This is a genomic window from Fodinicola feengrottensis, from assembly GCF_039530045.1.
Lineage (GTDB): Bacteria > Actinomycetota > Actinomycetes > Mycobacteriales > HKI-0501 > Fodinicola > Fodinicola feengrottensis.
In genome coordinates, this window is the sequence record NZ_BAAANY010000011.1 from 14,715 (window position 1) to 72,385 (window position 57,671).

The 57,671-nt window shown below is 67.0% G+C and carries 52 protein-coding genes and 1 pseudogene (1 of these 53 only partly in view); 27 read left to right on the forward strand and 26 right to left on the reverse strand.

What is annotated here, in order from left to right; all coding sequences use genetic code 11:
* Positions 1-761, reverse strand: a 761-nt coding sequence (locus tag ABD301_RS17595) for a C1 family peptidase (protein WP_163569114.1), incomplete at its 3' end; no start/stop codon positions are given.
* Between the two features lie 176 nt (positions 762-937).
* On the opposite strand from ABD301_RS17595, the gene ABD301_RS17600 reads away from it, so the two are divergent.
* A complete protein-coding gene (locus ABD301_RS17600) occupies positions 938-1,828 on the forward strand; it encodes a hypothetical protein (protein ID WP_163569115.1) in 891 nt (296 codons plus the stop codon).
* On the opposite strand, the gene ABD301_RS17605 is transcribed toward ABD301_RS17600, so the two are convergent.
* Together ABD301_RS17605 and ABD301_RS17610 are read right to left on the reverse strand one after the other, a co-directional pair.
* The gene (locus ABD301_RS17605) at positions 1,791-2,690 is read right to left on the reverse strand and encodes an AIM24 family protein (RefSeq protein ID WP_163569116.1); all 900 of its coding nucleotides are present in this window, start codon (positions 2,688-2,690) and stop codon (positions 1,791-1,793) included. The two genes, ABD301_RS17600 and ABD301_RS17605, sit on opposite strands and share 38 nt — an antisense overlap.
* Positions 2,691-2,702: 12 nt before the next feature.
* A complete protein-coding gene (locus ABD301_RS17610) occupies positions 2,703-3,500 on the reverse strand; it encodes an AIM24 family protein (protein ID WP_163569117.1) in 798 nt (265 codons plus the stop codon).
* A 132-nt stretch (positions 3,501-3,632) separates the two neighbouring features.
* Here ABD301_RS17610 and ABD301_RS17615 point away from each other — a divergent pair, with 132 nt between their 5' ends.
* Positions 3,633-4,733 (forward strand): SPFH domain-containing protein, encoded by a 1,101-nt coding sequence (locus ABD301_RS17615; RefSeq protein ID WP_344311341.1) that lies wholly within the window; start codon positions 3,633-3,635, stop codon positions 4,731-4,733.
* Here the strand turns inward: ABD301_RS17615 and ABD301_RS17620 are convergent.
* The gene (locus tag ABD301_RS17620; RefSeq protein ID WP_425551958.1) at positions 4,725-6,200 is read right to left on the reverse strand and encodes a cytochrome P450; all 1,476 of its coding nucleotides are present in this window, start codon (positions 6,198-6,200) and stop codon (positions 4,725-4,727) included. The genes ABD301_RS17615 and ABD301_RS17620 overlap by 9 nt on opposite strands.
* A gap of 38 nt (positions 6,201-6,238) precedes the next feature.
* Between ABD301_RS17620 and ABD301_RS17625 the strand changes: the two genes are divergently transcribed.
* Complete coding sequence (locus ABD301_RS17625; protein WP_344311343.1) at positions 6,239-6,805, forward strand: TetR/AcrR family transcriptional regulator; 567 nt, start codon at positions 6,239-6,241, stop codon at positions 6,803-6,805.
* A gap of 66 nt (positions 6,806-6,871) precedes the next feature.
* Here the strand turns inward: ABD301_RS17625 and ABD301_RS17630 are convergent, their stop codons facing one another.
* From ABD301_RS17630 to ABD301_RS17645, 4 genes are all read right to left on the reverse strand, one after another.
* A complete protein-coding gene (locus ABD301_RS17630; RefSeq protein ID WP_163569119.1) occupies positions 6,872-7,411 on the reverse strand; it encodes a dihydrofolate reductase family protein in 540 nt (179 codons plus the stop codon).
* Positions 7,412-7,420: 9 nt separating this feature from the next.
* On the reverse strand, positions 7,421-8,212 hold the full coding sequence (locus ABD301_RS17635; protein ID WP_344311344.1) for an alpha/beta fold hydrolase: 792 nt from the start codon (positions 8,210-8,212) through the stop codon (positions 7,421-7,423).
* Positions 8,202-8,798 (reverse strand): NADPH-dependent FMN reductase, encoded by a 597-nt coding sequence (locus ABD301_RS17640; RefSeq protein WP_344311345.1) that lies wholly within the window; start codon positions 8,796-8,798, stop codon positions 8,202-8,204. Before ABD301_RS17640 ends, ABD301_RS17635 begins: the two co-directional genes overlap by 11 nt.
* Before the next feature lie 94 nt (positions 8,799-8,892).
* Complete coding sequence (locus tag ABD301_RS17645; protein ID WP_344311346.1) at positions 8,893-11,946, reverse strand: AfsR/SARP family transcriptional regulator; 3,054 nt, start codon at positions 11,944-11,946, stop codon at positions 8,893-8,895.
* Between the two features lie 57 nt (positions 11,947-12,003).
* Between ABD301_RS17645 and ABD301_RS17650 the strand changes: the two genes are divergently transcribed.
* The 4 genes from ABD301_RS17650 to ABD301_RS17665 are packed head-to-tail and all read left to right on the forward strand — an operon-like array spanning position 12,004 to position 17,283.
* Positions 12,004-12,840, forward strand: coding sequence for a 3-methyladenine DNA glycosylase (locus ABD301_RS17650; RefSeq protein WP_344311347.1), 837 nt, complete (start codon positions 12,004-12,006; stop codon positions 12,838-12,840).
* A 2-nt stretch (positions 12,841-12,842) separates the two neighbouring features.
* Positions 12,843-15,440 carry a LuxR C-terminal-related transcriptional regulator gene (locus ABD301_RS17655; protein ID WP_344311348.1) on the forward strand — a complete coding sequence of 866 codons (2,598 nt, stop codon included), beginning with the start codon at positions 12,843-12,845 and terminating at the stop codon, positions 15,438-15,440.
* A gap of 5 nt (positions 15,441-15,445) precedes the next feature.
* On the forward strand, positions 15,446-16,987 hold the full coding sequence (locus ABD301_RS17660) for a phytoene desaturase family protein (RefSeq protein WP_344311349.1): 1,542 nt from the start codon (positions 15,446-15,448) through the stop codon (positions 16,985-16,987).
* Between the two features lie 35 nt (positions 16,988-17,022).
* Positions 17,023-17,283, forward strand: a complete 261-nt coding sequence (locus ABD301_RS17665; protein ID WP_279580810.1) for a BTAD domain-containing putative transcriptional regulator — start codon at positions 17,023-17,025, stop codon at positions 17,281-17,283.
* Positions 17,284-17,300: 17 nt separating this feature from the next.
* Here the strand turns inward: ABD301_RS17665 and ABD301_RS17670 are convergent, their stop codons facing one another.
* Both ABD301_RS17670 and ABD301_RS17675 read right to left on the reverse strand, forming a co-directional pair.
* Entirely contained in the window at positions 17,301-17,510 is a 210-nt protein-coding gene (locus ABD301_RS17670; protein ID WP_344311350.1) for a hypothetical protein, read from the reverse strand.
* 48 nt (positions 17,511-17,558) lie between these two features.
* Positions 17,559-17,792, reverse strand: coding sequence for a hypothetical protein (locus tag ABD301_RS17675; protein WP_344311351.1), 234 nt, complete (start codon positions 17,790-17,792; stop codon positions 17,559-17,561).
* Positions 17,793-18,068: 276 nt separating this feature from the next.
* Between ABD301_RS17675 and ABD301_RS17680 the strand changes: the two genes are divergently transcribed.
* The 9 genes from ABD301_RS17680 to ABD301_RS17720 all read left to right on the forward strand — a co-directional run bounded on the left by ABD301_RS17680 (position 18,069) and on the right by ABD301_RS17720 (position 29,039).
* Positions 18,069-20,909 (forward strand): AfsR/SARP family transcriptional regulator, encoded by a 2,841-nt coding sequence (locus ABD301_RS17680; protein ID WP_344311352.1) that lies wholly within the window; start codon positions 18,069-18,071, stop codon positions 20,907-20,909.
* A gap of 68 nt (positions 20,910-20,977) precedes the next feature.
* Entirely contained in the window at positions 20,978-21,796 is an 819-nt protein-coding gene (locus ABD301_RS17685) for a GntR family transcriptional regulator (RefSeq protein ID WP_344311353.1), read from the forward strand.
* A 77-nt stretch (positions 21,797-21,873) separates the two neighbouring features.
* Positions 21,874-22,740, forward strand: a complete 867-nt coding sequence (locus tag ABD301_RS17690) for an ROK family protein (RefSeq protein ID WP_344311354.1) — start codon at positions 21,874-21,876, stop codon at positions 22,738-22,740.
* Entirely contained in the window at positions 22,737-23,504 is a 768-nt protein-coding gene (locus ABD301_RS17695; RefSeq protein ID WP_163569132.1) for a sugar isomerase domain-containing protein, read from the forward strand. Before ABD301_RS17690 ends, ABD301_RS17695 begins: the two co-directional genes overlap by 4 nt.
* Positions 23,501-24,190, forward strand: a complete 690-nt coding sequence (locus ABD301_RS17700; protein WP_344311355.1) for an SDR family oxidoreductase — start codon at positions 23,501-23,503, stop codon at positions 24,188-24,190. Before ABD301_RS17695 ends, ABD301_RS17700 begins: the two co-directional genes overlap by 4 nt.
* Positions 24,187-25,443, forward strand: a complete 1,257-nt coding sequence (locus tag ABD301_RS17705; RefSeq protein WP_344311356.1) for an FAD-dependent oxidoreductase — start codon at positions 24,187-24,189, stop codon at positions 25,441-25,443. Before ABD301_RS17700 ends, ABD301_RS17705 begins: the two co-directional genes overlap by 4 nt.
* On the forward strand, positions 25,440-26,390 hold the full coding sequence (locus ABD301_RS17710; RefSeq protein WP_344311357.1) for a phosphotriesterase family protein: 951 nt from the start codon (positions 25,440-25,442) through the stop codon (positions 26,388-26,390). Before ABD301_RS17705 ends, ABD301_RS17710 begins: the two co-directional genes overlap by 4 nt.
* A 407-nt stretch (positions 26,391-26,797) precedes the next feature.
* On the forward strand, positions 26,798-28,069 hold the full coding sequence (locus tag ABD301_RS17715) for an MFS transporter (protein WP_344311358.1): 1,272 nt from the start codon (positions 26,798-26,800) through the stop codon (positions 28,067-28,069).
* Positions 28,070-28,121: 52 nt separating this feature from the next.
* Positions 28,122-29,039 (forward strand): poly(ethylene terephthalate) hydrolase family protein, encoded by a 918-nt coding sequence (locus tag ABD301_RS17720; RefSeq protein WP_163569137.1) that lies wholly within the window; start codon positions 28,122-28,124, stop codon positions 29,037-29,039.
* Between the two features lie 2 nt (positions 29,040-29,041).
* Here the strand turns inward: ABD301_RS17720 and ABD301_RS17725 are convergent, their stop codons facing one another.
* Positions 29,042-30,073 carry a hypothetical protein gene (locus ABD301_RS17725; RefSeq protein ID WP_163569138.1) on the reverse strand — a complete coding sequence of 344 codons (1,032 nt, stop codon included), beginning with the start codon at positions 30,071-30,073 and terminating at the stop codon, positions 29,042-29,044.
* Between the two features lie 103 nt (positions 30,074-30,176).
* Here ABD301_RS17725 and ABD301_RS17730 point away from each other — a divergent pair, with 103 nt between their 5' ends.
* The 3 genes from ABD301_RS17730 to ABD301_RS17740 all read left to right on the forward strand — a co-directional run bounded on the left by ABD301_RS17730 (position 30,177) and on the right by ABD301_RS17740 (position 33,658).
* Positions 30,177-31,967 (forward strand): serine/threonine-protein kinase, encoded by a 1,791-nt coding sequence (locus ABD301_RS17730; protein ID WP_344311359.1) that lies wholly within the window; start codon positions 30,177-30,179, stop codon positions 31,965-31,967.
* A gap of 432 nt (positions 31,968-32,399) precedes the next feature.
* The gene (locus ABD301_RS17735; protein WP_344311360.1) at positions 32,400-32,678 is read left to right on the forward strand and encodes a hypothetical protein; all 279 of its coding nucleotides are present in this window, start codon (positions 32,400-32,402) and stop codon (positions 32,676-32,678) included.
* 8 nt (positions 32,679-32,686) lie between these two features.
* A complete protein-coding gene (locus tag ABD301_RS17740; RefSeq protein WP_344311430.1) occupies positions 32,687-33,658 on the forward strand; it encodes a DUF222 domain-containing protein in 972 nt (323 codons plus the stop codon).
* A gap of 397 nt (positions 33,659-34,055) precedes the next feature.
* Here ABD301_RS17740 and ABD301_RS17745 read toward each other — a convergent pair whose 3' ends face one another.
* Both ABD301_RS17745 and ABD301_RS17750 read right to left on the reverse strand, forming a co-directional pair.
* Positions 34,056-36,545 (reverse strand): glucosidase family protein, encoded by a 2,490-nt coding sequence (locus ABD301_RS17745; RefSeq protein ID WP_344311361.1) that lies wholly within the window; start codon positions 36,543-36,545, stop codon positions 34,056-34,058.
* Positions 36,546-36,620: 75 nt separating this feature from the next.
* Positions 36,621-37,202, reverse strand: coding sequence for a dihydrofolate reductase family protein (locus ABD301_RS17750; RefSeq protein WP_163569144.1), 582 nt, complete (start codon positions 37,200-37,202; stop codon positions 36,621-36,623).
* A gap of 135 nt (positions 37,203-37,337) precedes the next feature.
* On the opposite strand from ABD301_RS17750, the gene ABD301_RS17755 reads away from it, so the two are divergent.
* A complete protein-coding gene (locus tag ABD301_RS17755; protein WP_163569145.1) occupies positions 37,338-37,967 on the forward strand; it encodes a GrpB family protein in 630 nt (209 codons plus the stop codon).
* On the opposite strand, the gene ABD301_RS17760 is transcribed toward ABD301_RS17755, so the two are convergent.
* Both ABD301_RS17760 and ABD301_RS17765 read right to left on the reverse strand, forming a co-directional pair.
* A complete protein-coding gene (locus ABD301_RS17760; RefSeq protein WP_163569146.1) occupies positions 37,875-38,318 on the reverse strand; it encodes a hypothetical protein in 444 nt (147 codons plus the stop codon). The two genes, ABD301_RS17755 and ABD301_RS17760, sit on opposite strands and share 93 nt — an antisense overlap.
* A gap of 52 nt (positions 38,319-38,370) precedes the next feature.
* Positions 38,371-39,297 (reverse strand): SDR family oxidoreductase, encoded by a 927-nt coding sequence (locus ABD301_RS17765; protein ID WP_344311362.1) that lies wholly within the window; start codon positions 39,295-39,297, stop codon positions 38,371-38,373.
* A 107-nt stretch (positions 39,298-39,404) separates the two neighbouring features.
* Between ABD301_RS17765 and ABD301_RS17770 the strand changes: the two genes are divergently transcribed.
* Both ABD301_RS17770 and ABD301_RS17775 read left to right on the forward strand, forming a co-directional pair.
* A complete protein-coding gene (locus ABD301_RS17770) occupies positions 39,405-39,971 on the forward strand; it encodes a TetR/AcrR family transcriptional regulator (protein ID WP_344311363.1) in 567 nt (188 codons plus the stop codon).
* 62 nt (positions 39,972-40,033) lie between these two features.
* Positions 40,034-40,417 carry a hypothetical protein gene (locus ABD301_RS17775; RefSeq protein ID WP_163569147.1) on the forward strand — a complete coding sequence of 128 codons (384 nt, stop codon included), beginning with the start codon at positions 40,034-40,036 and terminating at the stop codon, positions 40,415-40,417.
* Between the two features lie 6 nt (positions 40,418-40,423).
* On the opposite strand, the gene ABD301_RS17780 is transcribed toward ABD301_RS17775, so the two are convergent.
* The 5 genes from ABD301_RS17780 to ABD301_RS17800 form a co-directional block, all read right to left on the reverse strand.
* On the reverse strand, positions 40,424-40,879 hold the full coding sequence (locus ABD301_RS17780) for a DUF6069 family protein (protein WP_344311364.1): 456 nt from the start codon (positions 40,877-40,879) through the stop codon (positions 40,424-40,426).
* A 67-nt stretch (positions 40,880-40,946) separates the two neighbouring features.
* Entirely contained in the window at positions 40,947-42,536 is a 1,590-nt protein-coding gene (gene cimA / locus ABD301_RS17785; RefSeq protein WP_344311431.1) for a citramalate synthase, read from the reverse strand.
* Positions 42,537-42,909: 373 nt separating this feature from the next.
* Complete coding sequence (locus tag ABD301_RS17790) at positions 42,910-44,328, reverse strand: alpha/beta fold hydrolase (protein WP_344311365.1); 1,419 nt, start codon at positions 44,326-44,328, stop codon at positions 42,910-42,912.
* Positions 44,315-44,890 carry a PadR family transcriptional regulator gene (locus ABD301_RS17795; protein ID WP_163569148.1) on the reverse strand — a complete coding sequence of 192 codons (576 nt, stop codon included), beginning with the start codon at positions 44,888-44,890 and terminating at the stop codon, positions 44,315-44,317. Before ABD301_RS17795 ends, ABD301_RS17790 begins: the two co-directional genes overlap by 14 nt.
* Positions 44,891-44,980: 90 nt before the next feature.
* Positions 44,981-45,544 carry a CGNR zinc finger domain-containing protein gene (locus ABD301_RS17800; RefSeq protein WP_344311366.1) on the reverse strand — a complete coding sequence of 188 codons (564 nt, stop codon included), beginning with the start codon at positions 45,542-45,544 and terminating at the stop codon, positions 44,981-44,983.
* A gap of 54 nt (positions 45,545-45,598) precedes the next feature.
* On the opposite strand from ABD301_RS17800, the gene ABD301_RS17805 reads away from it, so the two are divergent.
* Positions 45,599-46,450, forward strand: coding sequence for an alpha/beta fold hydrolase (locus ABD301_RS17805; protein ID WP_344311367.1), 852 nt, complete (start codon positions 45,599-45,601; stop codon positions 46,448-46,450).
* Between the two features lie 31 nt (positions 46,451-46,481).
* Here the strand turns inward: ABD301_RS17805 and ABD301_RS17810 are convergent, their stop codons facing one another.
* Positions 46,482-47,588, reverse strand: coding sequence for a branched-chain amino acid aminotransferase (locus ABD301_RS17810; RefSeq protein ID WP_344311368.1), 1,107 nt, complete (start codon positions 47,586-47,588; stop codon positions 46,482-46,484).
* A gap of 399 nt (positions 47,589-47,987) precedes the next feature.
* On the opposite strand from ABD301_RS17810, the gene ABD301_RS17815 reads away from it, so the two are divergent.
* Genes ABD301_RS17815 through ABD301_RS17825 form a run of 3 tightly spaced genes read left to right on the forward strand, consistent with a single transcriptional unit; the run spans position 47,988 to position 51,645 of the window.
* Positions 47,988-49,217, forward strand: coding sequence for a ricin-type beta-trefoil lectin domain protein (locus tag ABD301_RS17815; RefSeq protein WP_344311369.1), 1,230 nt, complete (start codon positions 47,988-47,990; stop codon positions 49,215-49,217).
* The gene (locus ABD301_RS17820; RefSeq protein ID WP_163569150.1) at positions 49,217-50,296 is read left to right on the forward strand and encodes a ricin-type beta-trefoil lectin domain protein; all 1,080 of its coding nucleotides are present in this window, start codon (positions 49,217-49,219) and stop codon (positions 50,294-50,296) included. The genes ABD301_RS17815 and ABD301_RS17820 overlap by 1 nt, the downstream gene beginning before the upstream one ends.
* Positions 50,293-51,645 carry a ricin-type beta-trefoil lectin domain protein gene (locus ABD301_RS17825; RefSeq protein ID WP_344311370.1) on the forward strand — a complete coding sequence of 451 codons (1,353 nt, stop codon included), beginning with the start codon at positions 50,293-50,295 and terminating at the stop codon, positions 51,643-51,645. The genes ABD301_RS17820 and ABD301_RS17825 overlap by 4 nt, the downstream gene beginning before the upstream one ends.
* Here ABD301_RS17825 and ABD301_RS17830 read toward each other — a convergent pair whose 3' ends face one another.
* Positions 51,646-52,665, reverse strand: a complete 1,020-nt coding sequence (locus ABD301_RS17830; protein ID WP_344311432.1) for a 3-isopropylmalate dehydrogenase — start codon at positions 52,663-52,665, stop codon at positions 51,646-51,648.
* Between the two features lie 166 nt (positions 52,666-52,831).
* Between ABD301_RS17830 and ABD301_RS17835 the strand changes: the two genes are divergently transcribed.
* Positions 52,832-53,770, forward strand: a complete 939-nt coding sequence (locus ABD301_RS17835; RefSeq protein ID WP_344311371.1) for a YncE family protein — start codon at positions 52,832-52,834, stop codon at positions 53,768-53,770.
* Positions 53,771-53,820: 50 nt separating this feature from the next.
* Here the strand turns inward: ABD301_RS17835 and serA are convergent, their stop codons facing one another.
* From serA to ABD301_RS17855, 4 genes and pseudogenes are all read right to left on the reverse strand, one after another.
* Entirely contained in the window at positions 53,821-55,431 is a 1,611-nt protein-coding gene (serA, locus tag ABD301_RS17840) for a phosphoglycerate dehydrogenase (RefSeq protein WP_344311372.1), read from the reverse strand.
* A gap of 211 nt (positions 55,432-55,642) precedes the next feature.
* Positions 55,643-56,668, reverse strand: coding sequence for a ketol-acid reductoisomerase (gene ilvC, locus ABD301_RS17845; RefSeq protein WP_344311373.1), 1,026 nt, complete (start codon positions 56,666-56,668; stop codon positions 55,643-55,645).
* A 26-nt stretch (positions 56,669-56,694) separates the two neighbouring features.
* Complete coding sequence (gene ilvN, locus ABD301_RS17850; RefSeq protein WP_344311374.1) at positions 56,695-57,225, reverse strand: acetolactate synthase small subunit; 531 nt, start codon at positions 57,223-57,225, stop codon at positions 56,695-56,697.
* Positions 57,226-57,238: 13 nt separating this feature from the next.
* A pseudogene (locus ABD301_RS17855) lies at positions 57,239-57,671 on the reverse strand (acetolactate synthase large subunit); its annotated part runs 1,313 nt beyond the window's last position; the annotation flags it as partial.

Consider the following 57,671-nt stretch of genomic DNA (forward strand, 5'->3'; position numbering starts at 1 on the left):
TACTCGACCGACTGCACGACCCAGAAGTCGCTGGCGAGGCCCTGGTGGGTCAGGTAGTCGTACGGCAGCGTGAAGTAGCCCTGCTGGCCCCATCCGTCGCCCCACGAGTTACGCACCAGGAAACGGCTCGTCGCGTCGTCATAGCCGACCGCGAGAACGGCGTGCCCGCCGAGCAGTTTCTCGCCCTTGGCCGGCATCGGCGCGTCACCGGTCTTGGCCACGTCCGGGCTTTCGAAGCTCTCGTAGACCGAGAACCCGAACACGAACGGCAGCCCGGAAGCGAGGCAGCCCTTCATGTCATCGACCGTTTGGGTGACTCGCTGGTATTTCAGCGCCTGGTGCTTCGCGGCGTCGTCGTACGCCTGCTGCGGCGGCTTCTGGGTGAACTTGGTGATGTCGTACGCCCAGTCCGTCTCCGGCGGGGCGCCCAACTTGTTCACGCATTTGATGCCGTCCCGGATCATCGCGCCGCTGTCGCTGCCGACGGTCCCCTCGACTTCCCGCTCGCTGTAGTAGATAAACAGGCGGGAAGGCGCGAAATCGGTCTCCTGCTGGCGAATCTGGTCGAACTGCAGGGCACCGCCAATGGCGTTGGCCGTGCAGGAACCCAGGTGGCCCTGGTCGTACACGGCCGGGCAGTGTTCGCGAAGATCGACGCTGGCCGGCAGCGCGGTGGCCACCAGGTCGGCGACCGTGAACTCCAGGTCGCGGAAATCGGGTAGATCCGGAATCCAGCCGTAGCCGGCAATCGGGCGGGTCATCTGACACCTCCGGTAAAGGAAAGAAGAACGTGAGAATGCGAGGTGGTGGGTGCTTTCCGAGCTAGTGTGGAACTCCTGCGGTGGGCAACTACCGAATGCCTTGGTCCGGTGACCGAGAGCACTCGGCAATGTGCCCTATAGTGCGCCACCGAAGCCCGGAAGGAGATCAGCCGCTCGTGCATGAATGGGAGCCGATCGTCGACCGGCAAAACCGCATTCTTGCGGCATTTGCTGAGGATTCCGGGGAAAGCCCGCTGCTGCCACCGAGCCTGCACGCGGTCGCGCCACTGACCGAGCCGGCGGCCGAGCTGGCCGCGAAACTCGGCGCCCGATCGGGCCAGGAGCTGGCTCTCTCGGATCATCCGCGCGGCCGGCAGTGGCACCGAGTGGTCGTGCCGGCCGGCACGGTGGCATTTCTTTGCGCCGCCGCCACCGGAGTTTTCGCGGTGGCCGGCGGATGGGTGGGAATCGCGCTCGCCGGCAGCGGCACCATCGCCACCACCGTGACCGCGGTTTGGTCCGCAGTTTACGTTCTGCGCGACCCGTTGCGCCTTTCGGCGCGCGAGCGCCGGGATTGGCAGCGCGCTCGGTCATGGCATTCCGGCCAGCCGTGGAGTGCCACCCTGTCCGCCGGCCCGGAGCGCCGGCTGGTGTCGGCCGCCTGCCTGGCCGTGGGCCGCATTCTGGCCAGTCCGGCGTGGCACAGGGACACCCTCGACGAGCACCGGCTCCAGCTCGACCTACGGGCCGAGCTGGACGGCATCGACCAGCAGGCCTTCACGCTCGCCACCGCGAAAACGCCGCTGCCCGCGGCATTGACGGACGCGCTGATCGAGCGGGTCACTGCCCTTGGCGCGTATGCGGACCAACTGGACGCCGTCAAGCCGCACCACCCGGTGTCCACCGAATTACCGGCCAAACAGCCGGCCGAGCTGCCGGAGCAGCAAACGACCGAACTGCTGGCCGGCTCGGTGCGAGACGAGTACGCGACCGGTCAGCTGACCTCGCTGACCGCCGACCTTCGGGGCATCACCAGCTCCGGCGAGTCGCGTACGAGTGCCGACTGATCACCTCGTGCGTTTCCGGCCGTTCGAAAATCGACTGGACGGCGACCCGGCCAGGGCCAAGCAGCCGTAGCCAGACGTGCCGGTAGTCGTAGGCCCTGGACGAGTAATAGGAAATGCCGGCGGTCCGCGGATATTCCAGATGCAGGTGCATTTTTACCGACAGGTCATGGTAAAGCAGCGCGGTCGGCTGAATAAGCAACGTCTCGTTCGGTTCCAGATCCCGAAAGAAGACATTGCCGGGCGCGTGCAGGAGCAACAGGCCGGGCGCGTGCTGGGCGGTGAAGATGTCCCCATACGCGCCCATCGGGTAGTGCATTTCGCGATCGTCGCCATAGCCGGTCTGGAACCACACTCCGGCCGCCGACCAGGTGTAGGTGACATTTCCGCTGGCGACCAGCAACCGGTGTTCGCGTACGGCCACGGCCTGGTTGTGCTGCAACGGAAGCGCGATCACCTCGCCGGCGTGGTTGTCCGAGATCGCGATCCGGCCCGGTCCCTGGCCCTGCATCATGATCAGTGGCAGTCCGGCGAGCACGCGGTTCCACCCGCCGCCGAGATTCATCGCGGCCAGCTGCGCGTTGGGCTCGGCCCAGAGCAGTTTGTGGTGCGAGAAGTAAATCCACTCGCTCTGCGCCAGGGTGAAGTCGGCGACCGGCACGGTGGTGCCCTCGATCTGCACGTGCGACCGGCCGAACTGGATCCTCGCCATGTCCTTGATGCCGGGCTGCTTTTCCCAGCCGGACTTGCTGATCGCGCGTCGTACGTCGACCGGCGCGCCGCAGTGCGGGCACGACTCGCCGCTCGCGTCGCTGGCCTGCCGGCAGTATCGGCAGGTGTAGGCGGAAACACTGGGGGTACTCATCTATCAGCCCCCTCAGTCCGAGCCGTGGTGCACGTACATGGACTGGATACCGACTCGTCCCGGACCGGTCATCTCGGCGAGATACATGCCGTGTCGCAGCAGGCCGGTCTTGACGTTCATTTGGAAGGCCTGCATCTGGACGGTCGAGTCTTTGTAAAGAAATGCCCCCGGTTCGACCATGATTTTTTCACCCGGACGGAGCACTCGTTCAAAGACGTTCCCGTTTCCGTGCAGCAGAAGCAGGCCTGGCAGCTGCGCGGCCACGAACCGGTCCATGTACATCCCGTTGCCCCCATGCAACAGGTTTACTAACCCTTTGATCCGCACGAAGGAGTAGGAAATGTTGCCCGTTGCGACCAGGAACGCGTGCTCTCTCACGTCCAGTTCCTGGTTGGGGTGCAACGGCAGGACCACCATCTCGCCGGGCGCGTCCCGGGAGAAGGCGACCCGGCCGGGGCCCTGCGCCACGGACAGCACAAAGGGAATGCCGCCGAGCGTACGTTTGAAACCACCGCCGGTGTTCATCGCGGTCAGCGGCACCCGCTCGTCTTTCCACAGCAGGATGTGGTGCTCGAAATACACCCAGTCCTGCGGGCCTAGGCTGAGCTCGGCGACCGGCACCAGCTCGCCCTCCACCTGACAGGTGCTTTGGGAGAACCGAAACTCGGTCATGTCCCGCAGCCGGGGCGCCTCCCGCCATCCGGAGTCGCTGACCTTGTCGCGCTGGTCCTGCGGCGCACCGCAGGTCACGCAACTGGTCGCACCCGGCGGATTCTGGCTGTGACACCACTGACATTCGATCCGATCCACGCCCGCCTCCGTTTCACCCCGGCGACCCCCGCCATACCCGGCCGCGGGGAAACGCTAGCAACCAATTGCCAGCCGCATATGTATAGCCGAGGAGTTGTATGGTGGGCGCAACGGGACACAGTGGAGGCCGGAGTGGCAATTTTTGGGCGGGAGTTCATCGCGGTTCCGGACGACCGCAAAGGTCAAATTGTCTTTAAGTGGCCGGACATCAGTATCCGTCGTTTCACCCAGGCAATCGTCAATGCCGACGAAATGGCGCTTTTCGTCAACACCGGCCGGGTCGTCCAGACAATGGGACCCGGACGCCACCAGGTCGACGCGGACGAGCTGCCGGGCCTGGGCATCCTGATCGACGCGGCGACCGCCGGTCGCGCGTATCGGGCCGAGCTCTATTTCGTCGGCACCCGGGAATTCACCGGTTTCACCTTCGGCGGCCGGATCGACGAGGTGCAGGACGCCCAGACCGGCCTGATCGTCACCCTCCGGGTTTTCGGTGACTACGCGATGCGCGTCGTCGACCCGGTCCGGCTGATCACCAACCTGGTCAGCACGGTGGACGTACGAGACAACAACAAGATCGCCAGCTGGGTCAGCGACCAGGTGCTCAAGGTGATGCGCAGTGACATCACCACCCAGATCGTCCGCAACGGCTGGCCGATTCTGGGTTTGATGGCTTATTCGGCCGATATCGAGCAGGCGGTCATCGGTGGCGCGAACCACCAGCTGCAGGCGTATGGCGTGGCGCTGACCCGAATGGGCAACTTCGACATCAACCTCGCGCCGGAAGACGCCGCACAGCTCAAAACCCTCGCGAAGGACACCAGTTATTCGCGGCTGGCCGGCAGTTTCAACCAGTACGCGGCTGGTGAGATGGCGCTCGGCGCCGGGCAGGGCATGGCGAAGGGCGGAAACGCCGTCGGCGGCGCGTTCCTCGCGGCCGGGTTGGGCGCCGGTGCGGCCGCGGCCGCGGGGCCGGTGCAGGGCACTCCCCCGCCGACCGGATTCGTCGCCGCCGGCGGCTACGCCGGTCCCCCGCCGGGAGCTCCGGCCGGCCAGCCCGCCGGCACCGGAACGGCCTGTTCTTCCTGCCAGGCGACCAATCCGCCGGGCGCGAAGTTCTGCATGGGCTGCGGGGGCCAGCTGACGGCCACCTCGCCGCACTGCACTAATTGCGGCACCGAGCTGGCGACCGGCGCCCGGTTCTGCTCTGGGTGCGGCACCGCGTCAGGCTGACGACTCGGCAGTCGCCGCCGCGGCCGTGTCCCTGGACCGGTCGCGGCGGCTGATTTCCAGGGTGAACCCGGCAGGTTTGACGGTGAGCAGTTCGGTGACCCGCAGCTGATAGCCCGGATCGGGCTTCAGCTCGTACCGATGCAGCAGAAGCCCGAGCACCAGCGTCGCCTCGTGAATGGCGAACTGCCGTCCGATGCACGCCCTTTCCCCGGTGCCGAAAGGCTTGTACGCGTGCGGGGGCCGTTCTTTCGCGCGGCCAGGGGCAAAACGGTCCGGCTCGAAGGCCTCCGGGTCGTCACCCCAGACGGTCGGATCGCGGTGCAGCAAGGGAAGCGGCACGATGACCCAGTCGCCCTTGTTCATTTTCAGCCGGCCGCCAATGACGGTGTCCTCGCGTGCTTCGCGGAAATACGCCGGAGCCGTTGGCCAGAGCCGCAACGACTCGTCGAGCACCCGCCGGACGTACCGGAGTTTGGTCACCTGCTGGAAAGTCGGGTCCGGCTCCGGGTCGTCGCCCCACACCCGGTCCACCTCGGCCTGCGCCTGCGCCAACGCGGCCGGGTGCCGAGTCAGATAGTAGAGCGCGAAAGACAGCGCACCAGACGTGGTTTCGTGGCCAGCGACCAGAAAAGTGTGCACCTGATAGCGGATGTTCAGCGGGTCCAGCCGCTCGCCGGTCTCCGGATGGCGTACGGACAGCATCAGCCCCAACAGGTCCTGCGCCTGCCCAGCACCGGGTTTGCTGCGCTCGGCGATCACGTCGTCCACCAGCGCGTTCATGGTGGCGAGGTCGACGGCATTGCGCTGGATCGCCTTCCGGCCCAGGATCTTACTGATCCCCGGCAGGTAGAAAACCTGCCGCTGGGCGAACCGCAGCGCGCCGACCATCGCTGACACGTACGGATGCGGCTCCGATCGGTCGAACGACCCAAAAGAGTAGCCAAAACCGGTCTGGCCGATGGTCTCCAGCGTCAGCTTTGTCATGTCCGCGGCCACATCCACCGGCGGCCCACCCGCCCGCGCATCCCAGGCGGCGGTCAGTTGGCGGGCCACGTCGACCATCACCGGGTGATAGCCCTGCATGGATTTCTGGGTGAACGCTGGCATCAGGATGTCGTGCGCCCGCTGCCAGTTGGGTTCGTCGTTATGTGCGGTGAAAAGTCCGTCGCCGCCAATCTGGCGGAGCTCTCGTACGCCGAGCCCGACGTGCTTGGCGAACCGCTTCTCGTCCGCCAGTTCGCCCACCAGGTCGGCACCCTGCACGATCACGATCGGGCGGCTGAAGAACTTCCGAGTGAAGATCGGCCCGAGCCCGCGGCCGAACCGGAGGGTGTCCTGCACCGGAGTCCGCGGATGGACCCCGATCAGATCTCCCAGAAACGGGATCCGCCATGGCGGGTGCGGCAACCCGGTGGTGTCCACAGCTCCACTCCCCACTATTGAACTCAATTCCAATAGTGTCAGCATTCGCCCGTACTGAACCCGTGTCAAGTAGAGTTCCGAAGGTGCGTACCAGACTCAGCACGCAGGACCGGCGGCGACAGCTGATCGCCATCGGCGCTGAGCTGTTCGCCAGCCGGCCGTACGAGCAGGTCTGGATCGAGGAGGTCGCCGAGATCGCCCAGGTCTCACGCGGCCTGCTCTACCACTACTTCGCCACGAAAAAGGACTTCTTCATGGCCGTCGTCGAGGTCGAGGTCGAGCGGTTGCTGCGGCTGACCGCGCCCGACCCTGGACTGCCGTTGCCTCTGCAGTTGAATGCCGGGCTTGAGGCATATCTGGACTACGCGCAGAACCACAAAATCGGTTTCCAACTGATGCACCGGTCGGCCATCAACGTGGACGAGGAAATCCGGGCCATCTATGACAAGACGCTGGCCACCCACGAGCGCCGGATCGTGGCCGCCCTTGGCGCCAGCAACGCCACCGCCGGGATCGCCGTGCGGGGCTGGTTGGCCTTCATCGAGTCGGTTTGCCTGGACTGGCTGGACAATCCAGACCTCACCCGCGACCAAGTACGAGACCTGTGCGCCCGCACTTTGCTGGCCGCCGTCGGTTTCCAGGAAACATAGACTCTTCGAATGTAACGATACGGCTCGGCTTTGTGAGCCGTATCGTTACATTCGCGTACAGCAGACCTACTTCTCCGCGGGTTTGTAAGACAGGACGAGAGCGCCGGAGCCGAGGTCACGGGTACCGATCAGTTCCAGCGTGGTCGGGTCGATACCTTCGTCGAACAGCCGCCGTCCGGTGCCCTGCACGACCGGCGCGAGCCAGAGCCGGTATTCGTCGATCAGGCCGTGTGGGAACAGTGTGTTGACGAGGCCGGCACTGCCATAAATGAGGAGGTCCTGGTCGGATTCCTTCAGCGCCCTTACGCCTTCCACCACGTCTCCCGCGATGCCGGTCGCGTTCCATTCGAAGTCGGTGAGAGTGGAGCTGGCGACATGCTTGGGAATGCTGTTCATTCGTTCGGCGAACTCACCCTCGTGGGTCATCGTCGGCCAGGCTTTCGCCATGCCTTCGTACGTCAGCCGGCCCAGCAACAGAGCGTCGCTGGCGAAAAGCAGCTCGTGTGCGTGTTCGCCGGCCTTGTCGTTGAAATACGGCCCGGTCCAGGCCGGGCTCTCCACCACGCCGTCCAGCGTGACGTAAATCGAAGCGGTGATCTTTCCCATGATTGTTCCTTACTTGACAGGAGAAACGGCGAGGAATTCCTCGACGATCGGGACGAGCCAGGCGGCTCGGTCCATAATGGACAGATGGGTGGTGCCGGGCAGGATGGCGAGCTGGGACGGTGGGAGCCCGACCTCGTCGCCCGACGCGCCGCCGCCGAAGAGGCGGAACAGTTCGACGGCATGCTCGGGCGTCACGATGTCCGAGTCGCCGACCACCACCAGGGCCGGTGCCGCGATGGCGCGCACCTGCTCCGCCGTCCAGCCGGTGAAAGCCTGGTCCATGATCTTGGTCTTCTGTACGAAAGCCGGCCAGTCCTGCGGGCGCGGCGCGATTTTCGCGTACGCCTGCTGGTAAATCGTGCCGTCCAAGGCCGCCGCGGTGAGGTCGGCCAGCCCGTCCATAAAGCCCGGATGGAAGCCGCCCAGGTGATATGCCGGCGTGATCATCACCAGTTTTCGTACCAGTGCGGGGTGATCGACGGCCAGCTGCAAACCGAGGCCGGCGCCGTTGCTGTAGCCCAGGACATCCGCGGAGGTGGGGTCCAGGTGCCGCAGGAGGGCAGCGGTGTCATCGGCCATCTGCTCGTACGAAAGCGGGCGGTCGAGGTCGGCGGTCCGGCCGTGTCCCTGTTGCTCGGCCGCGATCACCTGGTGATTTTCGGCTAGTACGCTCAAAATCTTGCTGAACGAGGTCTCGATAGTGGAGACGCCGCCATGCAGCAGAAGCAGCGGGTCTCCACGTCCGTGGACCTCGTAGTACATCCTCAGGCCATTCACAGTGGCGTACATATCAGTTCTCACTCCCGAAATATGGTTGCCGGGCACGGGCCTCGCGCAGCGCGCAGGCCCACCACGTCAGCTGGTCGAGCATCGTTTTCACCATCGTGTGACAGGCCGCGGACGGCTTCGGCCAGCTGCCGTCGGCGGCGAATAGGTCCCAGTAGTCAGGCAGGGTGACCGCGGCCCGGATGGCGGTAGCGTTCAATTCCGCGAAGACGAGTCGCAGCTGGGAAACCGCGTGCAGACCACCGGATTCCCGGCCGTACGCCACGAAAGCCACCGGCTTCGCGGCCCATTCCTCATAGAACCAGTCGAGAGCGGTCTTCAGCGGCGCCGGGAAGCTGTGGTTGTATTCCGGTGTCACCACCACGAACGCGTCCGCGGCAGCCAGCCGGAATCCGAGCTCTCGCACCGAAACCGGCAGCTCCTCGTCCACATCGGTGAGGACTTCGGGCAGCCGGGTGACGGCCAGGTCGACGACATCGACCTCCAGGTCGCCGCGCCGGCCGGCCCGGCCGGTGAACCACTCGGCGACGGTAGGGCCGAAACGGCCGCGCCGAGTGCTGCCAATGATGACCACCAGCCGCAGTTTGGCGTTCCCTGACATCCGTCTCACCTCCTGGCTCGTTCGCTGGACACAGCTTGACCGCAGCGGTTTACGGTTTCCTTACCGTCACCTTCGAAAGCGACGGAACCGCAGGTCAGGCCAGTTGTCGAGCCTGCGCCGGGGTGAGTTCGCGGCCGGCCTCGAAGGCTTCTTCGAAGGCCTTGTCGCCCAGCGCCTCGCGGGCGAGGGCGGTGATCCGGTCAACGTCCATGAGCTCGGCCGGCGCGGCCGGCATGGCAGCGGCCGTACGAGCGGCCGCCGCGGCACCCAGCACCTGGGCGGCCGCCGTCTGCTCACCGGCGATGGCGAGGGCGCCGGCGAGCCCCTCCAAGGCCCAGGCGGTGTCCCGCGGCGCATCCATTTTTTCGGCTAGTTCAAGGGCTTCCAGGTGCAGCGCCCGGGAGGCCGCCGCTTCGCCGCGCTGTTCGGCGAGGAAACCGAGCTCGACCAGGACCATCGACAAGTAGATCGGCGTGCCCTCGTCCCGCGCTTGGTCCAGCAACTGGTTCAGATGCAGCTCGGCGAGCGCGAAGTCGCCGGATTTGCGGCCAGCATACGCAAGACCGGTCCTGGCCATGATCTGGCCAAGCAGCGAATTCTGTTCGGTGGCCAGCCGCAGCGCCCGCCCGCCGAACTCGATGGCCTGCGGGAAATCCCCGGTCTGCATGGAAATCCAGCTCAGCCAGCCGAGCCGGGTCGCCACGTCCGGCCACAGGCCAAGGTCCTGCGCGATCGGCAGCGCCTCCTGGTGCAGCCGGGCGGCCCGCCGGTGGTCGCCGACCAACTCGGCCAGCGCGGCCAGCCACTCGTTGGCCTGCAGCTGACCCCACCGGTCCCCGAGGTCCGCGAACAGCCGACTGGCCCGAGTCGCGTCCCGCTTGATCGCGTCGAGATCTCCTCGTACGTGCGCGAATTTGGCTCGCGTGAGCAGCGCGGCGGCGGTCCCCCACCAGTCGCCGTCGGCTTCCAGGCCGGCCATCGCCTCGGCCAGCGACGCACCGCCCGGCGACCCGGCGGTCTGGCTGGACACCAGGAACCAGCGCAGCCGCGGCTGGCCCTTCAGCTGCCCCAGCGCTTCCTCGACGTCACCTTCTTGGCCCTGCAGAAGAGAAAATCCGGTGTACCAAGCGAATGCGACCGGGTCGTCGGCAACCGACAGCGCGGTCCGCAAGAACCGTTTGGCCTCGGTCAGACGACCGCGCAGGAACCAGTACCACGTGAGCGCGGTAGCTAGTCGTACGGCCATCTCACCGTGCTGGTCGGCGACCGCGCCATCGAGCGCGCCGCGGAAGTTGGCGGCCTCGTCGTCCAGCCGCTCCAGCCACTCGCGTTGATCTGGACCGCGCAGCAGCGGGTCGGCTTTTTCCGCCAGGGCAACGTAATATCGCTGTTGGCGGGCTCGTAGGGCCGGCAGCTCGGCGGCATCGGCCAACCGGTCCTGGCAGTAGGCCGCGACCGACTCCAGCATTCGATAGCGTGGCCCGTATGGGCCGTGCACCGCGACCACCATGCTGCGATCGACCAATCGGCCCAGCAGCTCCAAAATCTCGTCCTCGGGCAAGTCCGCGACGGCTCGGGCGGCCTCCACAGTGCAGCCGTCCGGATGGACCGCCAGCCGGCGCAGCACCAGGCGCTCGGGCTCGCTGAGCAGCTCCCAGCTCCAGTCGATCATCGCCATCAGGGTCTGCTGGCGCGGCGGCGAGCCGCGATGCCCGGTGGCGAGCAGCCGGAACCGGTCGTCCAACCGGGCGACCAGCCCCTGAACGCCGAGCGCCGGCACCCGGGTGGCGGCCAGTTCCAGCGCCAGCGGAATGCCGTCCAACCGGCGGCACAGCACCGCGACCGGGCCAGCGTTTTCCTCGTCCAGCGCGAAATCCCGCGACGCGGCGGCCGCACGGGCCGCGAAAAGCCTGACGGCGCTGGCATTTTCCAGTGGCGGCACATTCCAGACCACCTCGCCGGGCAACGCCAGCGGCTCCCGGCTAGTGGCCAGCACTCGTACGCCCGGAGCCGCCCGCAACACCGCATCGACCAGCTCGGCGGCCTCGTCGATCACGTGCTCGCAGTTGTCCAGCACCAGCAGCAGCTCCCGCTCACGCAGCGCGGCGGCGAGCCGGTCGACCGAGCGCTGCGTGTCACCGGACGTGTCACGGACGCTCAACGCGTTCATCACCACGTCCGCGAGCGCGTCGCTGCAGGTCTGGTGGTAGCCGGCGAGCTCCACCAGCCAGCCCCCGCCAGTGAAGCGTTTTACCAGTTCACCGGCTATCTGTACGGCCAATCGCGTCTTGCCGACCCCGCCCGGGCCGGTCAGCGTCACCAGCCGGTCGGTGGCCAGCCGGGCCTGGATCCGGGCGATCGCGTCGTCGCGGCCAATCAGCTCGCCCAGCGGCGCCGGCAGATTGCCGCTGGACCGGGGCGCCTCAAGGCCCGCGTCCTGGGTCAGAATGGCCTGCCGGAGGTCGGACAGCTCCGGGCTCGGATCCAGGCCGAGGTCCTCAGCCAGCCTTTCTTGCAGTTCTTGGAAACTGTCCAGCGCCTCGGTCTGCCGGCCAGAGCGGTAGAGCGCGCGCATGTGCGCGGCCCGCAACCGCTCGCGCAGCGGGTGCTCGGCCAGCAGATCGCTCAGCTCGCCGACCAGCGCCGCGTCCTGCCCCATCGCGAGCCGCGCCTGCGCTCGATCCTCCAGCGCGGTCAGCCGCTGCTCGGCCAGCCGCGCGATGGCCGGGCCGGCGAAAGACTCATCGACGAAATCCGCGTACGCGGACCCGCGCCACAGCTCCAACGCCTCCGTGAGGATCGCGTCCGTACGGCCGGATTTCTCCGTCAGGGCAACAAACCGGAGCGCGTCGACCTCATCCGAGCGCAACGCGTACCCGGCCGGTCCGGACACCACCAACGCCTTGCCGCCGGCCTCCGCGTCCTCCAACACCCGGCGCAGCTGCGACACCTTGACGGCGAGCGCCGCGCCGGGATTGCTCGGCGGTCGGTCGCCCCACAGATCCTCGGCCAGCCGGTCCGCGGACACCGGCCGGCCCTGCGCGATCAACAGCACCGCGAGCAGCGCGCGAACCTTGGCGCCGGGCACCTGCACGACGTCACCGGCGGTCGTCCAGACCGTCAGCGGCCCCAGCACTCCAAATCTCACCGGCCCACCATAACCGGTCCCCGACCTGGTGATTTACCGATCGCATACGCTGGACGAGTGCAGGAGCAGGAGTGGCGAGCGCGGCGCGCGGCCTACGAGAGCGCCGTCGACGCGCTGACGGCCGGTCACCGCGAGCGCTCCCGGCGGCAGCAGAAACACCCGGTTTTCGACTTCCTGTTCACGTATTACTCGCTTCGCCCCGGCAAGCTGCGCCGCTGGCATCCCGGCGCCGGCGCGGTCCTGGAAAACGCCGACGAATTCCTCGCTACTGCGGGCTATGTCCGCAGGCCAGAAGGGGTATCGGTGGATCCGGCAGCGCTGCCCGAGCGGCAGCTCACGGCGGCTCGCAATGTCCACCGGCTGCTGAAGGCGACCGCCGGCCGGCCGCCTCGGCTGGGTTGCTCCGGGCTGCACGAGTGGGCGATGGTCTACCGGCAGCCAGCCGACCGGCGACACTCGTACGTGCCGTTGCGGCTCGGCTCCGAGGGCACCGACACGGTCGTCGAAACACTGCCGATGAAATGCAGCCATTTCGACGCTTTCCGTTTCTTTACTGACGAAGCTCGGCCGTTGAATCCGATCCAGCTCACCCGCGAGTCCACAGTGGACAATGAACAGCCGGGCTGTTTGCACGCCACCATGGACCTCTACAAATGGGCGTACACACTCTCTCCGCTGACGCCGTCCGAGCTGGTGTTGGACTGCTTCGGGCTGGCGATGGATGCCCGGGAGCTGGACATGCGGGCCTCGCCGTACGACCTCAGCGCGTACGGTTACCAGCCGGTCCACATCGAAACACCGGCCGGTCGCCGGGAGTACGCGCTGGCGCAGGGCGCGCTGGCCGAGCGGGCGGCTCCGCTGCGCGACCGGCTGATCACGTTTTCGGAGGTCTAGACATGCCAGCGGCATGGCCGCTCGTCGGGCGGTCGAAGGAGTGGGAGTTCGTCGCCGACGCGATGGGCCGCCAGCGCGGGATCGTGCTGGCCGGCGCGGCCGGCGTGGGCAAGACGCGGCTCGCGCGGGAAGTCCTGCAGGCCGCCGCCCGCCGCGGCTCGACCACCCGCTGGGCCTTCGCGTCCGCCTCCGCACGCGGCCTGCCACTGGGCGCTCTCAGCCCGATTATCTCTGTGACGGACGGAAATCCCGCACAGTTGCTACGACACGCCACCGACGCGCTGGCCGCCGGCACGGACGTGGTCGTCGGCGTGGACGACGCCCATTTGCTGGATGAGCTGTCGGCGCTGGTGCTTTACCAGCTGGTGGGCGCCGGCGCGGCCAAGGTGATCGTGACCGTCCGCACCGGCGAGCCGGCGCCGGCCGCCGTGACGGCATTGTGGGAGGGCAGTTTGTTGCCACGGCTGGAAATCCAGCCGCTGCCCGAGGCAGCCACCGCCGAGTTGGTGGCGGCCGCGCTCGGCGGCCCAGTGGACAGCAATGGCACCGCGAAGCTGTGGTCGATGACGCACGGGAACGCGCTTTTCCTGCGGCAGCTGGTGCTTGGCGAGCTGGACGCCGGCCGGCTGGTCGATGTCGGCGGGGTGTGGCGATGGTCTGGCGCGGCCGGAGTCTCGCCCGTACTGGCCGAACTCGTACGCGCCAGAATGGGCGGCCTCACCGACCAGGCCCGCGAGGTGGTCGACGTGCTCGCCCTCGGCGAGCCGCTGGGCACCGAACTTCTGGTTGACCTGACGGGGAAAACAGCCGTACGGACGGCGGAAGCGGCCGGCCTGGTGGGCATCGAGCAGGACGGTCACCGGCGGCAGGCGCGGCTTGCGCACCCGCTTTATGGGGAAGTACGCCGAAACGGCATTGGTCAGCTGCGCGCCCGCCGGCTGCGCGGCGCGATCGCCACCGCGCTCGCCGACGCCGGCGGCCGCCGCGCCGACGACACCCTGCGCCGCGCGGTCCTCGTGCTGGATTCCGACCTCACCCCGGACCCCGCGCTGCTGACCACGGCCGCCGGCGCGGCGATCGCACTTTTGGACCTACCGCTCGCCGAACGGCTGGCCCGCGCCGCGGTGGCCGCTGGCGGCGGCTATCTTGCGCGGCTCACGCTGGCCGACTCGCTGTCGTGGATGAGCCGCGGCGAAGCGGCGGACGCCGAGTACGTTCGGCTGGCCGAGATCGCGAGCGACGACCAGGAGCGGGTCCGGGCCGCTTTTCCGCGCGCCGCCAACCTTTTCTACGCGCTGCGCCGGCCGACGCAGGCGATCGCCGTGCTGGAGGCCGGTTTGGCCGCGGTCACCGACAAGGTCGGCCAGCAAGCCCTGATCGGCCTCCGATGCACCTTCCAGGTCCACTTAGGACGGCCACGGGATGTCATTCGTGAAGCCGAAATCGCGCTGGCCACGCCGGGACTGCCGGCCCAGCCACTGGTCATGACGTCGTACAGCTATGTCGCCGGCCTCACGGTCCTGGGCCAAGCCGACACCGCACTGCCGGCCGGCGATCGCGCGTACGCGGCCGCCGATGTTTCCTTCGACTGCGCGGTGCCCAGCCTCGGCCTCGCGATGACGCACGTCTTCACCTTGCGAATGGCCGGATATCTGGAAAAAGCCGAGCAGATCGCGATCGAGCGACGCTCCCGCGGCGGCGAGATCCCGGGCACCCCGCAGGCGTACGGCGCCACCCTGATGGGCCTCGCCGCACTTTTTCGGGGTCGCTTGACAGTCGCCGTCCGGTGGCTCCGGGAAGGCCGGGCCGGGTTGCTGACCGACACCGCGGGCTACCAGAACGCGTGCCTGACCGGCCTGGTCGAGGCGCTCGCCAAGCTCGGTGAGGTCGCCGCCGCCCGGGAGGCTTTGACCCAGCTGGACGCGAATCCGCATCCGGTCATGGTGCTGTTCGAGCCGGACCTGCAGCTGTCCCGGGCCTGGGTGGCGGCCGCCGAAGGCACCGTCACCGCGGCGATCGCACTCGCCCACGACGCGGCGCGTACGGCCCGCGCCGACGACCGGCACGCGCAGGAGATTTTGGCTCTGCAAACCGCTTTGCAGTTCGGCGATGACACCGTCGCGGGCCGCCTCGGCACCCTCGCCACGGTGGCCGACGGTCCCCGCGGCGCGGCCGTCGCCGCACACGCTTTCGCCCTGGCGGCCAACGACGGCGACGCACTGCTGGCCGCTTCCTATGAGTGGGAAAAGATCGGCGACCTGGTGGCCGCCACCGACGCCGCCGCGCAGGCCGCGGTGGCATACGAGCAAGGAAAATCCGCCCGAGAGGCGATCGCCCGAGCCGACCGGCTGGCCGCCGACTGCGGCGGCGCCCGTACCCCGGCGCTGCTGGCCGCGACCCGCCCGCTCCCCCTCACCGGCCGCGAACGCGAGATCGTCAGCCTGGCCGCACAGGGCCTGTCGAACCAACAAATCGCCGACCGGCTGGCCGTCTCGGTGCGTACGGTCGAGGGGCACCTTTATCGCGCCAGCACCAAACTCGGCACCACCAACCGCTCCGACTTCGCGACCCTGCTCAACCCTCGACCGAAAGAAACCTAGTGGTCATGACGGCTGAATACGACGTGGTTATTGTCGGCGGCGGGCATAACGCCCTGGTGGCGGCGAGTTATCTCGCCCAGGCCGGCCGGTCGGTGATCGTGCTGGAACGCGGTGCCGCGGTCGGCGGCGCGGCGGTGTCCTTCCGGGCTTTCGACGGCGTCGACGTACGCCTGTCCCGGTATTCATATTTGGTCAGCCTGTTGCCGCGGAAAATCATCGCTGACCTCGGGCTCGATGTGACGCTGCGGCGGCGGCGAATCTCGTCGTACACACCGTTGGGCGATCGCGGCCTGCTGGTGGACACCCACGATCGCGAGCGGACTGCCGCGTCGTTCCGGTCGATCACCGGATCGGACGCGGATTTCGCCGCCTGGCAACACTTCTACAGCCAGACCGAGCTGGTGGCCCAGCGTGTTTTCGACACCCTGACCGAGCCGCTGACCAGCAAAGACGACCTGAAGGCCCGAGTGCGCGACGATGCCGCCTGGTCGATGCTGTTCGAGCGGCCAATAGCGCACACGTTGCTCGAGCGGTTCGCAGACGACACGGTCCGTGGGGTGGTGTTGACGGACGCGCTGATCGGCACCTTCGCGGCCGCCGGCGAGCCGACGTTGCGGCAGAACCGCTGCCTGCTCTACCACGTGATCGGCAACGGGACCGGCGACTGGGATGTCCCGGTGGGCGGGATGGGCGCGGTCACCGGTTCGCTCGCCGGGGTCGCGCGGCAGGCCAACGCGGTGCTACGGACCGATGCCGAGGCGCTGTCCATAACGCCGGACGGCGAGGTGCGTTATCGACACGGCGACGACGAGCATGTCGTACGCGGAGACTACGTACTGGCGAATGTCGCTCCGCCCACGCTCGCACGGCTGCTCGGCGAGGAACCGACGGAGGAGCCCGAAGGCGCGCAGCTCAAAGTGAACATGGTGCTTTCCCGGCTCCCCCGGTTGCGGCAGCCCGGCCTCGACCCAGTCGACGCGTTCGGCGGCACCTTCCACGTCAACGAAGGTTTCGAGCAGCTGGAGACGGCGTACGCGCAAGCCGCCGCCGGCCAGATCCCGACCCTGCCGCCGTCCGAGATCTACTGCCATTCGCTCACCGACCCATCTATCCTCGGCCCAGCCGAGAAAGCCGCTGGGGTCGCCACCCTGACCCTTTTCGGGCTGCACATGCCGGCCCGGCTGTTCGCTGGCCGCAATGACCAGGCCCGGGCGCAGGCGCTGCGCGCGACGCTGGCGTCCTTGGATGCCGTGCTGGCCGAGCCCATCGAGGACTGCCTGCTCCGGGACAGTCACGGAAACCCTTGCATAGAAGCGAAAACGCCGCTGGATCTGGAGGCGGAGGTGGGGTTGCCCGGCGGTCACATCTTCCACCGTGACCTGTCCTGGCCGTACGCGCAGGATCCGGCGCAGGTCGGGCGGTGGGGCGTGGAGACGGCGTACGAACGAGTCCTGCTCTGCGGTGCCGGCGCGGCCCGCGGCGGCGGGGTCAGCGGCATCCCCGGGCACAACGCGGCAATGGCCGTTCTCGGCGCCACCGACAAATAGGCTTTCCGAAGACAGCGCAAAGTCGTGTGATTCTCGTGGGGAAACTGACCTTACGATTCCCCCACAGGGAGTCTCTCTGGGTGCGCTTGCTAGTGGTTCTACGGCAAAACGGCCGGTCGGCGGAGGCTTTGGCGCTCTACCACCACATCCGCACCCGGTTGGCCGACGAGCTCGGCGTGGACCCCGGCCCGGAACTCTACCGGATCCACGCCGAACTGCTGGCCGGCACGTCCGTACGAGTAGACCGCCCAAGGCCCGGACAACTCGTCCGGATGCGAAATTCCCGTTGGCCTTGACAGGTGCAGACCCCGCTTCACGGCCGTTTCGCGGCCAACTCATGCCCGTTCTCTCGCAATGCCAGCACCAACAGTCCGGCCAGTGCGGCGACATTCAGCACGACCTTGGCCAGCAGATCGGTCGCGGTGAAGCGGTTCGCCGGAAACCGGCCACCATGCTCGCGGTCAACGCCCCGGCGACCAGCGCGAGCCGGTGCCGGTCGGTCCAGCCCTTCGACCATCGACATCCGGCGAAACCCACCGCCGCGGCGACCACGAGCGCCAACGCAGGCGACTCAGACCAAGCCCGTACTATCGCCGCCAGCAAGATCAACGTCACCGAGAGTGTCGTCATCTGCTGGTGGGTCCGGGAGGACGGAGGCCGGGTCGACCGGAAACGGCAGCGGGATGACCGTGCCTTCGAGCTGGCAGTCATCCCGGACCTCGTCGCTTGGCTGGCGACGCGACCCGAAGTCGACTGGGACGACACCCGCCTCGGGAACCGATTCCAGATGACGCTTACCCGTCACTTTTCTTCAGCTCCGATCAGGTGAGGCGCCATTTCCCGTCGCTGAGCATGCCAGCCGCTCTTGTCGCACCGATGTTGCCGAGTTGTCATCACGACACGAGCAGCGACGGCGGAGACCGGCCGACTCCGATGACATCGATATGACAACGTCATGGCATCGGGTCGTGGCACCCTGGTGCGCTCGCGAATTAATCGGCCTGCCATTCACTTTCGGTATTGTGGCGGTGAATGTGACGTCTCTCTTGTGGAATTGCTGGCGAGTCGTATCTTGAGCACTATGGCCAGCGCGCAAATCGCTGATAGGAAAACCCGGGACTCCGCTGCTCCGGACGTGTCGGTCCGGCTACTGGGCGATCTGGAAATCCTGGCGGACGGCGTCCCGGTTCCCGTGGTGGGAGACAAGTGCCGGGTCATCGTGGCATCGCTCGCCCTCGCCGGCGGCCAGCCGCTGAGCGTGCACACCCTCGCGTCGCGGGTGTGGAACAACGAGCTGCCGGCACGGGTCGCCGGCAGTGTGGCCAGCCTGGTCACCCGACTGCGCCGGCCGCTCGGAGTCGGCGCTATCCAGACCGTGCGGGGCGGCTACCAGCTGCGAACCACCCCGGAGCTGGTGGACGCGCTGCGGTTCCGGTCCCTGCTGACGGAGGCGGCGACCAGCGCGGACACCGAACGGGAGCGGTCGCTGCTCGATGCCGCGCTGCAGCTCTGGCGGGCCGAGCCGTTCGCCGGGCTGCGGTCCGAGGTGCTGGAACGGGACGAGCTGCCCGGTCTGGTGGAGTTGCGGCTCGCCGCGCTCGAACGCCGAGCCGACATGGACCTCGCAGCTGGTACGCCGCTGCCCTGGATCGCCCAGTTTCACTATCTGACCGCCCAACATCCGCTGCGGGAAAGCCTGTGGCAGCGGCTGATCATGGCGCTGGCGGCGAGCGGGCGGCAAGCCGACGCCTTGATGGCGTACGAGCAAGTTCGTACGACGCTGCGGGAAAATCTGGGAGTCAGCCCCGGCGCCGAGCTCCAGCGGTTGCACCAGCGGTTGGTGAGCGGCGCGCCCACGGTCACACCACCACCGGTCGAGGTTCCGCAAGTCGAACCGCTGCGCCAGCTGCCGCCGGCCGGTGGTCATTTCGTCGGCCGCGAAGCCGCCCTGGTCGCGCTGGACGATCTGGTCGCCGCCCGTGCGCCGGAGCCGTGGGCCGGTCCGGCCATCGCGGTGATCGACAGCGGCGGTGGCATGGGCAAGACCACGTTGGCGATCCACTGGGCACATCGGGTGCGGGCCGATTTTCCGGACGCCCAGGTGTATCTCGACCTGCGCGGCTACAGCCCCGGCAAAAGCCTTTCACCACACGACGCACTGGAGTTGGCCCTGCGGGCGCTGGGAATCGCCGGCGATCACCTGCCGGCGACGGTGGAAGGCCTGTCGGCGCTTCTTCGTACGGTCACCGCGGACAAACGCATCCTGCTCATTCTGGACAACGTCCGGAACAGCGAACAGGTCCGCCCGCTGCTGCCCGGTCCCGGCGGTGCCGTGGTGGTGACCAGCCGGAGCCAGCTTCGCGGACTGGTCGCCCGCGATGGCGCCGTTCGGGTGAGCCTGGACCGGCTCGCTCCAGCCGAGTCCGTACGGCTGCTGACCGACATTGTCGGCGCCCGCGCGGCCGACGAACCGGAGCGGGCCGCGGACATCGCCCAGCTCTGTGACCACACTCCGCTGGCTCTGCGCATCATCGCGGACCGGCTGTCCCGCCAGTCCAGCACGTCTCTGGGCACCCTCGTCCACGCCCTGCAAGCGCAGGAATCGGTGCTGGACGCGTTCGACACCGGCGACGACGACAGCACCAACCTACGGATAGTGCTGTCGTGGTCGTACGAACAACTCGACCCGGCGGCGGCCCGCGCGCTGCGGCTGATCGGGCTGTTTCCGGGCGCCAGCATCAGTCTTTCGGCGGCGGCCGCGATGGTCGGGCTCCCCGCCAAGGACGTTCGCGTCGTCCTGGACCGGCTCACCGACACCCATTTGCTGGAACAAAAAGAGCACGACCGCTACGAGCTGCATGACCTCGTACGGGCATTCGCCGAGGAACGGTCGCTGGCCCACGACAGCCAACCGCACCGGGCCGAGGCAGTCGTACGCGTCCTTGAGTGGTACGTCCGTGGGCTCAACATGGTCTATCGGCAACTGGAGCCGAGCCGGCAGCGGGTCGGTGTGGAGTCCGCGTCCATCCTGGTGACACCGCCTGCTTTGGCGGACGAGCGGGCCGCGGATGTGTGGTGTGAGGCCGAATATCGCACTCTGGTCGCGCTCGTCGACTGGGCCGTCCACCAGGATCAGCCCGGATATGCGTGCCGGTTGACCTGGCTTCTGCAGATCATGATCAACCGGAGCAACCGGCCGCAGGACCAGATCGACCTGCACCAGATCGCGATCGCGGCGGCCGCGAGCCTGGACGATCCGGTGTTGGAGGCGCGACTGCTCAACGGCCTCGGCAATGGCTTTGCCGAGCTGCAACGCCCGGACGACGCGGAACGCTGCTACCAGGATGCGCTGGCTCGGTTCCAGGCGGCGGGGAACGAACCCGGCGAGGCGCAGGTGCTGGGAAACCTCGGCCTAGTGGACACCGAGCGCGGAAAGTACGAGCGGGCGAAGACCCGGTCGCAGACCGCGTTGGAGCTCTACCGCCGACTCGGCGACCACCGCGGCGAGGCGGTCAACTTCGACAACCTCGCCATGGCGCATTTCGGCTGCCGGGAATACGCCCCGGCGATCGCGTGCTGGCGGCGCGCGTTCGAGATCAACCGGCGGTGCGGCTGGCGGCACAACGAGGGCTACAACCTGGCGAACCTCGGCCGGGCGTACGCGGCGCTGAACAAGCACGAGCGAGCCATCGCCTATTTCGGGCAGGCGTTGCTGCTTTACCGGCTGGTCGGCAGCCGCCAACGCGAAGCGATAACCCAACTCCACCTGGGATATTCGTTGATCGCCACCGGGGACGTCGATGCCGCGCGAGAGGCCTGGCGGGCTTCCCAGCGCACCCTCGACGCGTTGGGCGACGCCCGGGCCGGCGAAGCCCGGCGGGCCCTGGACACCGCCGACGCCGCCGCCGCGATGTTCTGCTGACCTTTCTGGCATCTGACAAATTGGTCCGGCTGTCCGGTGGACGCGACCTTTCTCGCTACCATCACAGGATGAGCGCGGACGAGATCGACTGGGCCCGCCGGCTGGCGGTGGACGCGAGCCGCGCCATGCCGTTGTATCACCAGTTGCGCGAGCGGCTGCGGATCGCCGTTCGCGAGGTCGAGCCGGACACCCCGATGCCGACCGAGCGGGCGCTGATGGAGTTCACCGGCGTCAGCCGGGCCACCATCCGGCGGGCGGTGGCCGACCTGGTCAGCGAGGGTTTGCTGGTCACCCGGCAGGGCAGCGGGACCTACACCGCGCCGGCCAGGGTGCCCACCGAGCTGGGCCGGCGCCCACGCGGCTTCACCGACACGATGGCCCGGCTGGGGCGGCAGCCGAGCACAAAAGTGCTCGAAGCGGAGCTGGTCGCTGCTTCGGCGGAAATCGCCGAGCGGCTGGGCCTGGCCGCCGGCGACCAGGTGGTGGTGCTGGAACGGCTGCGACTGCTGGACGGCGAGCCGTGCATGGTCGAGCGCGCGCACCTGCCGGCCGACCTGGTGCCAGGCCTGCTCGACCGGGACCTGGACGGCTCGCTCTATGACACCCTGAGCCTGCAATATGGGCTGGTGCCGGCGCAGGGCACCGAGTCGATCGTGGCGGTCAACGCCGACCAGCGGCTGGCCCGGCTGCTGGACATCCCGATGGCCGCGGCCGTGCTGGCCACCTCCCGTACGACCAGCACGGACAGCGGCACGCACCTGGAATACACCCTCCGGCACGCCCGCGGCGACCGCTGCTCGTTTCTCATCGAGCTGGGTGCGTCCGGCGGGCAGCTCGGCGACCACTCCAGCCTTGATCCGGCATTACGGCCGGCACTGTTCACCTGATTGGGTCGTTGACACGGCCAATCCTCCTCAATAAAGATACGGTTGTACGGACCAATTGAGGTGAGGGTGGCCGGCACGTGACAGGGATAAGACTCGGCGTCGACGTCGGCGGCTCCGCGACCAAGTGGGTGCTACTCGACGAGACCGGCGCCATGCTGGACGCCGGCTCGACGCCCACCCCGCGAGCCGGGCCGGCGGCGGTGATCGAGCTGGTCGCCGAGCTCGCGGCGCAGTCGAAAGAGCCCACCGCGATCGGGGTCGCCGTCCCGGGCCTGGTCGACACGGCCAGCGGCGCCACCCTGTTCATCCCCAACGTGGGCGGTGACTGGGCGGGCTTCCCGTTCACCGAACGGCTGGCGGCGCGTACGTCCACACCGGCCACCGTCATCAACGACGGCCGCGCGTTCGCGCTCGCCGAGCTCCGGCAGGGCGCCGCGAAAGGCCTGTCCGAAGCGCTTTTCGTGGTGGTAGGCACCGGAATCGGCGGTGCACTGGCGGTTGGCGGCCGGGTTTTGCATAACCGGCGCGACAATTTCGGGGCGATCGGGCACATGACCGTACGGCCGAACGGCGATCGCTGCACCTGCGGCAACCGCGGCTGCCTGGAAACCGTCGCGAGCGCCCGTGCGCTGGCCACCAAGACCGCGACCGCCGAGCAGGTCGCCGCGGCGGCCGCCCAAGGCGATCCGACCAGCGCGCGGCGGATCCTGCGGGCCGGTCGGGAGCTTGGCCTCGCGATCAGCAGCACGCTCGCCTTTCTCGGCTTTTCCACCGCAGTGGTGGGTGGCGGCGTCGCCGGCGCGCTGCCGCAAATGCTGCCGGCGATAGTCGCCGAACTCGATGACCGGACCGCCATGCTCGGCACCTGTCACGTACACCCCGGCGCGCTCGGCCCGCATGCGGGTGCGATCGGCGCGGCCTTATGGACTTTGGAGGGACCATGACCTGGATCGGGCAGGCCATCGAGCTGCTGAGGACGATCGAGGACACCCAACTGGCGGCGCTGGAGCGGGCCAGCGTGCTCGCGGCGGAGTCCATTGCCGGCGGCGGGGTCGTGCACACCTTCGGCACCGGCCACTCGCGCATCCCGGTCGAGGAGATGTTTCCGCGCTACGGCTCATATCCGGGCTTCCACCCGATCGTCGAGCTGTCGTCGACCTTCCACACCCAGGTCACCGGTTCGAACGGGCTGCGGCAGGCGATGTTCGTCGAGCGGGTGCAGGGCCTCGCGGACGTGATCCTGAGCAACTTCGCCTTGCGGCCAACGGATTCGGCGATCGTGTTCAGCGTCAGCGGCCGCAACGCGCTGCCCGTCGAGATGGCGATCGGCCTGCGAAAAGCCGGCGTACGGGTGATCGCGGTGACCGGCCTCGCCGAGTCGTACGCGGCCGAGCCGACCCATCCAACCGGTACGCGCCTGTGCGATCACGCCGATGTCGTTATCGACCTCTGTACGCCACCGGGCGACGCGCTGTCCACAGTGGACGGTCTGGCCGAGCGGGTCGGTCCGGGCAGCACGGTGGCCGCGGTCGCGGTGGTGAACGAGATCAAGGTGCGGACGGCCCAAAAGCTCGTCGACGCCGGCTGCCCGCCCCCGGTGATCACTGGCGCGAGCGTGGTCGGCCGCGAACGCAGCGACGAACTGTTCGCCGCGGCCTGCGCCGAGCATGCCCGCCGGGCCGCCGCCGTGCTCCGGACTACCCCGTGAACGTGCTGGTCGCGGGCGCGGCCGGCGGGATCGGGTCGGCGTGCGTACGAGCCGTCGAGGCCGACGGCGGCGCGGTCTATGGCGTCGACCGGGACGACACCGACATCACGCTGCCCGGCGGCGCCGAGCGGGCCGTCGCCACCGCGGTGGACAAGCTCGGCCGGTTGGACGGCGTGGTGCACGCGATCGGCATGTCCGGCCGCCGACAGGGCGACGGACCCATCGAGTCGTGTACGGACCAAGCCTGGGCCGAGGTTCTGCGAGTCAACTTGGAATCAGCGTTTCGGCTGCTCAGAGCGGCCGTGCCGGTGCTCACCGAGGCCGGCGGCGGCTCGATCGTACTGATCGGCTCGGCGCTCGCGACCGATCCCGATCCGGACTTTCGCACCGTCGCGTACGCGACCGCCAAGGGCGCCCTGCTGTCGCTGGCCCGCGTCGTCGCGCACCAGACCGCACGCGCCGGCGTACGGGTGAACATCGTCTCCGCGGGACTGGTGGACACGGCGATGGCGACGCGCGCGCTCACCACCCAAGCAATCCAGGACCGGCTTCCCGAGCTGATGCCGCTCGGCGGCAACGCCTGCACGCCGGAAGAGGTGGCCGCGGCGGTGTTGTGGCTGTTGTCGCCGGCTTCCCGGCGTACCACCGGAACCTCGCTGCCAGTGGATGGCGGGTGGCACTTATGAGCGATCCGCTGCTGTGGTCAGGTGACGTGATCGTGGCTGGCGGCGGCTCGGCGGGCTGCGCTGCAGCCGTCGCGGCCGCCCGCGAGGGCGCGTCGGTGCTGCTGGTGGAATCGGCCGGGTTCTTCGGCGGCACCGGCGCGGCCGTCCTGGACACGTTCTACGGCTTCTATCCCCCGGGCGGCAACGAGAGAGTCGTCGGCGGCATTGGCTGGGAGGTGTGCGAGGCGCTGTTCGCCAGGGAAGCGGCTTTCGAGCGTCCGAACACCTATGGCGCCGGCACGGGAGTCACGTACGAGCCGGAGATCCTCAAACAGGTCTGGGACGACCTGCTGGCCGACGCCGATGTCACGACCTTGCTGCACGCGACCGTCACCGATGTCCTTATGGACGGCGACAAAGTCAGCCACCTCGGACTGCACACGGCCGCCGGCCCACGGTCGGTGAAAGCGGTCGTCTACATCGACGCAACCGGCGACGCGGAGCTGGCCTGGCGGGCCGGCGCTGCCGTGGACGCGCCGCGCGACCAGGTCCGCCGACAGCCGATGACCGCGACTTTTCGGCTTGGTGGTGTGGATCTGGCCCGTACGTCGGCGGCCGACCTGCATCGCCGAATGGCCGAGGCGACCGGTTATGTGTTGCCACGCCGGGAAGGCTCGACTCACCGGACAATGCTGCCCGGGGTCGTACACACCAACCTGACGCGCGTGAGCGGCGCCGATCCGACCGACCCGTGGCAGCTGTCCGACGCGGAGCGGGAAGGCCGTCGACAGGTCCGCGAATACGTCCGGTTCCTGACCGCCGAAGTGCCTGGCTACGAGCAGGCGTACCTGATCAACACGTCCATAAGGATCGGCGTACGAGAGAGCCGCCGGCTGCGCGGCCGCTACTTGCTGACTCGCTATGACGTCCTGCAGGCACGTGAGTTCGCCGACGCGATCGCCCGCTGCGGGGCGCCGGTCGAGGACCACGACGGCGGCTCGAAGACCGTGTGGGAGTACGTCGGCGGGGCGGCCACCGGACGCAGTTACGGCGTGCCGTACGGCTGCCTGCTGCCGGTCGAGGTCGGCAACCTGCTGGTCGCCGGCCGCTGCCTGTCCGCGACGCACAGCGCGCACGCATCGGTCCGGTCGATGGCCCAGTGCTTCGCCACCGGGCAAGCCGCCGGCACCGCGGCCAGCTTCGGTGAAAACCCGGCTGACCTCGATGTTCAGGTACTGCGCAAGCGACTGATCGACCAGGGAGCATTGCTGTGAGCCGCGTACGTACGGTCATGGGCGATGTCGACACCGACCAGCTCGGTGTCATGTTCGCCCACGAGCACCTGCTGATGACCGGCGGCTGGCCGGTCCTGCACGAGCCGGACTACCGGCTCGACGACCTGCCGGCCGCCGCCACCGAACTGCGCGCGGCGGCGGCACACGGGCTGTCCGCGGTCGTCGAGATGACCCCGCTCGGCTTCGGCCGCAGCCCGCGCGGGCTCGCCCAGCTGGCCCGCGAGACCGGCGTCGCGATCATCGCCACCACCGGCTTCCACAAGGTCGAGTATTACGACGACCTGCACTGGTTACACCGCTACAGCGCGGACCAGATCAGCCGGCTGCTGATCGAGGAGATCACCGTCGGGATGGACGAATACGGCCTTGTTGGGCCGTACGCGGATCGTACGGACGCAAGGGCCGGCGTGATCAAGATCGGCACCCGCTACCACCGGTTGGGCCGCTCGATCGGCAAGCTGATCGAGGCCGTCGGCATGGCGCATCAGGAGACCGGTGCGCCGGTCGCGACCCACAACGACAAGGGCACCTGCGGCCACGAAGTGCTGGACGCGCTGGTCGCGGCCGGTGTCCAGGAACGGCACGTGGTGCTGGGCCACATCGACCACAACGCCGACCCGGGGCTGCTCGCCGAGCTGGCCGCCCGCGGTGCGTACCTCGCCTTCGACCGGCCCGGCCGGATCAAGTACGCGCCGGACAGCGACTCGGTGGCGCTGCTGGTCGCGGTCGCCGAGCGCGGCGGCGCCGACCGGCTGCTGCTGGGCTGCGACCTGGCCCGGCGCAGCTACTGGCGCAGCCTCGGCGGCGGTCCGGGCCTGGACTACCTGCTACGCGTCTTCGCGCCGCGCATGCGCGCCGAGGGCCACGCGGACCTGGTCGACGCCGCCCTCACCGTCAACCCGGCCCGCGCCTTCGCCCTTCGGTAGACCTGCGTCGGGCATGGTGTAGCCGGCCGTTTGACGCTGGATGCCGGCTTCGGATACGGCGTGGCAGTGATCGCCGAGTGTCGGACTTTGTCCCGCACTCGACGTCGAGTGCGGGATAAAGTGCCGCGGTCGACGTCCTCTACGACGGGCAGACATCGCTGTAGTCAGCAGACGGTGACCACATCGTCGCGTACGCGGACGCCAACAGGCCGGCCTCGCCAAGGATCCAGTCACCAAAAATCCCGCCATGCGGCACCCAATCAGCGCCAAAACGCCAAAAGGTGACTTTCCTTAATTCATTAGGACCACCTGATCATATTCGCCAACCAAAACGAGAAAAGCCTGGTGGATCACTTCAGAGGGAGTTAAGTTGTCCGTACAACTTGACGAATTGTGAGGGATGCCACATGGCCGAGGTCACCCGCGCCACCGCCGTGTCCACGACCGAACCCGGCCGGTCGCGGCCGGCCGAGCGGCTCGGCCGGCTGTTGCCGCTCCTGCTGCTGGGCAACGTCGGGATGTTCGCGCTCTACGCCGGCGTCAGTGGGGTTCTGCTGCCATTACAGGTGGCCGCCATCGACCCCGCCAACAAGGTCGCGAACCTCGGGCTGGTCACCGGCGTCAGCGTGCTCGCCGCGGTGATCTTCACCCCGCTGGCTGGCAGCTTCTCGGACCGCACCCGCGGCCGCTTCGGCCGGCGGGCGCCGTGGATCCTTGGCGGCGCGCTGGCCTCGCTGGTCGGCATGGTGATTTTGGGCAGCGTACGAACCATCGCGTTGCTCTTCGTTTTCTGGGCGCTGACCCAAATCACCATGGGCGCCTACCAGGCGTCGATCACCGCGGTGGTGCCGGACCGGGTGCCGGCGACCCGGCGCGGCATCGCCTCGGCGGTCATCGGGATGAGCATTCCGCTGGGCAACGCGGTCGGCGCGATCCTGGCCGCCGCCCTCGCCGCGACCCTGCTGACCGGCTACCTGACGCTCTCACTGCTGGTGATTGCGGTGGCGATTTTGTTCACCACGCTAACAAAAGACCGGCCGGTGGCGGCCGCCGAAACGACTCGGATCCGGACCGGGGAATGGCTGCGTACGCTGCTGTCGAGCCTCGCCCATCGGGACTTTCGCTGGGTTTTCATCGGCCGCGCCCTGTTGATCCTCGGATATTTCCTGGTCGCGACATACAACCTCTATTTGTTGCAGGACTACTACCGGCTGCCGGCCGGTCTTTCGGCGACCGCCGCGATCGCGATTCTCAGCCCGATCGGCGCGGTCGCCACCGTGGTCGCGACGGTCGTCGGCGGCGCGCTTTCGGACCGGTTCGGCCGGCGTAAGCCGTTCGTCTTCGGCGCCAGTTGCCTCGCCGGCGTCGCCTGCGTCATTCCGTTGATTTCCCCGACCTGGACCGGCGTCCTGGCATTCAGCATTGTTTCGGGCCTGGGCCTGGGATGTTATCTGTCCGTCGACACCGCGCTGGCCACCCTCGTGCTGCCCTCGGACCGCGACAACGGTCGCGATCTGAGCATTCTCAACATGTCCATGGCGGTGCCGCAGATCGTCGCGCCGCTGATCGCCTCCGCCCTCGTCCTGCATGTCGGCGGATATCCGGCGGTCTTCGTCGGCAGCGGGGTGCTCGCCGTCCTCGGCGCGCTCGCCGTGATTCCCATCCGCGGAGCCAAATAACCGCCGCAGAAAGGCAACACTCCGTCATTTTCGACCCTTGAAGGGCAGAGCCATGTCCAAAACAAGCCACATCAGGCTTCGGCACGTACTCACCGTCACCGCGGCCGCCGCCGCGATCCTGCTCGGATCGCTGTCGCCGGCCAACGCCGCCACCTATCCCGTCGAATCCGCCTACACCGCGGCCGGTCCGTACGCGACCACCACCGGCACGGTCGGCAGCACGTACGACCTCTACTACCCCAGCAACTACGCGACGCTCGGCTTCAAAAGCCCGATCATCACCTGGGGCAACGGCACCAACGCCAACCCGACGATGTATTCCACGCTGTTGAGCCATCTCGCCTCGTACGGCTTCACCGTGATCGCCTCCACGCTGCCGAACACCGGCAGTGGCAACGAAATCGACGCCGCCGCGCACTACCTGGTCACCCAGAACAGCACGACTGGCAGTGTTTTCAACGGAAATCTCGACATCCATCACGTCGCCGCGGTCGGACACTCGCAGGGTGCCGGTGGCGCCACCCGGGCCGCCACCAGCGACCCGGCGCTGATCACCACGCTGATGACCTTCTCGCTGCCCAACACCATCTGGGTCGGCTCCAACCCGGACTGTCCGACCGCCAGCGACTGCATGTACAACCCGGCGCAGGTCACCCAGCCGGCTTTCCTGATCAGTACGCACGGCGGCGCGGACGGCATCATCGCCAGCCCTGCCACCGAAAAAGGCTACTTCACCAGTCTGCCGGGCCATGGCGCGCTCGGCATTATCCAGAACTCCGACGGCAAGGCCGCCGACCACTCGGCGTCCCAGGACATCGCCTCCGGCGGCACTCCGGATGGGCTGCTCGGCTACGCGACCGCTTGGCTCACGTACCAGCTTCGCGGCGACACCACCGCCGCCGGTGCCTTCACCGGCGCCCATCCGGAGCTTCCCACCAACACCAACTGGCCTGGCAGCGCCGCGAAATAACCCTACTGGCCGTTCCAGGTGGCCAGCACGCGGAGCTTGTTCCACGGAATGTGGTGCAGTGCGCCGGTGGAGCCGTCCAGGCCGACGTTGTCCAGGATCCCACCGTCGCGCATGCCGTTGCCGGGGCGTTGCCACGGCGACCGGCTCGGGTCGGTGAGGTCGTCACCGGCCACTCCGATGCCACTGATCGGACCCGGGCCGCCACTGTCCAGGATGTAGCCACCGTATTTCTGCATGGCGACACAGATCATCTTCTCTCCGGCGGACGCGCCGGAGAGGGTGTCGCACTGAACCGACGGATCGAGTTGCATCCGGGCGCCCATCGGCAGGCAGCTGTTTCCGGAACCATCGCCGTCTGATTTACCAGCGGGCGCACGGAAAGCGCGGCAGCTCTTGGTGGAGGTGAAATAGAGGGCGTGCTCGATCGAGCCGGTTTGAATCTCGCTGTTGAGAATGAAACCGCTGCCCGCCTGCACCTCCGCGCCGGTGCCAACGCCCTCGGTCTTGGACGCCGCACCGCCACCGCTCGCGGCCGGCCAGTTGCCACCGCAGGAGCCGTTCCACTGCCCGCTGGACTTGCTCGCTCCCCAAATGGACTTGATGGTGCCGTCGTCCTTGTTGTGTACGACGATCCACTCGTCACCTGGAGCCGGCAGCTCGCGAGTCGCGTACGCGGGAATGTGGATGCTGCCGCCGACCGAACATCCCCAGTCGCTTTCGCTGAAAGACGGGTGATAAACCGGATCGCTGTTGCTGGCGTCGTAAATGGTGATCTGCCACTGCGGGCCGTTGACCCGTGGAGTGTTGCTGCCCATGGTGGCGACCATGGAGGCCGAGTGGGAGTCGAGCTTGGGATTGGCCGGGATGGCGGATCGGAAGTAGTTGGTGGACCCGTCCGTACCGGTGAACAACTCGGCCGGGCCGGGCTGGCGCGCATCCCAGGCATCGGCCCCCGCGGTGGTGCCGAAACCGGCCACCAGAGCGATGGCTCCGACGGCGGCCACCGTTCGCGTCCAGCGTCGTACCGTGTCCATACGAACCTCCCTTTTCGTCGCGTACCTCGCTATTCGATCCTTACCGACGCGAGATGGGAGACGTCCCGAGAAACGATTTCCGGCTGCCTGGCACACTGTCCGGGTGGCGAGTGGTCAGCTGATTGCCGGGCGATATCGGCTCGAGAGCGAGCTTGGCGCGGGTGGGATGGGCATCGTCTGGCTCGCCACCGATCTCGAACTTCGCCGGAAGGTCGCGCTGAAGCGATCACAGACCGGTGACGCCGGCCAGATCCGGCGGGAGGCCATGATCGGCGCCGGGCTGACCCATCCGCATGTGGTCACCGTGTTGGACGTGGCGGTCGACGGCGACGACCGCTGGCTGGTGATGGAATACGTGCCGTCGCGCAGCCTCGCGGAGGTGCTCGCCAACGACGGGCCGCTGCCACCGAACCAGGTCCGCAGGATCGGGGTCGAGCTGGCCGGCGCGCTCGCGGTGATGCACGCGAAAGGCATGGTGCATCGGGACATCAAGCCGAGCAACGTGCTCATCGCGCAGGACGGCACCGCGAAACTGACCGACCTCGGCATCGCCCGCTGGGCGGAGGCGACGCTGACCGGCGGTGCGTACGCGGGTGGCACCGCAGCGTACCTGGCCCCGGAAGCGGCCGACGACCACGAAGCAGGCCCGGCCTCGGACATCTTCTCGCTCGGCGCCACCCTGTTCGCCGCCGTCACTGGCGGCTCGCCGTGGGGCGGTTCGGGTCCGGCAGCGCAACTGCGCCGGGCCGCCGCGTACGACCTCGAACCGATGCCGCCGACCGGTGGCCTCGCCCCCGTGCTCGGCGCGTTGATGGCCAAACAACCCGCGCGCCGGCCGACCGCCGACCAGGTGCAGGGCCTGCTGAGTGGGGACACCACCGACCGCGTCTTTACCCCGGGGCGTCCGCACCGGGGGCGGTTGGTGCTGGTCAGCGCGGTGGTCGTCGGAGTCATGCTGGTGAGTGCCGGAGTCTTCGCGGCCATTCGGCATCGAACACCCGCGGCGCCTTCGAAGCCAGCCGCCGCCACGTCCCCGGGCGCCCTCGGCGATCCGCGTACGGCCGACCCGTGCGCGCTGCTCGTACCCGGCTCGCTGGCCCGATTCGGCAAGGTGGCGCTGGAACCCAACTACGGAAATTTCAACCACTGCGATCTCACCGTGGACACCACCGGCAAGAGCGACATCATCGACGTGTCGCTGGAATTCCAGCTGCCAGAAGAATATCCGGCTGTGCCACCGGTGCCCGGCAAGCTCGGCCAGGTGCAGCCCGTGCCGCCGACCGAGAATCGCTGCCAGCGCAGCATCGCGTTGCCCAACCTCTATCTCGTGGTGATTTCGGCCCGGCAGGTGCATAACCAACCCGCGCCGTTGTGCGGCGCGGCTGAGGCTGTCGCACTGGGCACGTACGGACTGCTGGCGAACGGGCCCATCCCGCACCGGCCGGCCTATAAATCTCCTTCCACCGGTGCCCTGGACGCGTGCACTTTGTTGTCCGGCAAGGAAATTTCCACCGCGATCGGCGCGGCCGTCAGTGCCGAACCCGACTACGGAAACTGGACCTGTTACTGGGAACACGGCGGCAGGCAGGTCACCGTCTCCTTCGGCCGGGAATACCCGTTGGAGGGCGATCCACCGGACGGGACCAAAACAACCGTCAGCGGACGCCTCGCGTACGTGGACACCTCCACCAACGACGGCCGCCGCGACGAATGCGATCTCACGCTCGTACATCGGCGCTACACGCCCACTGTGGCGTCCGAGAAAGGCACCCCGCCCCAGCGCGAGGAAACGGTCATCGTCAGCCTGGAGAACAAAGACACCAGCAACGTTCAGACCGAATGCGCGGCCGCCACCGTACTAGCCAGCGCGCTGGTCGCTCGGCTTCCCCATTAGGTCCTGCCTGGTTATTCCGGTGGGGGTGTCGTAGTGGACTTTCCCCGGACGTGGCCGATGGGCTGGTGATACGGCTGGTCAAGTGTTAGTCGGACGGTTGCTGCGCAATATGGGCCTGTCGCCGGGGCGACCGTTTGTGGCGGGCAGACCTGGAAGAGCGACGAATATTCCTCCTCTGTCGCGGCTGCGAAGAGACCGGTGCGGTGGTGTACTTCGCCCGACGAGGCCCTGGATCAGGTCCGATTTTCACAGTGGCACCATGTGGGGACGAATGGGCGTCAGTACCGCTTCGTAGGAAACAAGCAGTTGAGTATCGGGCCAGAGCGCGCTTTGAAATACGAGTTCTCCACAGGGGGTTAAGTGGTCCGTTTCTTATCCACAGAAACGAAAACTGACGCCCCGGCTGTCGGTAGCGGCCAGTAAAATTGGGTCATGAGCAGAAAACGAAGGCGACCGGAATTCACCGACCCGAACAAGCAACCGTGGCGCACCATGCCACCGAGCTGGGTCCCCCTGCAAATGCTGGAAGAACTCGACCGGTACGGCCGAGCCGACGCTGACACCGCGCTGGCCGCGATCGAAACACTGGACAAGGTGATCTCGTATACGCAGGCGATGCAGATGCGGTTCATGGACCGCTTCACCAACGCCCGCCCAGCCGTCGGCGCACCTTTCTCCAATACGCGGCCGGTGAAATCGCCGCATCACTGACCTGGAGCCTGTCGGCCGCTCAGAAGCGGTTGAATTTGGCGTACCAACTGGTCCATGAGCTGCCGGGCACCATGGCTGGGATGTCTCACGGTGACCTTGACCTGCGTAAGGCGTTCACGTTCGCGGACCAGGTCGGCCACCTCTGCCCTGAGGACGCTCGGAAAGTCGAAGAGACGGTGCTGCCCGGCGCGGACTCCAAGACGCCTCGATCGATCCGAGACAGGGCCCGGCGGGAGGTCATCAAAATCGACCCAGCAGCCGCCGAAACCCGCCGCAAAAAGCTCGTCTCCGAGAGGCGAGTAGAAAAACAACCCTGCGAAGACGGGATGGCTCTGCTGGGCGCGTTCCTGCCCGCCGAATCAGCGGAGGCGATCTACCGTCGCATCGACACCATCGCCCGCAGCCTTAAAACCAAAGACGAGTCCCGCACCATGGACGCACTCCGCGCCGACGCCCTCACCGACCTTTGCCTGGGCGTCCCCAGCAACGTACGCACCAAAATCGAACTCCGCGTAGACGCCACGACCTTGATGGGCCTGGACGACAACCCAGCGATCTTGAGTGGCTATGGTCCGATGACCGCGCAACGCGCACGCGAACTCGCTGGAGATGACACCAGTGAGTGGTACCGAATCCTCACCGACCCAGTCAGTGGTGTCGTGATCGACCACGGCCGTACGCGCTATCGCCCCACCAAAGCGCTACGGGACCTGGTCAACGCACGGGACCAGCGATGCTGCGGACCCGCCTGCAACCGGCCCGCGGCGACCTGCGAGTTCGACCACACCATCCCTTTCCGCGATCCGGAAGGGAAGACCGCGTACGACAGCGCTGGGCCGGCCTGCAAGTTCCATAACGACATCAAAGAACACGGCTGGACCGTCACCCAACCCACACCAGGACGATTCCTGTGGACCAGCCCCACCGGACGCACCTACGACGTCACACCAAACGACCAATACCCACCACCACCGTTCTAACGGCAGGAACGGCGCCCGGTGAACCCGGGCTCACCACCGCCAACGAGAGTCGCTGAGTCAAGCACGTCTACTACCAAGACGGGGATGTCATAGTGAGCTTTCCGACGACGGTGGGCCGGAATCGACTTGGTTTATGGCTGTTTATCGCCAACCACAGGACCGCCTGGCACTGGGTGCTGGCCCGTCCGCGGTTGACAACTGGCTTGCTGACTACCGGTACGAGGATAGGCCCAGCCCGCTAGTGACAGTAGATCCTCGCCTGCTCGCCGCCAAAATTGGCGACCACCGCGGTCCGACGGTTGCTGCACAAATGAGCCAACAACCTCCCACACCGCCAAATGCTCTTCCGCCAACCACCCTGCGCCACGCCTCAAATGTCCCTTAACCCACTACCGGCTTAGTAGGCCAGTACGAGTGTGAGGTTTCCGGAGCCGGGCACGGTCGCTTCCAGGCCACGGGTCGTACGTACCACCTCAGGCTGGACCGGTTTTCCGTTGAGGGTGGCCGATTTCACCGAAGCGCCGGTCGGCAGCACCGCCCCGATCGTCATCTTCAACGGGCCGCTCGCGGTAACCGTGATCGTCTGTCCAGACTCGACGGCGGTGACCGACACCGCGCCGGTGCCGACTCGGATGTTGTGACCGGAAATCCGCTGTTGCCCAGCCGGGATTTGCGGCACCACCCGGATCCAGCCATTGCCGGCGTCCGGGTCCACGCCGAGCTGCTGGTGCACGACCGGCCAGAGGATCCCGTACGAACCCCACGCCTGCAACACCATCGAACGCTCCGTCAACTTCTTGTCAATATTTGCGCCGAAGTCCGGGCTCGGCGCGATCTCCGGCATCGCCCCAGGCATTTCCCACAGCGTCGGATCGAGCTGCACCCGAGCGATGTCGGTCGTGTAGCGAGCCGCTGAGCGCCCATAGTTTCCCTCTGCCACCGCCATAATCGACGTTGTCAAGGTAAAAGCCTCCCGGTCGGCCGCGACACTGGAAACCGCGATGTCGCACGAGGCACCCTTGTTGCCGGCCGGGTCACTGGTGGGCCCGGTGCCAGTGTGGAAGAGGCCGAGATCGCCGCTGTAACAAGGCTTTTCGTGCTGGGTAAGGGTCGCCACCGCGTGATCGGTGGAGGCGATCGGCGTACCGTCGGGCAGCGTGGCTTCGGCCGGAGTGAGTCCGATCCAGTGCCGCTGGAAAACCTTCGTGTTGCCCGGATCGGCGAGCGAGTCCGCGTACGACTGCGTGTCGCCGCCGTTCCACCACGCGTTTTCGAACCGGTGCATTAGGTTCGCCACCTTCGCCGCCGCCCAGCGGGCGGTGGCGTTGTCGCCCTTCGCGGTCGCCAGGTCAACCAGATCGGCCAGCCCGCGGATCGTGTAGACGGTGTTGTCGAGCTTCTCCGCGCCCATCCCCGGCCGCTCAACATTTCCCAGCCCTTCCGGCCAACCGTCGCCGTCCGCGTCCAGGCTGGTCACATATTTCATCGCCCGTACCGAAGCGTCGTACATGTCGTCGAGGAAATGCCGGTCCCCACTCCACCGCCACACCAACGCCACCGCGCTCGGGAACTTCGCCGACTCGTCGGTGTTGCCCGCATCGGCGTTGGCCCCGAAGTAGACCTGCCCATCAGGGGTCACCTCGTGGACGATCTTTCCGCTGCGGCTGTTGACCTTGTCGCTGACATCGCGCAGCGATCGCAGGTGCGCCTCGATGTTCTCAAACTGGCCAGCGGCCACCGCGGCGAACGCGGTGTATTCCCCGTCCGTACCGAAAAGCCAGCTGTAATCCGGAAACCCCGCAGCTATCCAGCGAGCCGAGTCGAGCGTGCCTACCGGCGCGGGATAGACCGTGCCACCGTTGGTCGGGCGCAGTTGCAGATTATGTGTCTCCTGCACGGCATCGGCCAGATTTTGTTTGGTCCACTCGACGCTCTGCGCGAGCAGCGGATCACCCGGCAGGTCCACCACGGTACGCGCGTCGACCGCCTTCCGGGCGGTCAGCTTGGCCTCAAATTCCGCGTCGGGATCGCGCAGGACACGCGAAAGTGTGCTCTGCGCGGCCGCTGGCCCGGTGTCCGAGCCGGCCACCGCGAACCACACGGTCAGCGGTTTCCAGGCAGCCAAAGTGATCCGGTAGTCCAACCGACCGCCGGCGCCGTTCCCGTACGCGGTGTCGTCGCATCGCGCCGGCAGGTCCGCAGTGCCCGGTCCGGAGGCCGGGCACCTCACCGGCGGATCCTGCGGACCGCGGAAATCATTGCCCACCTGCGACGAGACCGGGGTCAGCGACGATCCCACCGACGCGGCCCAGTCATGTTTGAGTTGATTCGGGCCCGGTGGCGTACCCACATCGCGGAACAGCAACGCGTTGCCGGAAACACTGGCGGTGTCCGGCAAATTCACTGTCGTCTGCGAAGGTTTGGTCTCTCCCCATGGATACATGCCCATGAGCTCGGAATGCGCGTCGACGGACAGCGTCAACGTGCGGGTTTGGCTGCTGCTCAACGTGAGACCGACCAGCCCGGCCCGCTCCCCGTCGGGATCCACATCCGTACGAGTGATGCGCAGCCCGTCGTTGGTCGGAAACTCGGTCCGGACATATCCCCAACCCGACCGCATCCGGTTCGCCGCCGGCAACCACTGTCCATCAACCCCGAACCACAACCCGTCCAACACCTTGATCGGTGGCGCGAAGAAACCGCCCATCTCTCCACGGGTATGGAATCCGGCCGCCGGATAGCGGCCGTCTGCCGTTCCCATTGACCAGAACCGGTCGCCGGTGACCAGCATCCGCCGATCAGCCAGACGTGTCGTGACCGCTAACTCAGGCGTACGCGCCGCAGCGGCAATCACCGGCGGTGGAGCCAAAAACGCCAGTGCGAGCATGGCGGCGAGACCTGCGGAACGTTTCCCTGGGCCCATGGCCACTGGACTTTACCCGCAGTCGGGTCCAGCCACCCGTCAGCGGAGGACGCGATAGCGAAGGTGAGTGGCAGCTGGGGTGTCGATCACTCGGACGATGTCCAGCTCGATCCGCGACGGCAACACGTCGAACATTCGTCGGCCGCTGCCAAACAGCACCGGGATCTGGTGGATCTGCAGTTCGTCCAGCACCCCGGCCTCCAGCGCCCGTTGTGCCGTGTACGCGCCATGCACCAGCACGTGCCGATCCCCGGCGGCGGCCTTCGCCTGGGCCATCGCGCTCTCGATCCCGTCATTCACGTACGTCACCATGGGATAGTTGGCGACCGTCGGCCCGGGCGGCCGGTGACTGGGCACAAAAATCGGTACCCCACTATGGTCACCACCCCAGTGATCGACCTGCTCTACGGTACGCCGCCCCGCCAGCACCGCACCGTGGTTGTGGAACTCGTCGAACAACTCCGCCGCCGGCCCATCCGGCCGGACAAAATTGCCCGCATCAGACACGAACCAGTCGTGCAGCCGCATAAAGTCGTCGCCCCCGGGGTTGCCCGGCTCGTCATGGGGACCGGCGATATAGCCATCGAGCGACATCGACATGTAGAGCACCGATACGGACATCTCGACCTCCTGTGGTCTTGGCTTCGCAGTTATGACCAGAGACAATCCCATTTCTCATCGGTCGGCTGACGTGCGCCGCAACAACCCCGCTAAACCGACACTCGAATCGGTGGATACAGGCTTAGGGTGTTGTGGGTGATCACCGTCGTCGACTATGACCCTGCCTGGCCGCCGCGGTTCGAGGTTCTCCGGCAGGAGTACGCGCGAGCGATGGCTGCGGCTGATGTGCCAGTGGTGGCGATCGAACATGTAGGCAGTACGTCCGTGCCCGGCCTCGCCGCCAAACCCGTCATCGACTGCGACATCATCGTTGCACCGGCCGATGTCGAGGCCGCCTCGGCGGTGCTGGTGGGGCTCGGCTTCCGGCCGTTGGGAGAACTGGGAATCCCGCGGCGATGGGCGTTCAAGGAACCTGCCCGGCTAGCGGGCACCAACACCTACGTGATCGTTGAGGGCGCGTTGTCGCTGCGCAATCACCTGTGCGTACGCGACGTGTTGCGTTCCAATGCCGCGCTGCGGGAGGAGTATGCAGCGGTGAAGCTGCGTGTTGCCGCGACGGCGGCGAACATCGACGAGTACGGCCGCGGCAAAAACGCGACTATTCAGCGGATTCTCGCGGCAGGCGGCATGAACGACGCTGAACGGGCGTCGATCGATGCCAATCTGGTGCCGTCACACGAGACGCTTCCTCGCTCGTACGGATCGCCGTCGGAACAGTACGACGACAAGCAGAGTGCCGAAAAAGACCACCGCGATCACGGGTAGCGACCAGAACTTGAGAGCCGCCACCAAAACGTTCACCTCTTCGACTGCACTGTCGGGTGACGAGGTGAGGAACAGCACCAGGGAACTGGCGAACAGGCCAATGTATCCGATCATCAGCGCCAGTCCAGAGACACCGGCGGCGAGCAGCGCGATCGCCGTCGCCGCCATCGGTTGGGCGGTGTCGCGCTCGATGGCGGCGGTGGTGACTGGCAGCGGCGCCCAATGCTGACCTCGGTACGCCAGCCACTGCCGCCGCAGGTCGTTGACCTTGTCCCAACAGACCCGCCGAAATGAAGCCGTGATGCGCGGGACGACATAGCGGCGGCCCGCGGTGTCGTAAACACACCTCATCGGTTAGCCGATGCTAGGACCTGGCGGCCGAGACCAGTCTCGGCCGCGGTAGTTAGGCCGCAGGGGTGGTGAAGTAGTGGCCCTTCTCGAGGTCCTCCAGAATCCCGGGAAGAGTGGGCTGCCATCCCAGCAGCTCGCGGGTCAGCGCGGCGGACGCCGGACTGTCGAGCCCAAAAAATCCAGACAGCCAGCCAAAATGCGCCTCGCCCTGCTCCGTCGGGACGGCGACGACCGGGAGGTCGAGATGCCGTCCGATCACCTCGGCAATGGCGCGGATGGGTACGCCCTCGTCGGCGACTCCGTGCAGCGTCGATCCCGCTGGAGCCTTTTCCAGCGCCAGCCGGAAAAGGTGCGCGGCATCGAGCCGGGGTACGGCGGTCCAGCGGCTGGACCCATCGCCGAGATAGCCCGATACGCCCTTTTCCCGGGCGATGCCTATCAACGAGGGGACGAAGCCGGAGTCTCCGTCGCCGTGGACAGTAGGGGAAAGTCGTACGATCGATGACCGAACGCCGCGCGAGGCAAGGGAAAGTGTCAACTCCCCGTTGGCATGCCGCCCCGCCAGACCTTCGGCCCGAGCCCGGAACGGTTCGTGCCCATCCTGTTCGGTCGCTATCCGTCCCGGTGCGACCCCGAGCGTTCCCACCGCGATGACGAGGGGCCGGTCAGAACCCGCGAGCGCGTCTCCGAACGCCTCGACGGCACGGCGATCCGCCATGACGGCGCCCTGGAAGTCGCCGCTGAAAGCGATGTCGTGCTTGAAACCGAGATGGATCACGCCGTCAGACTCGGCCGCCGCGCTGCGCAGCGTGTCGAGATCATCGAGGGAGCCGCGACGCACCTCGGCGCCGGTCGCGGCGAGAGCGGCCGCCGAACCCTGCGAGCGGGCGAGGCCGATGACCTGGTGTCCCGCGTCGATGAGCTCCGGTACGACCGCGGAGCCGATCCAGCCGGACGCGCCGGTGACGAAAACGCGCATGAGAATCCTCCAGAAGGTGGCCCGTCCTGCACTTGAGGATCGATGTCAGCCACTGCCATCAACGTAGCTCGAGATGTCAGTCGCTGTCATCAACTAGACTGGGAGGCATGAGTCGATGGGAGCCCAACGCGCGTGGCCGGCTGGTGGAGGCCGCCCTCACGCTGTACAGCGAGCGCGGCTTCGAACAGACCACGGCGGCCGACATCGCCCGGCAGGCCGGGCTCACCGAACGTACGTACTTCCGCCACTTCAAGGACAAACGCGAGGTGTTGTTCTGGGGCGCGGCACAGCTGGAGGAGCTCTTCGTGACCGCGGTCACCGGCGCACCTGACTCGGCGACCCCGATCGAAGCGATCGCGGTCGGCCTCGACGCCGCCGCCCACCTGTTCGAGGACCGCCGCGAAGCCTCCCGGCAGCGCCAGGCCGTGATCGTCGCGAACGCCGAGCTGCGTGAACGCGAGCTGATCAAGCTGGCGAACCTCGCCGCGGCGGTCGCCGGCGCGCTGCGCGACCGCGGCGTCCCGGACACCGCCGCGAGCCTCGCGGCGGAGATCGCGATCGCCGTCTTCAAAATCGGTTTCGAGCGTTGGCTCGACGACCACCGGCAGCGCGAATTCCGCTTCTTCACCCGGGAGTCGCTTGCCCAGCTCAAGACCGTGACCGCGGGCAAATAGCCGGCCCCTCTGTCCGCCCGACAGGGCGAGCCGCAGACGTTTTACCGTGGTCTGCTGGTGGGGTGATCACAGCCCAGCGAAGCGAGGTGGCGGCACCTGCGCAGTTGCTGACCCGTCAGTCGAGCCCGCTGCTCTGGAATTCCCTGCTGCTGGAAGGTGGGCTGGGCCTGCCCGCCTTGCTGATTTGGACGTACGCCAGCGTCTTCCTCAGCGATGGCTGCCTCGGCCAAACCGTGGGAAACGAGACGCTTTTCTGCCATTCGGGTACTTATCAGTGGGTTGTTTTCCTTACCGTGCCCGCTGCCTGGCTGCTCGGCCTGGCCATCGGCATGGTCGGGGTCATCTCCGACCGCAGGAGACCGGGCCGAGGCTGGCCGTGGGCGCTCGCCGCCTGGCTAACCCTGGTCACGTCGCCATTTCTTTGCGTTGTCTTGACGCTTTTGTGAGAACTCTCAGCGGCGCAGCCGGAAAGTGCGCGCACTCCTCGCGGTGCCGGTGATCAGCACCGAAACCACTATCCCCATCACCAGATCCATCGACGCGGTGGCGACCTTGCTGCCGAAATCGACGGTGAGGGTGAGCGGCAGGAGCGTCCCGATCAACGTCGCCAACCCCACCAGCCAACCGAAATACCAGGTCGGCCGGGGCACCGCGAGGGACAGCAACTGCATCACGCCGGCGGCCGCGAGGGTCAGACCGGCCGCGGCCAGGGCGTACGCGCCGACGCTGACCGTCCCCCACACGCCCTGTCCCTTGGGCGCCAACAAGGGCACATTGAAAATGCCACGGGCGACCAGGATCCCGGCGATGGCGACCAGTGCGGCGATCACCGCGCTCACCACCGCGCCGGCCCACAGGCGACGCGCGTCCAACCGGCCGCCGTCACCGTAATCGCGGTCGTCGCTCATCGTCGGGCGCCTCCGTCTGCCGGCCGGTTTGGCCAGTACGCCCAGATCTTATCGGCCGCGCGGGGTCTCAGCCTTTCGTGGCGCCGCGATAGCGACTAAGGCCATAGGTGAGCGCGTCGACCATGGCCCGCCATGAGGCCTCGACGATGTTTCCGTGTACGCCCACGGTCGTCCAGTCACGCTCGGCGTCGGTCGTCTCCAACAGCACCCGGGTGACCGCGTCGGTGCCCGGCCGGCCTTCCAGAATGCGCACCTTGTAGTCGGACAGGTCCATTCCCGCCAGGCTCGGATAGCGGCCGACGAGGCCTTCCCGGAGCGCCTGGTCGAGGGCGTTGATCGGACCGTTTCCCTCCGCGGTGGAGATAATGCGTTCGTTGCCGACCAACAGTTTCACGGTCGCCTCGCACGACACCCGGCCGTCGTCCCGGTGCTCGATCAGCACCCGATAGGACTCCAAGGTGAAATAGCTGGGCTTTCGACCGTCCACTTCGGACCGTACGAGCAACTCGAAAGAAGCGTCCGCGGCCTCGAATGACCAGCCTTCGGCCTCCAGGTCCTTGACCTTTTCGACCACTCGGCCAGCGGCTTCGGGGTGGCCGGCCAGATCCACGCCGAGCTCGCGACTCTTGAGCTCGACGGAGGCCCGGCCGGCCATCTCGGTCACCAGGATGCGCATGTCATTTCCGACAGTGGCCGGCTCCATGTGGTTATAGAGTTCCGGACTCACCTTGATCGCGCTCGCGTGCAACCCCGCCTTGTGGGCGAAAGCGCTGGACCCGACATAAGCCTGGTGGGTGTCGGGTGCGATGTTCGCGATTTCGGCGATGGCGTGTGACACCCTCACCATTTCGGTCAGGCAGCCGTCCGGCAGCACTGACCGCCCCATTTTCGTCACCAGCCCGGCGACCACCGGGAAAAGGTCGGCGTTGCCGGCCCGCTCCCCGTAGCCGTTGGCGGTGCACTGGACGTGCGTGGCGCCGGCGTCGACCGCCGCCAGCGTATTGGCCACCGCGCAGGCCGTGTCGTCCTGGCAGTGGATGCCGATCCGGAACCCGCCGCGTTCGGCGACTTCCCGTACCACCTGGGAAAGTCCCATCGGCAGCATGCCGCCATTGGTGTCACACAACACACCCACGTCGGCGCCGGCGTCGAAAGCGGCCTGCAAAACCCGAAGACCATAGTCCCGGTCGTGCTGGTAGCCGTCGAAGAAATGTTCGCAGTCAAGGAAAACCCGACGGCCTTCGGACACCAGGAAGGAAACGGTGTCACTGACCATCGCGAGGTTTTCTTCCAGGGTCGTACGCAATGCCCGCTCGACGTGCCACACGTCCGACTTCGCCACCAAGGTGACAACCTCGGTCTGTGCATCCCGAAGCGCGAGAACCTGACGATCGTCACTGGCTTTGGACCCAGCCTTGCGGGTCGCGCCGAAGGCGACCAGTTTCGCGTGTTTGAGCACCAGCTCACCCTTGGCCGCGCGGGCGAAGAACTCGGTGTCTTTCGGCATCGCCCCAGGCCAGCCGCCCTCGATGAACCCGACGCCCACCTCGTCCAGCAGCCGGGCCACCGTCAGCTTGTCGTTCGCCGAGTAGGTAATGCCCTCCCGCTGCGCACCATCGCGAAGAGTGGTGTCGAAGACGTGGAAGCTGTCGTCCATCACGGAACAGGTCCTTTCGAGGTGGCCCGGTCGGAGTTTGTACCCAAACAAAAAGACCCCCCACTGCGTGGGAGGTCTGCGCGTACGCGATGAGGCTGCGTGCGCGCTAAGTGCCAATAATGAGTCGACCGGTGTGCATGCCCAGAGTGTGCCACCGGAATCGCGGAACGGGAAATCCGTCCCACCATGCGGGACAGGGGCCAGATCCAGCCCGCCTTTAAACGGGAAGATCTATGACCTTCGAAGCGAACCCGGCCGCCGACTCGGACGCCGTCTGCGTTGATTACAGCAACACGGCGGTCCTGGTCGGCGGCACGAATTACACCAACGACAACATCGCGGTCTTTCGCTTCAAAGAAGGACGCCCTACCCCTCAGGATTTCGCCTGGACCTGGGTGCCGATCCACGGGCCGAGAGAGTCGGCGCCGTTGGAGAGCACTCCGAGGTGCGTACGACCTGGGATGGTGCCGAGCGTCGGCTTCACCTGGTGGGCCTTCGCCGCGTACGCGAGTTCCTTGGCGGGGTTGAAAACCTCGTCCTGCGAGCCGATCCAGACCCCGAGCGGCTTGTCGAGCCCGGCCAACACGTCCGCACTGTTGGCCGGGTTCTGCGCCACCGCCATGGTGACCGTGTAGCGGTTCACCAGGTGGGCGCTGGAGATCTGGTCCTTCGTGTACGCGAATCCCAGCGCGTTCGCGTGCGCGTCGACAATTCCCTCGGTGACCGCTTCAGCGACGAAGGCGCGCTCGCAGACGGTGGCGAAGTTGGCCGCGCCGGCCTGCTGTTCGGTGTCCGAGTGCAAGCCGAAATCGGGCGCCAGGAACGCATATCCGGCCACCGTCGAGTTGATCAGGCTCACACTGTTGAGGACTACCCCGGCACCGGCCGAGTGACCGCCGACGTATTCCGGCAGATGGGGATAGCGGTCTTTCACGAAGTCCACCACGGTTTTGGTGTCCTGCCACACCTGCTGCTCGCTCGGTGCGTCACCCGGCTGACCGCCAGAGGATCCGTGCCCGCGGATGTCGACCAGATAGGTCGCCACGGCGTACTTGGCCGCGAGTTGCTTGCCGAGGTCGAGATAACCGGCCGTGCTGTGTGCGCCGGAACCGTGGTAGAAGACCAGGGTCGCGATTGGTTTCGCTGGCACGTAAGCGAAATAGGCCAGCTTCACGCCGTCGGTGGCCGGCACGTACCCGCTGGGCGGAGTATCGATCGGCGCGTCGCCGACTTGGCTCTGACTGAGCCCGCCGACCGCCACCGGCGGAAAAGAGCAAGGCCAACTGGCGTACGCGACTCCGCCGCCCAGGACCACCAGCAGCACCGCCGACGTGAGGCCGACAGCGCCCAAACCCGCCACGAAACGCTGGAAACCCGAGTAGCCGGCCCGCTTTTCCCGTACCACGGTGTCCCATTCGGACTGGCCAAGGTTCAGCCACTCCCGGACGTTGGTTTTGCGCAACTGCAACGCGACCACGGCCGGCAGGACGAGCGCGGCGAGGATGGCCACGCTGTCGAAGGCCACATACTGCAGGACCCGTACGACCACGACGAACGCCATAACTGTCAGCAACAGCACCGAAGTGGACCGCGCCGGCCGGCGCAGCCGGATGACCATCCAGCCGGTCGCGAGGCCGGCCACCAGCAATCCGGCGCCGATCCAGTGGTAGGTGGTGCCGGCATCGGGGCCAAAGCCGATGATGCCGTTGACCAGGGTGAGGAAACTGGAGATGGTGAGCAGCACCCGCATCCAGGTGATCGCTCCAGGAGCCTTCTTGTCAGGCACGGTCATTCGCTATCCCTCGCAGTGCTTCCTCGACCTGGTCGCACCAGGCCAACGCGTTTTCGGTGTGTTGTTTGCCGTACTCATGAAGAAGCTCGCTCGTAGTCCGAGAACCTAGCTTCTGGTCGGCTTGCCAGCTCTGCGCCGGCCCCGGCGAAGCGACGTTCTTGGCGAACCATTCAAAGCTCTTGCGGCGCTCGTCGACCAGCCGGAGCACCTCGGCCGGCTCCAGTTCGGCCGCGAACATCATCTTCACCAGGTTCTCGTCGCGCATCCGCAGCGGCGCGGACGGGCTGCGGATCCACTTCGTGAGCGCCGCGCGACCAGCCGGCGTGATGTGCCATACCGACTTGGACCGGGCCCCCGGATCCTCCTGCGGCGACTCGATCAACCCCAGCTCCGCGAGCAGCTTGAGCTGCGGATACAGCTGGCCGTCGCTGACGCCCCAGAAGTACGACACGGAGCGCCGCGCGGCCTCCCGGATGTCGTACCCACTGCGCGGGTGTTGCGCCACGAAGCCCAGGATCGTCCGCGCGGTCGGCGTCAGGTCCGCCCACTCGTCGACACTCATCGGCCACCTCATATCTCTGTCAGATATATCTGTCAGAGACATTAGCAGGTCATGATCCAGACCGCTCGGCGGATCTCTGCCCGAAAAGGCCTACTTTCGGGACCTTGTCCGATGTGCACGGGCCTTCGCGCGGTTGCCACAACGACTCATCGAGCACCACTGCCGGCGGCCGGCCTGCGAGCGATCGGCGAACCGCTGGCCGCAGTCGAGGCTCCCACAGATCCGCAAACCGGCCCGGTCCTGGGTGCCAAGCAGCTGAACTGCGTCGACGGCGATCTCGGCCAGCGCGGCAACCACCGGATCGCCGGCCGGCGTGGCCTCGACCAGCGGTGCGCCGTCGGCTCGTACGCGCAGTCGTACGAGCGCCGGCCGCCGCCTCGCCGCCCACCGGTTCACCACGTCGACCGCGGCAGTCGGCAGCGGCTCGACGTTGATCACAGCGGTGACGCAGTCGTTGACGGCCTCGCGCAGCTCGACCGCCTGACGCAGCCGCGCCGCGCCAGGCTGAGCGTCGGGATATCCGGCCAGCCGCAGCCATTCGGCCAGGTTCGCCGGCGTCGCCAACAACTCCCGGCCGCCCGTCTTGCGGTCCCGGTACGTGTTCACCAGGTCCAGGCTCGGCCGCCCGCCGTCCCACCTCCAGTCGCTCACCATAACCCCATGATACGGTTAGGCAAATAACCTGTTGAAGTGGTTACGGAGGATTCGATGTCCGGCACGGCCGAGGTCAACGGCATCAAGATGCACTACCTGATCGAGGGAAACGGGCCGACGGCCGTGCTGTTGCACGGCTGGCCACAAAACAGTCACTGCTGGCGGCACATTGTCGGCCCGCTCAGCCAAACGCACACGGTGATCGCGCCGGACCTGCGCGGCTACGGACGAACCGACAAACCGGTCGGCGGCTACGACAAACGCACGATGGCAGCGGACGTACGGGCCCTGGTCCGGCACCTCACCGACGACTCCCCCATCACCCTCGTCGGCCACGACCGCGGCGCGCGGGTCGCCCACCGCTATGCGTTGGACCACGCCGAAAACGTGTCCCGCCTGGCGGTGTTGGATATCGTCCCGACCCGCGAGGCCTGGCGGCGCGGGAACCCCAAGACCGGCCTTTGCGCGGTGCCGTGGCACTGGCACTTCCACCTGCAACGCGACCTGCCGGAGCTGCTGGTCGGGCCGAATATCCGCGGCTATCTGGAGTATTTCTTCGAGCGCTGGACATTCCAGCGGGCCGGCCTGGACCCGGCCGCGGTCGACGAGTATGTACGGTCCTTCTCCCGGCCAGGCGCTCTACGGGCCGGTTTCGAGGACTACCGGGCCGGTTTCCCGTACGACGACGATCTCGACAACGCCGACTTCGACGCAGGGCTTGGGCTGTCGATGCCGGTCCTCGCGCTCTGGGGCGCCACCGGCCTGCCGGCCCAGCTCGACGTCCTCGACGCCTGGCGGCCGTACGCTCCCGACCTGCGCGGTGAGGCCATCCCCGACTGCGGCCACTTCATCGCCGAGGAACAGCCCGCGGCGCTCTTGGCCCACCTCAACGCCTTCGCTCGGTAACCGCCTCGTGTCGGCCGCGGAACGATGTGAGTCAGACCCGGTGCATCCAGTTGTGCTTGTCGGGCGCCTTGCCGTACTGGATGTCCAGCAGCGCTTGGCGCAGCGCCATGGTCACCGGGCCGGCCTCGCCGTCGGCGATGACGAACTCGCCGTCGCGGCTGCGGACCCGGCCGATCGGGGTGATGACGGCCGCCGTGCCGCAGGCGAAGACCTCGACCAGTGAGCCGTCCGCGGCCGAGCCGCGCCACTCTTCGACGGACACCGGTCGCTCTTCGACCGGATGCCCATGGTCGGCGGCGAGCGTGAGCAGGCTGTCGCGGGTGATGCCAGCCAGCAGCGAACCAGTCAGCGGCGGAGTGGCGAGCCGGCGACCGCCGGCACCGTCGTCAAAGACGAAGAAGATGTTCATGCCGCCGAGTTCCTCGACCCAGCGCCGCTCCACCGCGTCGACGAACACCACCTGGTCGCAGCCGGCCTCGGTGGCCTCGGCCTGCGCCATCAGGCTGGCCGCATAGTTGCCGCCGGTCTTCGCGTCCCCGGTGCCGCCCGGGACGGCCCGCACCCGATCGGTCGACAGCCACAGGTTGACCGGCTTGACGCCCCGCGGGAAGTACGCGCCGACCGGCGACGCGATCAGGCCGTAGAAATACTGCAGGGCGGGGCGTACGCCCAGGAACTGCTCATTCGCGAACATGAAGGGCCGCAGATACAGGCTGCCCTCCGGGAAGGTCGGCACCCAGGCCCGGTCCTGCTCGACCAGCACCCGGACCGAGTCCAGGAACAGTTGTTCGGGCAGCGGCGCCATCGCGAGCCGCTGCGCCGAATACCGAAAGCGGGCGGCGTTGCGGTCCGGCCGGAACAGCGCGGTGCCGCCATCGGGCTGTCGATATGCCTTCAGGCCCTCGAAAATCTCCTGCGCGTAGTGCATGACCGCGGTCGCCGGTTCCAGGCTGAGCGGCCCGTACGGCCTCAGCTGTGCGTCACGCCAGCCGCCGTCGGCATACTGCGCGGTCACCATGTGGTCGGTGAAGACCCGGCCGAAGCCCGGATCGAGCAGCAACTCGGCGCGCCGCTCGACGGACACTGGAGTCGCGCTCGGGTGCAGACTGATGGACAGCGTTGGCGCGGCGGTGCTCATGGTGAGCGCCCCTTTCTACTCTGCGGTCGAACGCGACTTCCGACAGTGAACCTACCTCAACCGACGTTAAGGCAGATCAGGGTGCGCGTGGACGGCTGGGGGCGAGGCATCGGATTCGATCAAGAATAGCCCGGAGGTACCTGACTGCCTGACCGTTATGCCAGAAAAGTGAAATGTTAGAAAGTTCGCGACTTTATCCTAGTCGCAAATAATGTGTCTCTGAACTGTTGCCAAGTGGGCCTTTGACTCGGATACTCTCACTTGCCAGGACACGCGAAGTTCGCGCCTATCAAAGGTTTTTCGTCCCGTACGAACTCGCCGCGCGCAGTCGGGAAAATATGCGCCCCGCCGCGCGCACGCAGGGTTCGCGAAAACCCCGTTCGGAGAGGCGGCACGACCATGCCCAAATCACGATGGTGCCTGCTCGTCGCGGCGATCCTGGCCGCGTCAGCGTTGGTGCCGCAGGGAATCCCGGCCGCCGCGGCGGCGCCGGCCGCGGCCACCTTCACCGACGACTTCTCCGGCCCGGCCGGCAGCGGTGTCGACACCGGCAAATGGCAGCAGGAGACCGGAAACAACGCCGGCAACAACCACGAGCTGCAGTGGTACACCGGCGGTACGAGCAACGCGGCCATGGACGGCAACGGCCATTTGGTCATCACCGCCAAAAGAGAGAATCCCGGCGGCTACAACTGCTGGAACGGCCCCTGCCAGTACACCTCCGCGCGAATGAACACCGCCAACAAGTTCACCCAGGCGTACGGACATTTCGAGGCCCGCATGCAGATTCCGCGCGGCCAGGGCATGTGGCCGGCGTTCTGGATGCTCGGCGACAACATCGGCAGCGTCGGCTGGCCGGGCAGCGGCGAGATGGACATCATGGAGAACATCGGCCGTGAGCCGGGCACCGTGCATGGCACTCTGCACGGCCCTGGATACTCCGGCGCGAACGGGCTCGGTGGCGGCTACACGTTGCCCGGTGGGCAGGCTTTCGCGGACGGCTTCCACACTTTCGCGGCCGACTGGTCGCCGAGCGCGGTCACCTTCTCGGTGGACGGCAACGCGTACGAGACCCGTACGCCGGCCGACACCAACGGCAACCAGTGGGTCTTCAACCACCCGTTCTTCATCATTCTCAACCTCGCGGTCGGTGGTGACTGGCCCGGAAATCCGGACGGCAGCACGCCTTTCCCTGGTCAGCTGGTTGTCGACTACGTCCACGTAACCACCAGTGACACCGGCGGGGGCGGCGGCACCAGCGGCCGGATCGCCGGCCTCGGTGGAAAATGTGTCGACGTGGCGGCCGCGAACTCCGCGAATGGCACGCCCGTCCAGCTGTACGACTGCAATGGTACGGCCGCGCAGAACTGGACGGTCGGCTCCGATGGCAGCATCCGCGCACTCGGCAAGTGCATGGACGTGGCGGCCGCGAACCCGGCCAACGGCACCAAAATCCAGCTCTACGACTGCAACGGCAGCGCGGCCCAGCAATGGACCGTCGGCTCTGACGGCACGATCAGGGCGCTCGGCAAATGCCTGGATGCCACCAACAACAGCTCCGCCAACGGCAACCAGCTGCAGATCTGGGACTGTGCCGGCAGCGCCAACCAGAAATGGACGGTCGGCTGATGCGCAGGCGGCCGCTGATCATCGCACTCGTCGGACTTTTGTTGGCGGTGCTGGCCGTCAGCGCGACACCAGCGACGCCGGCGGATGCCTCGGATCCGGGCGGCCCGTCGGCGAGCCAGCTGCTCGCGAAAGTCACCAACTGCCAGCAGATCTCGAACGGCACGTACGCGACCGACGAGGGTGCCGGCGGCGCCATCCCGGTCTGCCAGGCCGGTGGCGCGGTGTTCTTCAAGGCGGACATGGACATCGACTGCGACGGCGTGCGTACGGCCCAGTGCAACGAGAACACGGACTGCTGCTTCTTCAATGACACGGCTTTCCACACGTCCACCGACCAACCACTGAACGCGGCCCAACTGCCCTACATCGTGCTGCCGCAGCCGTCCGGCATCTGGAACTACGAGCAATCCGGCATCGAGGGCGGTGCCGTGGTGGCGGTGATTTACAACAACCAGGTGGAATACGCGGTGTTCGGGGACACCGGCCCGGAAGACATCATTGGTGAGTCGTCGTACGCCACCGCACAGGCTTTGGGCATTGACCCCGATCCCAAGACCGGCGGAGTGGCCAGCGGCGTCACGTACATCGTCTTCCCTGGCTCCTCAGTCAATCCCATCGAGAGCCATTCCACCGCGGTTTCCTTGGGACAACAGCTGGCCACCTCGTTCGTGAACGGCTCCGGTGGCGGCGGGACCGGTGGCACCCCCGGCACGATCACCGGGCTCGGCGGCAAATGCGTCGACGTGGCCGGCGCGAACCCCGCTAATGGCACCAAAATCCAGCTCTACGACTGCAACGGGACCACTGCCCAAAAATGGACCAAGGGCAGCGACGGCACGTTGCGCTCGCTGGGCAAATGCCTGGACGTTTCCGGCGCGAACCCCGCCAACGGCACCAAAACCCAGCTCTACGACTGCAATGGTACGGCCGCGCAGAACTGGACCGTCGGCACCGACGGGACGATCCGCGCACTCGGAAAATGCCTGGACGCCGCGAACAGCAGCTCCGCCAACGGCACTGCGCTCCAGCTGTGGAGCTGCACCGGCAGCGCCAACCAGAAATGGACGGTCACGTCATGAAAAAGGCGCTTATGCTGTTGCCGGCCGTGTTCGTGGCGGTTGCCCTGACACCCGCCGCCGCGGTCGCCGCGACCGGCACGATCACCGGCCTCGGCGGCAAATGTGTGGACGTGGCCAGTGCCAGCTCGGCGAACGGCACGGCCGTACAACTCTATGACTGCAACGGCACCAGCGCGCAGTCGTGGACGGTCGGCACCGACGGCACCATTCGCGCGCTCGGCAAATGCATGGACGTGGCAGCCGCGAACTCCGCCAACGGCACCAAAATCCAGCTCTACGACTGCAACGGCAGCTCCGCACAGTCGTGGACGATCGGTGCCGACGGCACGATCCGCGGGCTCGGCAAATGCCTGGACGCCACCAACAACAGCTCGGCCAATGGCAATCAACTACAGATCTGGGACTGCGCGGGCAGCGCCAACCAGAAATGGACCGCGCCGTCCGGCGGCGGCACCACTCCCCCACCGCCCAACACCTCGATGGCGGTCGCGCCCTACTACTACAACGGCTGGGGCAGCCCGCCCGACCCGCGGACGGTGATGTCGGCCACCGGAGTCAAGTGGTTCACGATGGCCTTCATTCTCAGCAACGGCTACTGCAATCCGATGTGGGACGGCGGCCGGCCGCTGACCGGAGGCGTCGACCAGGGCACCGTGAACACCGTTCGCAGCGCCGGCGGTGACATCGTGCCGTCCTTTGGCGGCGCCAATGGCGCGAACCTCGAGAGTTCCTGCAACAACGCCAACGATCTGGCCGGCGCGTACCAGAAGGTCATCAACGCGTACGGGCTGAAAGCGATCGACATCGACATCGAAGGTGGCACCTACGACAACGGTACGATCCAGCAGCGGGTCGTGGACGCGTTGAAGATTGTCAAGGCGAACAACGCGAACTTCACCGTCTACGTGACCTTCCCATCCGACACCACGGGTCCGGACAGCAGCATGATCAACCGAGCCGCCAGTTCCGGACTCACCGTCGACGCCTGGACGATCATGCCCTTTGATTTCGGTGCGGCCGGCCAAAACATGGCCAACCTGACGATCCAGGCGACCAACGGCCTGGAGTCGATCGTCCGCAACGCGTACGGCTACAGCGACGACGTTGCCTACCGGCACAGCGGAATCTCGTCGATGAACGGCATCACCGACTCGCAGGAGACGGTCACCGTCGGGAATTTCCAGACCATCCTCGCGTACGCGAACCAGCACCATCTCGGCCGGCTGACCTTCTGGTCGGCCAACCGGGACCGCGACTGCAACGGCGCTTACCGCAACGACGACACCTGCTCGGGCGTTTCCCAGAACTCCTGGGACTTCACCCGTACGTTCGCCCAATACGCCGGATAGTTAGGAAACGGCGGTGGCTACCCGGTCGCCCACCTCCGCGGTGCGGAGGGGGGCGCCCGCGGTACGCGCGATGAGCTCGGCGGCGACGGCCTCCTGGACCCGCAGGGCCGCCTTGGGGTGGCCGAGGTGTTCCAGCAGCAGGGCCGTGGACAGGATGGTGGCGATCGGGTCCGCGACGCCCTTGCCGGCGATGTCCGGCGCGGAGCCGTGCACCGGCTCGAACATCGACGGGAACGCGCCGGTCGGGTTGATGTTGGCGCTGGCGGCGAGGCCGATCCCGCCGGTCACCGCGGCGGCGATGTCGGTGAGGATGTCGCCGAACAGGTTGTCGGTGACGATCACGTCGTAGCGGCTCGGGTCGGTGACCATGAACATCGAGGCGGCGTCCACATGCTGGTACGCGGTCTGAACCGCCGGGAACCGCTCGCTGACCTCAGCGAACACCCGCGACCACAGGCCGCCGGCCTGGGTCAGCACGTTGGTCTTGTGTACGAGCGTCAAATGCTTGCGTGGGCGCGCCGCGGCTCGGGTGAAAGCGTCCTCGACGACCCGCTGGACGCCCACCCGGGTGTTGATGCTTTCCTCGGTCGCGACTTCGTGCGGGAAGCCCTTCGCGAGCGTGCCGCCGGCACCGACGTACAGGCCCTCGGTGCCCTCGCGGATCACCACGAAATCGACCTCGCCCGGATGTGCGAGCGGTGTCGCGGTGCCCGGCCAGATCTTCGCCGGCCGCAAGTTCACGTAGTGGTCGAAGGCGAATCGCAGGCGCAGCAACAAACCCCGCTCCAGCACGCCCGGCGGCACGGACGGGTCGCCAATCGCGCCGAGCAGGATCGCGTCGTGCCCGGCGAGCTCGGCCCGCACGGAGTCCGGGAGCGGCTCACCGGTCCGGTGATATGCCGTCGCGCCGAGGTCGTAGTCGGTGGTCTCCACGTCCGGAAGCACCGCGGACAGCACCTTCAGCCCCTCCGCGACCACCTCGGGTCCAATGCCGTCGCCACCCACCACAGCCAGCCGCACGCCGCCCACCGCTACCTCCTCTTACGTCTCATCGTCGGTCTCCAGCGTACGCAGCAGATCCCATCAACCGGACATCGGTCCCATTATGTGGATGCTGCGTCAAACGCAAAGCTCGATTATCAACTGTGCACTGGACGCATCTATCAAGCCGACTTACCTTTTTGCCATGGAAGCCAACAAAACCATCGTCAGCGCGAACCAGCTCGCGCACACCGTCACCGCGGTCGACGTGTCCTCGCGCGAGCGAATCGCGACCATTCCCACCCCACCCGAGCCGCACATGCTGGTGTTCGACGCCCAGCGCCAGCTGCTTTATGTGGCGATTACGTATCGAGACGGCATTTACGACGCTCATGGCGACCGCAGCCACGAGATTGTCGTCATAGATCCCAAAAACTGGGCTGTCGTACGAGTCGTGGACATCTCGCCGTACGAAGGACCGCATGATCTCGCGGTGGTCGGCGACCAACTGGTCGTCGCGTGCGAATCGCACGGCGGCTGCCTGCTCCTGCTCGACCTGCCGGATTTCCGGATCTGGGGCCATATCCCGGCTGGTACGGTCGGTCCGCACTGGCTCGCCATCACACCGGACGGCGGCAAGGCGTACACCGGCAACAAAGAAGCGCCGTTCGTTTCGGCGTACGACCTCGCCAGCGGGACAATGACCGGAAAGCTTCCGATGCTGGGCGGCTCGGAAGATCTCGAAGCGGTGGGAGATCGGCTTTATGTCAGCGACCGCAGCGAAAAGCTGCTACGAGTCTTCGACACCAGCACCGACAACCTGATCAGCCAGGTGCCGCTGCCCAGGCGACCGCACCGCGTGCACGTGCTCCCCAACGGTCACGTGGTCACCTCACATTTCGGCGACAGCTGGGATTTCGAGCACCCGGACCCGGGATCGGTCAGCATCATCGACCCCGACGCCGGCACGGTCCTGCAGAACATCGGGGCGGGCGCCGGACCACTGGGAATCACTTCCGATGAAGGCATTCTCTACGTCAACAACGCGATGGACGCCACGACGACGGTGATCGACACTCGTACGTACGAGGTCACCGGCACCATCGAAATGGACGCAGGCGCGCACGAAATCGTGGTGATCTAAAGAGAATGCCCCCCGACCAGGTTCGGTCGGGGGCCACTGTCAGTCTCGGATCAGACCTCGGTGAGGTCCACCACGGAGGCGGCCGAAGCGCCGATCGCGTGCGCGATCGCGGACAGCAGCTCCGGGCCGACGGCGGAGTCGACGGTCAGCGCCATCAGCGCGTCACCGCCGGATTCCTTGCGCGCGACCTGCATGTTGGCGATGTTGACGCGGGCGTCGCCGAGGGTGCCGCCGAGGGTGCCGACGACACCCGGACGGTCCGCGTACGTCAGGAAAAGCACGTGGCCGTCGGGCACCAGATCGGTGTCGAAGCCGTCGATCTCGGTCAGCTTCTGCACCTGCCGGGGGCCGGTCAGGGTGCCCGAGACACTCACCTCGCGGCCGTCGCCGAGAACTCCGCGGACGGTGATGAGGTTGCGGTATTCAGGGCTTTCGGTGCTGGTGGTGATGCCCACGTCGACCCCGCGCTCCTTCGCGAGCAGCGGCGCGTTGACGAAAGTCACGGATTCCTCGACCACGTCAGCGAAAACACCCTTGAGGGCGGCGAGCTGCAGCACCGAAACGTCGTACTCGACGATTTCGCCGCGGACCTCGACGGTGATCGACTGGGCCACCCCGCCGGCGATCGCGGTGAAGACGCGGCCGAGTTTTTCCGCGAGCGGCAGGCCCGGGCGTACGTCCTCGGCCACCACCCCGCCGGCTTGCACGTTCACCGCGTCCGGCACGAATTCACCCTGCAGAGCCAATTTCACGCTCTTCGCGACCGCGAGACCGGCCTTGTCCTGGGCCTCGTTGGTGGAGGCGCCCAGGTGCGGGGTGACCACGACGCTGTCATGGGCGAACAGCGGCGACTCGGTGCACGGCTCCTTGGCGAACACGTCGATGCCGGCGCCGGCCACCCGGCCGTCGGCGATCGCGTCGGCCAGCGCCTGCTCGTCGACCAGCCCACCGCGGGCCGCGTTGATGATCCGTACGCTCGGCTTGACCAGCCGCAGCTCTTTTTCGCCAATGAGACCAAGGGTTTCCGGGGTCTTGGGCAGGTGAATGGAGATGAAGTCGCTCTCCGCGAGCAGCTCCTCCAGGCTGACCAGCCGGACGCCGATCTGCGCCGCACGGGCCGGCTGCACATAGGGGTCGTACGCGATCAGGCGGACGCCGAAGGCGCTCATCCGCTGCGCGAAAAGCACGCCGATCCGGCCGAGGCCGACGACCCCGACGGTCTTGTCGGAAACCTCGACGCCGGTGAACTTGGACCGCTTCCACTCGCCTTTTTTGAGCGAGGCGTTGGCGGTCGCGGTGTTGCGCGCGGTGGCCAGCAGCAGCGTGACGGCCTGCTCGGCGGCGCTGACGATGTTGGAGGTCGGGGCGTTGACGACCATCACGCCGCGGGCGGTGGCCGCTGGCACGTCGACATTGTCCAGACCGACGCCGGCACGGGCGACGACCTTGAGTTTGGGCGCAGCGGCGAGCGCTTCGGCGTCGATCTTGGTGGCCGACCGGACCAGCACGGCGTCCACGTCCGCCAGCGCGGGCAGCAGCTGGGATCGGTCGGCTCCATCCACGGAGCGGACCTCGAAGTCGTGCGCCAGCACGTCGAGCGCGGACGGGGCGAGTTCCTCGGCGACGAGGACCACTGGCTTGGTGGCATGGTTCTGGGCCACGGGCGACTTCCCTCAGCTGTAGGTTTCCGGGCCACCCAATCGTACGAGCCGGACACCGCACACCACCTACTCGTACGGCCGCATCGTGATCGGACTCACTGAGACGGCGTTCTCACGGACTGAGACGTCCCACCGCCTGCCAGCCCAAATGCCCGCGGGGACCCCTACTAAACGCTGAGCATTAGTAGGGGTCCCCGCGGGCATTACGGCGCTAGCGGGCGGCGGTGCCAGTGTAGTCGTCGTCCGCGGCGACCCAGCTCATCAGCTTGCGGAGCTTGCGGCCGGTCTCCTCGATCGGGTGCGCCTCGCCCTGCGCGCGGAGCTTCTTGAACTCCGGTGCGCCGGCGTCCTGGTCCGCGATGAAGCGGGCCGCGAAGGAACCGTCCTTGATGTCGGCCAACACGCCGCGCATCCGCTCCCGGACGCTGTCGTCGATGATCCGCGGGCCGGAGATGTAGTCGCCGTATTCAGCGGTGTCCGAGCAGGACCAACGCTGCTTGGCGATGCCACCCTCGTACATCAGGTCGACGATCAGCTTCAGCTCGTGCAGGCACTCGAAATACGCGATCTCCGGGGCGTAGCCGGCCTCGGTGAGGATCTCGAAACCCGACTGTACGAGCGAGGAGACGCCGCCACACAGCACCGACTGCTCGCCGAACAGGTCCGTCTCGGTCTCTTCGGTGAAGGTCGTCTCGATGACGCCGGCGCGGGTGGCGCCGATGCCCTTCGCGTACGAGAGGCCAAGCGCGAGGCCGTCGCCGTTCGGGTCCTGCTCGACCGCGACCAGCGCCGGCACGCCCTTGCCGTCCGCGAACTGCCTGCGTACGAGGTGGCCGGGGCCTTTCGGGGCGACCATGATGACGGCGATGTCCGCGGCCGGCTTGATGTAGCCGAAGCGGATGTTGAAGCCGTGCGCGAAGAACAGCGCCTTGCCGGCGGTCAGGTGCGGCTCGACGGACTCGGCGTACACATGGCGGGCCACGTGGTCCGGCACCAGCAGCATGATCACGTCGGCCCACTCGGACGCCTCGGCCGGCGTGGCGACCTTGAGGCCCGCGTCGGTGACCTTCGCGCGGCTCTTGGAACCCTCAGCGAGACCGACGGTCACGTCGACACCGGAATCCCGCAGCGACAGCGCGTGCGCCTCGCCCTGGCTGCCGTACCCGATCACGGCGACCTTCTTGGCACCGATGATGCTCAGGTCCGCGTCGTCCTGGTAGTACATGGTGACTGGCATTACTTCCCTCTCTTGAATGGCTTTTCTTAGGCGGGGCGCTCGACGCTTCGCAGCGCCACCACCGGGCCGGTGATCGACCGGGCGCCGCGGCCGACCGCGACCACCCCGGACTGCACCAGCTCCTTGACCCCGTACGGCTCCAGGACGCGGATCAACGCATCCAGCTTGTCCTGCGTACCGGTGGCCTCGATCGTGACCGCGTCGGTGGACACGTCGACGACCTTGGCACGGAACAGCTGGACTGTTTCCAGCACGTGCGACCGGGTGGCGGGCTCCGCACGCACCTTGATGAGCATGAGTTCGCGCTGCACCGAGGCCGTCGGTTCCAACTCTACGATCTTGATGACGTTGATCAGCTTGTTGAGCTGCTTGGTCACCTGCTCCAACGGGAACTCCTCGACGGTGACCACGATCGTCATCCGGGAGATCTCCGGATGCTCGGTCGGGCCAACCGCGAGTGAGTCGATGTTGAAGCCGCGGCGGGAGAACAGCCCGGACACCCTGGCCAGCACGCCGGGCTTGTTCTCCACCAGGACGGAAAGTGTGTGCCTGCTCATGTTTTTCGTGTCCTCACACGTCGTCCGGGCCCCACACCGGGCGCACATCGCGCGCGGCGAGGATCTCGTCGTTGCTCGTACCAGCCGGCACCATCGGCCACACCATGGCATCCTGCCCGACGGTGAAGTCGACCACGACCGGCTGGTCGTTGACCGCCATCGCCTTCTCGATCGTCGAGTCGATGTCGTCGGCCGACTCGCAGCGCAGGCCCACACAGCCCAGCGCCTCCGCAAGCCGTACGAAATCAGGCACGCGGTGTTTGTGCGTCTTCAGGTCGGTGTTCGAGTAGCGCTTGTCGTAGAACAGCGTCTGCCACTGCCGGACCATGCCGAGGTTGCCGTTGTTGATGATCGCGACCTTGATCGGGATGCCTTCCAGAGCGCAGGTCGCCAGTTCCTGATTGGTCATCTGGAAGCAGCCGTCGCCGTCGATGGCCCACACCGTC

Excerpts from the sequence above, each read along its gene's own strand:
- ABD301_RS17815 (WP_344311369.1), top strand. The coding sequence starts at position 47,988 with ATGCCCAAATCACGATGGTGCCTGCTCGTCGCGGCGATCCTGGCCGCG.
- ABD301_RS17655 (WP_344311348.1), top strand. The coding sequence starts at position 12,843 with ATGCCAGCGGCATGGCCGCTCGTCGGGCGGTCGAAGGAGTGGGAGTTC.
- ABD301_RS17780 (WP_344311364.1), bottom strand. The coding sequence starts at position 40,879 with ATGAGCGACGACCGCGATTACGGTGACGGCGGCCGGTTGGACGCGCGT.
- ABD301_RS17695 (WP_163569132.1), top strand. The coding sequence starts at position 22,737 with ATGACCTGGATCGGGCAGGCCATCGAGCTGCTGAGGACGATCGAGGAC.
- ABD301_RS17670 (WP_344311350.1), bottom strand. The coding sequence starts at position 17,510 with ATGTCGATGGTCGAAGGGCTGGACCGACCGGCACCGGCTCGCGCTGGT.
- ABD301_RS17640 (WP_344311345.1), bottom strand. The coding sequence starts at position 8,798 with ATGTCAGGGAACGCCAAACTGCGGCTGGTGGTCATCATTGGCAGCACT.
- ABD301_RS17770 (WP_344311363.1), top strand. The coding sequence starts at position 39,405 with ATGAGTCGATGGGAGCCCAACGCGCGTGGCCGGCTGGTGGAGGCCGCC.
- ABD301_RS17820 (WP_163569150.1), top strand. The coding sequence starts at position 49,217 with ATGCGCAGGCGGCCGCTGATCATCGCACTCGTCGGACTTTTGTTGGCG.
- ABD301_RS17750 (WP_163569144.1), bottom strand. The coding sequence starts at position 37,202 with ATGTCCGTATCGGTGCTCTACATGTCGATGTCGCTCGATGGCTATATC.
- ABD301_RS17835 (WP_344311371.1), top strand. The coding sequence starts at position 52,832 with ATGGAAGCCAACAAAACCATCGTCAGCGCGAACCAGCTCGCGCACACC.
- ABD301_RS17605 (WP_163569116.1), bottom strand. The coding sequence starts at position 2,690 with ATGAGTACCCCCAGTGTTTCCGCCTACACCTGCCGATACTGCCGGCAG.
- ABD301_RS17735 (WP_344311360.1), top strand. The coding sequence starts at position 32,400 with ATGAGCAGAAAACGAAGGCGACCGGAATTCACCGACCCGAACAAGCAA.
- ABD301_RS17685 (WP_344311353.1), top strand. The coding sequence starts at position 20,978 with ATGAGCGCGGACGAGATCGACTGGGCCCGCCGGCTGGCGGTGGACGCG.
- ABD301_RS17760 (WP_163569146.1), bottom strand. The coding sequence starts at position 38,318 with ATGAGGTGTGTTTACGACACCGCGGGCCGCCGCTATGTCGTCCCGCGC.
- ABD301_RS17705 (WP_344311356.1), top strand. The coding sequence starts at position 24,187 with ATGAGCGATCCGCTGCTGTGGTCAGGTGACGTGATCGTGGCTGGCGGC.
- cimA (WP_344311431.1), bottom strand. The coding sequence starts at position 42,536 with ATGGACGACAGCTTCCACGTCTTCGACACCACTCTTCGCGATGGTGCG.
- ABD301_RS17715 (WP_344311358.1), top strand. The coding sequence starts at position 26,798 with ATGGCCGAGGTCACCCGCGCCACCGCCGTGTCCACGACCGAACCCGGC.
- ilvC (WP_344311373.1), bottom strand. The coding sequence starts at position 56,668 with ATGCCAGTCACCATGTACTACCAGGACGACGCGGACCTGAGCATCATC.
- ABD301_RS17800 (WP_344311366.1), bottom strand. The coding sequence starts at position 45,544 with ATGGTGAGCGACTGGAGGTGGGACGGCGGGCGGCCGAGCCTGGACCTG.
- ABD301_RS17620 (WP_425551958.1), bottom strand. The coding sequence starts at position 6,200 with ATGCTGACACTATTGGAATTGAGTTCAATAGTGGGGAGTGGAGCTGTG.
- ABD301_RS17630 (WP_163569119.1), bottom strand. The coding sequence starts at position 7,411 with ATGGGAAAGATCACCGCTTCGATTTACGTCACGCTGGACGGCGTGGTG.
- ABD301_RS17745 (WP_344311361.1), bottom strand. The coding sequence starts at position 36,545 with ATGCTCGCACTGGCGTTTTTGGCTCCACCGCCGGTGATTGCCGCTGCG.
- ABD301_RS17725 (WP_163569138.1), bottom strand. The coding sequence starts at position 30,073 with ATGGACACGGTACGACGCTGGACGCGAACGGTGGCCGCCGTCGGAGCC.
- ABD301_RS17805 (WP_344311367.1), top strand. The coding sequence starts at position 45,599 with ATGTCCGGCACGGCCGAGGTCAACGGCATCAAGATGCACTACCTGATC.
- ABD301_RS17765 (WP_344311362.1), bottom strand. The coding sequence starts at position 39,297 with ATGCGCGTTTTCGTCACCGGCGCGTCCGGCTGGATCGGCTCCGCGGTC.
- ABD301_RS17790 (WP_344311365.1), bottom strand. The coding sequence starts at position 44,328 with ATGACCGTGCCTGACAAGAAGGCTCCTGGAGCGATCACCTGGATGCGG.
- ABD301_RS17795 (WP_163569148.1), bottom strand. The coding sequence starts at position 44,890 with ATGAGTGTCGACGAGTGGGCGGACCTGACGCCGACCGCGCGGACGATC.
- ABD301_RS17825 (WP_344311370.1), top strand. The coding sequence starts at position 50,293 with ATGAAAAAGGCGCTTATGCTGTTGCCGGCCGTGTTCGTGGCGGTTGCC.
- ABD301_RS17810 (WP_344311368.1), bottom strand. The coding sequence starts at position 47,588 with ATGAGCACCGCCGCGCCAACGCTGTCCATCAGTCTGCACCCGAGCGCG.
- ABD301_RS17680 (WP_344311352.1), top strand. The coding sequence starts at position 18,069 with ATGGCCAGCGCGCAAATCGCTGATAGGAAAACCCGGGACTCCGCTGCT.
- ABD301_RS17720 (WP_163569137.1), top strand. The coding sequence starts at position 28,122 with ATGTCCAAAACAAGCCACATCAGGCTTCGGCACGTACTCACCGTCACC.
- ilvN (WP_344311374.1), bottom strand. The coding sequence starts at position 57,225 with ATGAGCAGGCACACACTTTCCGTCCTGGTGGAGAACAAGCCCGGCGTG.
- ABD301_RS17660 (WP_344311349.1), top strand. The coding sequence starts at position 15,446 with ATGACGGCTGAATACGACGTGGTTATTGTCGGCGGCGGGCATAACGCC.